The organism is Candidatus Cloacimonadota bacterium, from assembly GCA_016932035.1.
Taxonomy (GTDB): Bacteria; Cloacimonadota; Cloacimonadia; order JGIOTU-2; family JGIOTU-2; genus Celaenobacter.
On record JAFGDR010000052.1, the window covers coordinates 1 to 57,671 of the forward strand.

Below are 57,671 nucleotides of genomic sequence, written 5' to 3' on the forward strand. Positions count from 1 at the left end.
ATTTACTGTCAAATTTTTTAACTCAGTATCGTTGATAATATTCCACAAGAAAAAAAATTGACGAAAAAAACTGTATCAAGCTAACCAACCTACACATAAACTGTTTTTAGGAGTTACTATGGAATATCCATTTAGAGAGATTGAGAAACGCTGGCAGAAGATATGGGAAGAGAATCGTACATTTTATGTCGATATTGATGACCCAAGAGAGAAGTTTTATCTCTTGTCCATGTTCCCATATCCCTCGGGTGTCCTCCATATGGGGCATGTTTCGAACTACTCGATAGCAGATGCGATAGCACGTTACAATATTATGAATGGATATAAAGTTCTCCAACCTATGGGATACGATAGCTTCGGTATGCCAGCAGAAAACTATGCAATCGAGCATAACTCACATCCGGAGATCACAACGCATGAAAATATCGATAAAATGCGGAAGCAGTTCAAGATGTGCGGTTTTGGTTATGATTGGGATCGAGAGGTGATCACCTGCGACGCCGACTATTACAGATGGAACCAGTGGTTCTTTCTGAAAATGTTTGAGATGGGACTTATCTATAAGAAATCCTCCTATGTGAACTGGTGCCCGAGCTGTCAAACCGTTCTTGCAAATGAACAAGCTGAAGGTGGTATCTGCTGGAGGTGCGATTCAAAAGTAGAACAAAAAGAGATCGAACAATGGTTCATTAAGATCACTGATTATGCAGAAGAACTTCTGGATCATACAAAATTGAAAAACTGGCCCCAACGCGTCATTACCATGCAGAAGAACTGGATCGGAAAAAGTTACGGAACCCAGATCGTATTTAAAATGGCAAACGAAGACCATGAAATACCTGTCTTCACTACACGCCCCGATACTATATTTGGTTGTACATACATGGTCATTGCTGCAGAGCATCCATCAATAGAGATCTTCCTGGAAAACAATCCTCACGAAAAAGAAATTCGAGAGTTTATTAATAAAGTCATTAACGAAGACAAGATTGAACGAACGGCTGAAGATACTGAAAAGATTGGTATCTTTACCGGAAAATATGCTATCAATCCCGTCAATGGTGAAAAAATTCCTATCTGGATCGGGAACTATGTGGTTATGGATTATGGAACCGGAGCAGTCATGTGTGTGCCTGCACATGATCAGCGAGACTTTGAATTTGCACATAAATATGATCTACCGATTCGTATTGTGATACAGAATCCAGAAAAAACACTCACTTTGGAAACGATGACGGAAGCTTATATCGATGACGGAGTCCTGGTTGATTCGTATCCCTTCAATGATATGCAAAACCGTAAGGCAATAGAGAAGATAACTGAATGGATGGATGAGAAAGGATATGGATATAAGACGGTGAACTATCGTCTAAGAGACTGGGGTATTTCACGCCAGCGCTATTGGGGTACGCCGATCCCTGTTATTTACTGTAAGGAATGCGGAGCAGTTCCGGTTCCCGAAGACGACCTTCCTGTGAGGCTTCCCAAGGATGTGGCTGTTGGCAAAACGCGGAAAAATCCATTGCTCTCAGTACCTGAATTTCTCAATACGACCTGCCCGAAATGCGGTGGTCCTGCTACAAGAGAAACGGATACGATGGATACATTTTTTGATTCATCCTGGTATTATGCCCGTTTCTGTGATGCACATAATGACAATGTTCCTTTCGAGAAGAATAAGGCAAATTACTGGCTTCCGGTCGACCAATACATCGGCGGGATCGAGCATGCCTGCATGCACCTGCTCTATGCGCGCTTCTTCCATAAGTTCATGAGAGATATCGGGCTTGTGACTACCAACGAGCCGTTCACCAACCTTCTTACACAGGGCATGGTCACCAAAGACGGTGCTAAAATGTCGAAATCAAAAGGGAATGCCGTCGATCCGCAGGAATACATAGATCGATACGGTTCTGATACTTTACGCGTTTTCATGCTCTTTGCATCACCGCCGGAAAAGGATGTCGAATGGAACGACGAAGGTGTCAAAGGTGCTTTCCGTTTTCTGAATCGGGTTTGGATGCTCTTTAATGAGAAGCAGGATTTCATGAAAAGTATTCAGGGAACCTCTCATGAAGATTCTGAAATACCAACCGATGCTAAAGAATTGCGTTACAGCACACATCTTACAATAAAGAAAGTAACAGAAGATATTGTTGAAAGAATGCAGTTCAACACGGCGATTGCAGCGATCATGGAGCATCTGAACAACATCACAGCTTTCCAGTGTGATGAAAACAGTGACCCATCTATACAGGCGGTTTATTATGAATCAATAGCCGCATTGCCAAAACTGCTTCAACCCTTTGCTCCTCATCTTTCAGAAGAAATCTGGGCAATGCTCGGTAATGAAACAAGCATTCTTGCTTCGACCTGGATTTCATATAATGAAAAATACCTGGTTCAGGATCAGGCAACCTACGTTATTCAAATAAACGGGAAGCTGCGCAGTAAGATCGTTGTTGGAATGGACACACCAAAAGAGGAAGTTGAAAAAATTGCCCTGGCAGACGAAAAGGTGTTGAAATATACAGAAGGAAAAAAGATCATAAAAATAATCATCATTCCTAAGAAATTAGTGAATATCGTTGTTAAAGATTAATGTGATACGCAAAAAGAAATCACTGGGGCAACATTTTCTTGCTGATGAAAACATCGCACGAAAAATTGTCCGTGTTGCGGGTGTTCACAAAGATGATATTGTATGGGAAATCGGTCCGGGAAGCGGAATGCTGACGAGATTACTTCTTGAAAAGTGCAAAGACCTTATTGCTTTCGAGATCGATAATGAGTGGTTCGTTTATCTGCAATCTCAATATAAAGACACAAATCTCTCGCTGGTTAACAATGATATACTTCTTATAAACTTCAAGGACTATTATCATAATGAAAAAGTGAAGATCGTAGCTAATCTGCCATACCAGATCACATCCCCGGTTCTCTTCAAAATACTTGAAAACAGAAATCTTTTCAGTAGTATTACAGTGATGATCCAGAACGAAGTTGCGGATCGGCTTTGTGCACCATCGGGTAATAAAGAGTATGGAAAACTCAGCATAAAATTACAACTCTATTTCACGATCAAAAAGATGTTCGTTGTATCTGTGCACGTTTTTCGTCCACCTCCTAAAGTGAATTCAGCTATTGTTCAACTCATACCCAGGAAGGACGTTCCTTATATTATTGATCATGAAAATTTATGGGAACTTATCGATATGGTTTTTAATCAAAGGCGAAAGATGCTGCGTGCGAGTTTACGGTCCTATCTTCCTGAAATGACGTATCAAAAATTGTCTCAATCAAAATTCGATCTTACGCAGCGCCCGGAAGAATTATCCATTTCTGAATTCGTTGAACTATCAAATTATATACAAACAATAGAAAAAGGGGCATAATATGAAAACCTTTGGAAAAGTCGTACTATGGACATTTGCTGTCATCGGTGTGCTGATGATATTGCTGATCATCATTGTTGCATCATCGCTGCCATCAAAACCGAAAGTGAAAATCCATGATAATACCTATCTCGAACTTTCTCTTGGCGGGATTCATTACGATTATAATGAATATGAAAATGTGTTTTTCATTCAAGAAGCGATGTCGATTGGAGATATGTGCCGAAAGATTGATGCTGCAATAGAAGATCCGCGCATTGATGGAATCATCATAAAACCGGGTATGTATATGGGAGGATGGGCGTTGACCACCGAACTCCGTCAAAAACTCATCGAATTCAAGGAGAGCGGAAAGAACCTTTTTGCCTATATAGATTATACTTTCGATAAAGGATATTATCTTGCGTCTGTTGCAGAAAAGGTGTATCTCAATCCGAGCTCAACATGCGGTATTGTTCTGAGCGGTATCGGTATTGAGCTGAACTATTATGAAGGTCTGCTGGACAAGATCGGTGTCGGAATGACGGTTCTTCATGTTGGAAAATTCAAAGGCACCGGAGAGATGTTCGACCGCAAAACCATGTCACCAGAACTGGAAGAGGATCTTACAAATCTTGTGGACGAACTCTATCAGGTTTATATATCCGATCTCATGGAGAGCAGGGGATTAAGTTCAGAACAAATTACTGAAGTATTTGATAAACGCGAAGAATATTTTATTTCTGGTTCTCAGGCACTTGATATGGGGTTGGTGGACCATCTTGGGAATGACCAGGATTTCGATGCACTCATCGTCAAAGATCACCCGACCCTTAAACTCGATCTCTATGAACGACATAAACGAAAGTTTGCATATAATAAAATCGCAATTGTTTACGTTCAGGGAGGAATTACCTTTGCAGAAGCCGGAGTCATGGAGCGTAATTACCGCAGGATCACCATGGGAAAAACGATAAAACTTCTTGACCGAATCGAGAAAATGAATTCTGTGAAAGGGCTTGTTTTTCGTGTCGATAGCGGCGGAGGCAGCTCGTATGTATCCGATATTATTCTCGACAAGCTTATTGAGTTAAACGAGAAAATTCCTGTGGTGGTATCGATGGGAAATGTTGCTGCATCCGGAGGATATTGGATTTCAAGTCTGTCTGACTATATTTTTGCGCAACCAAACACGATCACCGGCTCGATCGGTGTTGTCGGCATGATCCCGAACTGGCAGCAGCTTCGAGAGTGGGCAGAAGTCAATACATTCCAGATAAAACGGGGTAGATATTCGCAGTTCTTATCACCTAACTTCGCACCATCACCCCAGGACATCAATGCACTTAAAAAGGACATGGACAGCATTTATCTCGAATTTAAAGATCTTGTTGCACGGGGCAGGCATCTTCCCCTAACGGATGTTGAAGAGATTGCGCAGGGCAAGGTGTGGATAGGCGAACAGGCAGTAAAAAATGGTCTTGTGGATGAACTTGGTGGTCTAGATGATGCGATTGTAAAAGCTGCAGAACTGGCAGAACTGGATGAGTATGCAACGCTTGTTTTTCCTGAAAAGAAAACGTTGATGGATATTATTCTTAACCGTGAACTCTCACTCTCTGCTGTAACACTGTTGAAATTATCCGATATGATGAGCAGCAATCCGTTTGCTGATGATGTCTCTCAAATATTGGATCTGATTACCACAGTTCAGGGCGAACCTGTTCAGCTAAGGATACCTTATTCTTTCAAAATACAATAAAAAAAGGGAGCTTTCTGCTCCCTTTCGTGTTATCGTAATAAAAGTATTTTTTGTGAATCTATAAATCGATTTTCGCTTGTCAGTGTGCAGAAATAGATACCGCTTTTTACTTCTTCTCCTGTTTCATCTTTTCCATCCCACGTTACTTCGATAGAGAGATGAGGGGAAGAGGTGAAGGGGAGTTTTCTGATGAGCTGTCCTTTAATATTATAGATCTTTATCTCTGTCTGCTGCGGCATATCGGGGAGAAGCCGGGTGGCTTTATTATACTTCAAGATCGTCGATTTAGAGAACGGATTGGGGTAAACTGATATGAAAGAGGATCGTTCTGGGATTTCATCGTTAGCGCTTGTAATATAAACGACATTTGATTGTACTTCGTATTGTCCGTCATCAAAGATTGCCTGAGCATGAGATGAGATCTGTGATGAATGAAGTGTCAGGGAAAAAAGGCTGCCGGTTTCGTATGAGTGATCGATTGGGATCAATTGATATTCTGAATCATAGTCTTCATCAACGACAAGTTTGCGTACGACTGGAAGATTATTATCAGGGTCAGTGTAGGTAACTGAAAATGTGATCGAATCATATTGTGAGTAAAAAGTTAGATCGGACAGTTGAGGAGGTGTGTTTGTACCGATCGTTCGTTCTTCATGCGTTGGATAAAAGAGCACTGCCGGCGTTGAATCATTGATCGTGAAAAGTGGGTTGATATTAATCGTCGCAGTGAGTGCATCCAGAGCAAGGCAGCCGAAGCTGTTGGGCCAGGGACCGAACTGCGGATCGGATGTGAGGTCGTCTATATTGCATGACATATAGAGCTTTCCATTATAAACCTGGGCTTGTATGTTTCCTATTTGTGCATATGAGGAATCCGTAATATCTCCTTTATAAAGCCCTGTTTGTATTAAAGATGGAATATTTGCATAAACTAACGCATAACCGACCGAATCTGTGGTCTCGGGATTTATGAGTCCAACTATGTAGGCATACCATGGTGGTAGTAAGGGGATTGTGCTATATTGAGGCCATTGTGTGTCATTATTATTCAGCGTGAAATAAAACTTATCATCCGAATAAGAGCCCCAGAATTCTGTAAGATCGAGAAATGAACTTCCAATCTGATCTCCGGTTGCTTCCTGGCATAGTTCGATCATATAATTGTCCGAAGGGGGAAATTGATCAAGGGTATTTTTCGGTGTCATGGAAAGATACACGTTCAGAAAATAACCGGCTATCGTTGCCTGGATGTTTGACTGCAGCCCGTAGCGAATTGAACCCGAACCGGGTAGTGTTGCTGTTTGCGCAAGTGTGTTCATATATCCCGGCAAATATAATGGTGCCATGTCTTCAAATGACCAACTTTGCTGGTCGTTCGTTGAGTAGAAAAGCAAGGTTGCACAGGAATCAATGGCAATAGAATCGATGTCCACATTGACCTCGATATCGCTGTTCGGTACCAGCGCTGAGGTGCAAAAATTGTCCCATAAATGAATTCCCTGGGCAACAAGAGAAAGCTGGAAGAATAGAAACAAAAACAGCACTAATAATTTCTTCATATAATACCTTACTTGAGCAATAGTAATTTGTTTATGAAAGTCTTGTCCTGTGTGTCAAGCTTATAGAAATACACTCCACTTTTTACTTCATAACCATTTTCATCTCTCCCATCCCAAACTACTTCGACAAAGCGACAAGGCGAAGAAGCGAAAATAGGTAATTCTCGAACTAATTGTCCTTTTATGTTGTAAATTGTAATCTCAGTGTTCTCTGTGATCTCTGAGGTGTTGCTAAACTTAATAATAGTCGAGGTAGAGAAGGGATTGGGTAAGCAGGTGAGGATTGGCAATGAGTGATCTGGTTCGTCATCATTTGCAACACATTCCCCGAAGTCGATCATCAGAGCAGTTAAAAATTCCTGCACCGTTGTAAGCTCCATAAAGTAAAGAGGAAACCCAAGAACAACTGCAGCTTTATCTTGTTTATCATCAACAATCCCAACTACTTTTCCGGTATTTGTGCCGGATTCTGAGCTATAGGTGTAAAGCGTATTTTCGGTCTCGGCATCTGGAAATTCTACAATATAGTTCCACTTATCATTCCATGCAGGAAGGATCGTTCCATTCACATCAATATAGGGATAGCCGTCCTCACCGACTGCTCCCAGAAAATCCAGATCATTAATAATGATTGTTTCTTCAAAACCGTAATAATGATGAAAAAATGATTCCGGGATATAATCAGCAGTTTTCCAACCGCAAATGAGCACATGTGCGCCGCTGACGAGCATAGCATTGAGATTCTGTATATTATCCTCGATGAATTTTTCATTCATATCCTCATCATGCCAAATCACAGTCGAGTAATTCGCCAGGAAGCTTAGATCAGGCTCTCCTTGATCTTCATAATCATATTGTGTGATCTGGAAATGGGTGAGGGCATCAGCATAGAAATTATCGACCGTACTGTCTGTCGGTGTAATAGGACCACCGGAACCGTTCTTTGTTTCATCTACGACGAGAATTCCCTGGTCCATAGGAAAGTTAATCGGTGTAGCTGACAGGATATTTGAATGCTCTGTCTCGCCGGAGAAATAACCAGAAACAACGCCATATGAAATTTTGTAATAATATGTCGTACCATTAATGACATCTGTATCAATGTACTCAAGCTGGTCACCGGGAACAGTTGCAATGATTATGAAATCTTCAGAAGCATCTTCGCTTCTATACAAATTGAACATGCCCTGCGAGACAACATCCGGGAATTCCTCCCACATGAGAGAAACCACAGAATTGCCTGCCAGGGCAGAGGTAAGTTCGGGGACAATATAGGTGCTTCCACGGTCCAGTATCCATGAATCGGGATCAAATTCGATATCCTGTATGCCGTCGCTAACAGTGTATTGTGCGGAGGTGAATTCGGGACCTGTCTCCACGAGAATGGTTTCTGTACCTGATGAGGTTTCTACACCAAAGGGAATGGTCATGTAGAACTGGCTCGAAGTTGGAGAGGTCGATCTGCTGATCATTACCAAATTGGGATCGCGAGAAGAACCGGTTCCTATCAAGTAAGAATACTCGAAACTCGGAATGCCGCTACCGTAGATCCACGCATCGAAATAGTCGTCGAAATCCTCACCGGAGATGTCTTCACAAACATTTTGAAAATCCTCAGTGATTACGCACCTGCTATGATATTGCTGGAAATAGGTCTGGATGATATCGAAGAAAGTACTGTCACCAACTGCAAGGCGGATCATATGGAGGAAAGAAGCAGGTTTTTCATACGTAGCAGGCGTGAAGTAATTGAGATAGGAAGGATCGTAAACCGTATGGGGCGTACTACCAGCCCAGCTGAGATAGTAGTTGTGATATGAGGTCTGCACATAATCGCACATCGCATCATAGCCATCTGTTCCTTCGATATAGAGGGCTTCGGAATAGGTTGCAAACCCCTCAGAGAGCCATACATCTTTCCATGTGAGTGGTGTCAGGCAGTCACCGAACCACATGTGTCCCAATTCATGCACAAAGATCATCTCGTAGGTTTCATTACCTGTAATCAGCCCATTGCCAATCGACGTCATGGTTTGATGCTCCATACCACCATAACCTCCAAAAACGTTACATTCTGCAGCACCGTATTTTTGCCAGGGGTAGTCTCCGAATCGATCTTCGTAAATGCCCATTGCAGTTGGAATGCACGCAAAGTCCGTCTGGGCAGCATTATAGTGTCCCGGATATACATAATTTATAATCGGCACCCCAGAATATGTCTGCTCAAAGGTGGCATAAGACCCAATACAGAGTGAGACAAGGTATGTCGCGATTTGTCCGGTGTTGTTCCACGTGAAAGTTTTTGTTCCATTGCCATTGTCAACTTCACTTTCCAGCAGACCGTTGGATGCGACGAGGTTATCGTCTGGAACAGTGATGATCATCTTCGTAGTTGCCTTATCCCATGGATGGTCATACCCGGGCCACCAGTAACGGGCACCGTTTGGATCAGAATAGGTATATATATATGATGACCAGTGAATACCGGTGCTGTACCCATCATTGCTGAGGATGGGGAATCCTTCGTAAAAAACGCGAGTAGTAAAGACGTCACCTGTTGAATATGACTGACCAAGACTGATCGTTATCATGCCATCATTATATGTATATGCTGCCGATGCTTCGTTTACATAAACATCAGTTACGGAAAGACTTTCCAGTTCGTATGACACTTCAGTGAGTCCATCTTCGGTTGCTTCGACCTGTGCGATGACATCTCCCTCTATATAGTGTGTCGAGGGGAAGAGCTGTATTGAAATATCATAGTGCAGCATATCGAAGCCGTGTAATGAATCAGCCCTGCCTGTGTACATTTGTGATGGCGTATTTGGCTTGTGGAAGAGTTCACGAGGAAGATAGCCTGCAGAGAGGAATGATGTTATGAAAATTATAAATAACACAATTATTACATTTTTTTTCATATGACCTCCGATTTGATAACCGAAAAATTTTATTTAACTATTTATTTAGAGTTCTATCTCGTCAACTTTAAGAACACCTTTTCCTATTTCGAGATATGTCATTGAAGAATATGGGTATGAGTCCGAATCGAGTATTCGGGAATCATTTCCATAATGATCAAGATTACTCAATAGTATTATACAACATTTTGGGTTAAGAAAGAATTGTTGTTTCTATATGTATTATTTGTTACGAAATGAATATTTTCAGGTTCACTAATACGAACGCACTTATGCTTTTTCACCTTTAGTCTTAAAAGAAGCAGCCCGATCAAATGACTGGGCTGATTGCAATAATCTTACTTAAAATTCAATCGAAGATTTCCCTCTTCGGTTTCTCGAACGAAACGTGCATCTGGGATGATCTGCAGGAAGATCTCAGCTGTATTCCAAACAGTCCCTCCAAGCAGATGACCGCCGTACAATTCATGAGATTTATCAGCAAGTGCTACATGGACATGCCATTCATGCTTACCAGCAGGATTAATGTACATATTGCCGCTGGTGGAAACAAGTTCTACAGGATGATCCAGCGTCTTGATCTGGTATGTTCCGTTGTGGAAATAACCGATCTTGGCATCCTTGAGCATGCCCACACCGCTTATGATGATCGCATTCTTAAGATCCTGCGATTCTGCGATCTCATGAAGTGTCACAAGAAAATCTTCGCCATGAAGCATTCTCAAACAATAGACTGCTCCGTATTTTTTTTCTATCATATTTACTAATCTTTAAAGAACTCAATAATTACTTCCGCAACCTCGAGTCCGACTCTTGCCTGAGCCTCTTTGGTTGATGCGCCTATATGAGGAGTCACAGATACATTTTTATGTAATACGAGTTCTTTATTGTTCGTGGGTTCTTCCTCAAATGAGTCGATTCCGGCATATGCTACTTTCCCGGAGTCGAGTGCTTCGAGGAGTGCTTTCTCGTCAACAACACCTCCACGCGCACAATTGACGATCATAACGCCGTCTTTCATTTTTGCAATGTTGTCTGCATTTATGATGTAGTGTGTACCATCTGTATGAGGAATATGGAGCGAGATGATATCTGAGCGTTTGACAAGTGTATCAAGATCAACGATCTCAACGTTCATATCTGTTTCTTTGACATATGGATCATAGGCAAGCACAGTCATGCCAAGTGCAAGCGCCATCCTTGCGAGAGATTTCCCGATATTACCAAATCCGATGATGCCAAGCACTTTACCCGATACCTCTTTACCCTTGTACTGCTTCTTGTTCCATTCACCATTTTGCATGGTAATATTTGCCTGTGGAATAAAGCGATAGAGTGCAAGCATATGAGCGAGTGCCAGTTCTGCAACAGACTGAGAAGATGCAGTTGGAGTGTTCGAGACTGTTATTCCTTTAGAACGTGCATATTCGTGATCGATATTGTCGATGCCGACGCCACCGCGCACGATAAGCTGGAGTTTGTCTGCTGCATCGATCGCAACCTTTCTCACTTTTGTTGCGCTTCGGATCACGATTGCATCATAACCCTTTATTATGCCTGCAAGTTCTTCCGGGGTTTTCTTTTCTGTTTTAATATCAAGGTCATGTCCTGCTCGTTCCAGGAGCTCGATGCACTCTGTTGAGACAGGATCGCTGATGAGTATTTTTGCCATTACGCCTCCGAATCTATTATTGTAAATAAATTAATTTTTTAATTTCTGATGAATGCTTTCCCGACTGTATTTGATAGAAGTATACACCACTGCTTACGGACTTTTGCGCCATGTCTTTTCCATCCCATGTGTATGATGATATCATTTCATCGATGGGTACTTCGGACACAAGCTGTCCTTTAAGATTAAAGATCAATAGCTTTGCATTCTCAGCGTTTTTGGGAATTGAGAAAGAGATCGTTGTCGAACCATGGAATGGATTAGGAAAATTCTGCTTGAGAGTAAAGGTATTACCCGGGGTAGGATCATCTGTTCCGACAAGCTCGATGATCGCAACATCATCGACGTACCAGCCATAATAGTCATGCTCTGAATAATCAGATGCAAAATGCCAGCGCAGGATGATTTCCTGATTTGCATAAGGTCCCAAGCTGAATTGAGCAAGTGTCCATTCCATTCTGGTTCCGCCATAACCCTGCTGACTTAATGCACTAATGTTGCCATCATAACCTCCCACTGGAGTCAACAGACCATAAGATGTTCCACCATTTGTTGAGATGCTGACATTCCCCCCATCCCACATTGTAGAACTACTTTCAAAATTATGCAGATGATAAAATTCGAGCATGGGGTTGTTTCCAAGCAATATCTCGGGTGAATAAAGATACCAGTGGGCATTATCGACATAGTAGCCACCAAGAACTGTTCCCCATACTTTTATACCGGAATATGCAGAGATGTCTCCTGCTGAAGGCTCACCCCACTGCCAGCCGTTGATATAACTGCTGGTAAAATCTCCGTCATTCTGCTCGAAATCCCAGAACAGATAGGGCTGGTAGAGTTCGAAATTGATAACATTATTATCTTCCGTAACCGTTATGTCCTCAGTGAGAGTGCTGTATCCATCTGCTGATACTTTAAATGTGTATGTTCCTTCCATGACATTATCAATGGCATATGTTCCATCAAATCCGGTAAAAACCGGAGCATGAACAGAATCGATGATCTCGACCTTTGCGCCGACGATAAGCTGGTGTGTGTCTCCATCGCGTACTGTGCCTGTAATATCTACGCTTTCAGCTTCCTGGAGTATCACATCAACACGTACAGCACCAGTATCGACAACAGTTATACCTGTTATTGTTTGTGGAATGAACGCATAAGCGCTAACTGTTATATCATAGGTGCCGGGCAGGATCATGCGATGATAATCACCCACATCAGGATCTGTATATACTTCTGAGTGGTCGAAATCATGATCAACGACTGTGATCTTTGCGTCGAGTGGATTGCCAAGTGAGTCTGTTACAAGACCACGAATGCCGTAGTATACGTTCTTTATATAATTTATAAGTGAACGGTTATTATATGTCCAATGTGCCGGAAGAAGATTTGATGAGAGAAGTTTTGCATCGGATAATTCTATTGTTACTTCCCTGCAATAATGGAACCAGTTCATATAGTCCTGCCTGTTACCATTGGTTGTATACCACTGATATCCATTTGTTACGCCATTATCCAGGAAGTTCATGTAGGAAGCTGGAGAGTAAAGGTGTACGGTGTCTGCATATGCGCGGGAAATATCGTAATACCAGTCATTATCTGCATGAAGAGTTGCCCAGGTATCCCAGGGATAGTTAACTACCTCTGCTCCACTATGGAAGTTGGCAGAGTGGATAAAGCTATGCGCATCAGCAAAGTCCATCATGACTATTGTTTCTGGCTGCCAGGCATTTCCATCAGGATGCGGTCCATCTTCAGGATCTGGGAAATTTCTATTGAGATCAACACCATTTGCATTTTCTCTATCAGCACCGCTTACTGTATTGTTTCCACCATCATATGTACCATCAGGATTTGCCAGCGGATTGATCCATATTTCGATCTCGTTGACCATTTTGGTTACTTCAAGATTGATGCCATAATTTGAAAGAAGATAATCGATCAACCTGAGCATCATAATATAAGTAACGATCTCATTCCCGTGCATCTGGGCAGTATAAAAGAATTCTGGCTCATCTTCCTCAATATCTGGATTGTCAGAGATCTTTACCGCAAGGATATCACGACCCTCAATTGAAGAACCGAGATTCTCCAATCTGCAAATGTTTGGATAATTACTTACAAATTGAGCCATCATATCACAATACACACTATATGTTGGATAGCGATCCCAATTAGCCATTTCTGCTATAGTTGTTGCCATGGTGAGATCTTTTGTAGATCCGGAGATAGGAAGAAATTCCACCTTATACCCGAGATTGCTCAGTTTGGCAAGTTGAGTAGGAGTTGCATAAGCATAAACTGTGAGATCGATAACATTATCAATCGAAACGATGCGTGTGATCTGCTCAAGTTCAGCCCGATTCGTTATCTCAAATTTAAAATACATGCTCTCAAACTCATCTGGACTTTCATATGCAAAGATGCTGCCTGTAATGAGTAAGAACATCATAATCATTAAAACTCTTTTCATTCTAAAACCTTTCATAAAATATAAATTTCTAAACTCTAATTACTAATGACAAATAAAATGTCAAAAACTAAATCCCTAATTATCCTTTTTCCTTAGATTTGATGATGATTGATGAGAATATCAGGTTTAATTCATTCGCTTCTTTCCATAGAATCTTAGCATCATCTTTGAGTATTGGAATTGCTTTTGAGATCATTCTTAACCAATGTTTTGATTCTTTGGATTCTTTTTTACAGATTCCAAGCTTATGTTCGAAATCTTTTTTAGATTCTGCACAATCAGCTTCAGAATAATTTGCACCAACGCTTGTTGCAGCTTTCACAACTTGTGTTATAAGAGGAAGCGTTATTGGATTTTGAGGAATCTTTTTTGCGAATTTAATAATATTTTCACCAAATTTTGCTGTTCTTTCCTCTAAATCGAATTTTTTATTTGTCATTTATGTTTCGAAATTTTACTAGAAATTTGAAATTTGTAATTTGAAATTTAAGATGCGATACTCTTTTCATGTTCATGCTAACATCATTTATTTTCATATACGAGAACCTTAGGATTCTGTCCCCGCCATTTCTCGTATTCGGATTTTATTTCGAGCTTGAAAAGATTCTCCTTATCCTCATTGGCAAAAGTAATGACATTCATAAAATACATCTTGCCATCCTTACCGCGGAAGGACTTCTGGGGAAGCTCAACGATTAGATCGTTGCCTTTTCTCAGGATTGTGATCTCATTGAGGAGGATGCCGTCAGCGATCTCGATCACTGCACGAGCTTGAACGATTCCTGTATTAATGTCTTTGAATTTTATGTTCATAATTTACCTGATCTGACCAATATCTATCAGCATATCTTCGAACCATTTTTGATGAATATCGAATGGTTTTCCCCGATTGATTCGCTGAAATCCGATACATCTGAGTTCGTTATTATGATCTTCATCCAGAGCCACAACGCCGCTCTGACCATTCAATCCGCAGCGTGCAGCTTCCACACAGGTGCGCTGAATGAGGTCAAGGTCCTCTTTGTTCGGAGGGGCGGAACGTGCAAAATAGCCGCTTTTCTGAACTAGAACCTTATCTGCCTTCAGCATGGTTTTGAAACGTTTTGCAAACCACTGCCCGGGATTCAGTTCATCAAGTCGCACATGCCCGAAAGCGTCTCGCGCTACCTGTTCGCCTTTGGCCTCCATCTCAGAAACAATGGTTTCCATTCCTGCACCTTCGCTGAGGAAAACATTAACAGAATCTTTGCTGTCCATAAGCTTGTTCAGACGTTCTTCCTCCTCGTCGATATCAATACCCATTTCTGGGATATAGATCGCATCGATATCCCAGCGTTCACGAGCAAGAAGGATGTCCGGCAGGAATCTTTTTTTCTTAAGACGTTTTCGATATTCACGAGCAGTAGCTGCAGTAAGCCATCCGCAGTGACGTCCCATGACTTCGTGTATAATAAGCTGGCGAGAACTGGTTGTATTCTCGTTCGCAACGTTCTCAAAGAAGATTGCTCCCTGTTCTGCAGCAGTTGCAGCCCCGAGGGTTTGATAGATCGGGATCACATCGTTATCCACTGTTTTAGGAAGTCCAACAACCGTCAGGTCGTAGCCATTCATTTTCAGGTAGGATGCCAGCTCTGATGCCATGATATTTGTATCGTCTCCACCAATTGTATGAAGGATCGAAACGTTGTCTTTAACGAGTTGTTCTGCGGCTACCTGGAGTGGATTCTGTCCTTCCTGAATGTAGCCCTTTTTCATACAGTCTGCCACATTTGTAAGCTTAACACGGCTGTTTCCAAGTACGCTGCCGCCGTATTTTTGAAGACATTTTGCTTTTTTCCTTACTTCATCGGAAATGATAATACTACTGTCTGTGAGCAGACCTTTATAACCGTTCAGATATCCGATGATCTCCATTTCCGGAACGAGTTTTGTATATTCAGTGATAAGGCATCCGGTTGATGCAGACAGGCAGGGTGCGATACCCCCGGATGTTAGGATTGCAATTCTGTCTTTTTTCTCGCCCATGCAGCTTCTCCGTTAAACTTTTTTAGTCGCCAAAACTGATACCCACTCCCCGTGCAGTATGCACAAGATTAGAATGCACATTCACAAGGTTATAGGTATTGATGGCATCTTTGATTGGAACACTTTTTATATCATTATTTTTATAGGCAACCATTTCGCCAAATTTTTTCTTAAGAACCATTTCAAAAGCTTTCACGCCGAACTGGGTTGCGAGTATCCTGTCAAAGGCACAGGGAATGCCGCCACGCTGTAAATGTCCAAGAATAGTGACACGGATATCGGCTTGGGTTCCAGCATCTTCAAGCTCTTTCTTGAGCCTGATGCTTGAACCACCGAGTTTGAAATTATGATATCCGATTTCATCAACTTTTTGCCCGACAACGGTTCCATGTTTTGGGTATGCACCTTCTGCAATAACAATATTTGCAAACCCGCGCCTGTCCTCGGTTCGCATCTCCACCATTTCTTTTACTTTTTGAAGATCGTAAGGAATTTCCGGGATAAGGCATACTTCAGCACCACCTGCGATTGATGCATAGAGTGCGATCCATCCGGCTGCACGCCCCATCACTTCAAGGATGATGATCCTGTGATGGCTTTCTGCTGTTGTTACCAGCTTGTCCACTGCATCGGTAGCAACCTCGACTGCTGTCTGGAAGCCGAATGCAAAATCTGTTGCAGATAGGTCATTATCGATGGTTTTGGGGACACCAACTATGTTCAATCCCATCTTAAACAATTTTTGCGAGATTGTCTGAGAACCATCTCCGCCGATATTTATAACTGCATTGATGTTCTCTTCTTTCAGGATGTCCAGCATCTCTTTTGATCGATCGATCTCGGTCCATTTGCCATTTTCATCCTGAACAGGCCAGGCAAAAGGACCGCCTTTATTGGTCGTGCCGAGAATTGTGCCGCCACGGACATGGATACCTGCAACTGTTCTACATGAAAGCACACGTAATTCACGGGGATCTTTTAGAACACCGTTGAATCCATCGATACTTCCAACGATCTCCCATTCATCTTCCTGGGAAGCACGCTTGACGATTGCTCGGATCACTGCATTGAGCCCGGGACAGTCACCGCCGCCTGTAACAACCAAGCATCTTTTTTTCATAATTTTATAATATATGCCTTTATCAATGTTATGTAATTAGAAACCGTCTCATATATTTTTGTGTCAAGTTTGAGTAACGCATATCGTAAATTTGATATAATGCTAGTATCTTCGAATAAAAAATTCGAACTGCAGGAGAAGTGCGAGAAATTGTTTAACGAATCAGTAAAAGCTTTTTAACGAGCTGCTTTTCGTCAGTTCTTACAAAGCAGTAATAAACTCCTGATCCAACAAGCTGATCTGATTCATTCCTGGAATCCCAGGTTGCGGAGAATGATGACCCAGTAGCAGATTGAATGGGAAGGGTCCGAACAAGCTGACCTTTTGTATTATAGATATCTATCTTTACAGATTCATTTTGCAGTTCATTATTAGGATGATTTTGAGAATAAGTAAATTGAATATGAATTGAACCAGAGAATGGATTCGGAGAGCATGAGAGAGAATAATACAGATCTGATGGTATTTCTGGATCATCAACGCTAACGGGCATAGTATAGAAAATCGAACCAAAAACATTGAGCATATCAGCGAAATTCAAAACCTCAAGCCAGTAATAATAATCAATGTTGATAATTCCGGTCATGTCATTATAGAGATAACTTTGAGGCACAGTTGTGGTACCAGAGCCAGGAATGATGGCAGCATTGATTTTCTCTGCAAGTGAATAATCATCAGTTTCGCTGCGATAAATATTAAAACCAATGACATCAGTTTCCCATAGAGAGCCCCAGGTAAGTCGGATGTTGTTATCCACCTTGTTTACTGCAAAGGAATCGATTTCTATATAGGAACGGTCAAAATAGATTTGACCCATATCGCATATCGTGCCGTCGGGATCATCTGGAGAAGCAGGATCGCCAGCATCAATACACGGTGAGAATCCCGAGAGACAATATATATTATCGCTGACATGCAACAGTTTAGCATTACGCTGAATATTGCCATAAACATCGCATGAATCTCCATTTACGTTGGTTGTGACATTTACACATACTGAGTCATTAAATCCATGTACAGGACCAAGTTCATTATTCCAGAAAGATGAATACGAAACGGTTGGAGATCCTGACCAGAGATAAACTGCATAGTTGCCCTCGTTATAGCAAAATATTGAGTTTTGGAAGTCAGGACTTGAGCCATAGCCATATAATGCACCACCTTCGTCAAAAGCCGAATTTCCACAGAAAGTTGAATTTACTATTTCCGGACTTGAGTTATCGCAATGAAAACCGCCACCCAGTTCAGCGCCGTTATTGCAGATCATAGCCCTTGTAAAAGTGGGATTTGCATCTATAAGCGATACCGCACCACCGCCAATTGCTAAATTGTCATACAGCTGAACATAGGATATCTGAGAACTTGAATTATTACAACAGATACCACCGCCATACAGCGCGTTGTTATCCTCGATGATACAGTAGCTCAATGTTGGGCTGGCGCTGTTAATATTGACTCCCCCGCCATAATTATTTGTACTGCCATTTCGAATAGTAAAACCGCATAACAAAGCTGCAGGTGTCTCACTACTTGTAAATGTTACAACAGACCCATCACCCGTACCGTGCACGATTGTCTGTAATATTGCAGATGTGTCCTGGGTTGTAATAAAGTGTGACGCAACGACAATATTCTTTCCAATGAAATCGATATTCTCGTTATAAATGCCGGTGTCGACGAGAACTGTGTCTCCAATCGCTGCTGAGTTTATTGCAGCCTGAATTGTCGTGTAATTCGTCGGCACATGAATAACCAAAGCAAAAAGCGAATGACTTATAAAAACAACTAGAAGGACAAGGAGCAAAAATCTTTTTTTCATTCTATACCTCCTAGAACGTTTCAAAAAATTATCTATCTTATGCGTATATTTTAATATTGTGTCAAGTTTAGATATTTTGATAAAGAATTTCATGCGAATGTGTCATATGTTGTTATCAAGTAACTTATTGCGTATTTTTACGGATAAAAAATATATGAAAATCCAATAATTTTGTAAATTCAAACGTATTGAATCTATAATTTATTTCTAATCTTGACGACATTATTTATTTTTAATTGAGAAGTATTATTAAATTTTAAGGAGTTATAATGCCTGTTTTCAAGATAATGTTAATACTATTTTTGTTTTCATTTAATGTTCTGATTGCAGATCAGCGCATGGAGAGCGCAAAAGAGATTGCATCATATAAGATTACAGCTACAGATTATCAAAATAGTATAGATTACGCTTCAGTAATAGATATATGTGGTGATTGGCTTATAGTTGGAGCTCCTCTTGCAGATGATACAAACACCGATGAAGGTTGTGCATATATATACCATTGGAATGGAAGTTCTTGGTCAGATGAGTGTAAAATAGTTGCCAGCGATGCAGATGAGGAAGATCAATTTGGTTACTCTGTAGCTATTTCCCCGGATATGGCTTTGGTAGGAGCTATGTATGAGGATACCAGGGCGGCTAATGCAGGTGCTGTTTATGCATATTATTACAATGGTGCGGACTGGATAGAGCAAAAATTGATGGCAAGTGATGGAGAAGCCCATAATCATTTCGGAGAAAGTGTTGATCTCGATGGTACTGTTGCTGTTGTTGGTGCACCTCAGAGAGGAGAAAACGGTAATCAATCGGGAGTGATCTATACCTTCAACAGATCTGGAAATACGTGGACTCAATCTGAAAAATTATGCCCGTCCGATAACGCACAATATGATTATTTCGGCTGGTCAGTAACCATCTCAGATGACTGGTTAGCTGTTGGCTCAACGGGAAATGATCAAGCCGGAAATTCTTCGGGAGCTGTATATTTTTATCAACATCAAGCAGACAACTGGCTGGAAAGAGATAAAGTTGTAGCAGGCGATACAGAAAATAACGATAATCTTGGATATGCAGTAGATATTGATGGAGACTATGCTCTTATCAGCTCAATTAATGATGATGATAATGGTCCTAATTCGGGCAGTGCATATATTTTTAAAAGGAGTAGTACTAGCTGGCTGGAACAGGATAAACTTCTCCCATCTGATGGCGCTGGTGGAGATTATTTTGGAAACTCCGTTTCTTTGGATGGAGATTATGCAATTGTAGGGTCTGCTGAACATGATAATGGAGATGATCTAGATTGTGGAAGTGCTTATGTTTTTGAAAGAGATGGCATTGAGTGGAGTCAAATTAGTATTTTGACTGCGGATGTTCTAACTGCAGAAGATTTCTTTGGGAAGCAGGTTGCCATAAGCGGTTCGATCGTTGTTGTTGGATGTCCTGGAGATGATGATAATGGTAATAATTCAGGATCTGTGTTCACCTATGAAAATAATACTGATGATTTTACGTATACGACAAAAGTATTTGCAAGTGATGGATTTGCATATCGGTATTTTGGTTCAGCAATTGCTATGGATGGTGACTGGCTTATCGTGGGTGTTCCTCTTGATAATGATATGGGAAATGAAGCTGGAGCTGCATATTTTTTTCATTGGACCGGAAGCGCGTGGAGTGAAATCAGTAAAATAATTGCTTCTGATACAGAAGAAGGTGACCAGTTTGGCAATTCTGTAGCTATTGTCGGGCAGGACTTTCTTATAGGTGCATGGCATGAAGATACTAATGCACTTAATGCTGGAGCAGTATATTATTTCAAATACAATGGAAGTACATGGTATCAGCAAAAAATTATAGCTCCCGATGGAATAGCTCATAATCATTTTGGATATTGTGTATCATGGGATAATGATATGGCAGTAATAGGTGCTCCTGGATGTTCTGATCATGGTTCTCAATCTGGAGCTGTTTATATAACAGAACTGATCGGATCTACCTGGCAAACCCCGTCAAAACTTATTCCTACTGATAGTCAGATCTATGATTATTTTGGAACATCAGCTGATATTGATAATTCAAATATAATAGTTGGAGCTCACGGTGTTGATGACTATGGTACTTCCGGTGGAGCAGCATATATTTTCAATACAGTTACTAAATCAGAAACAAAACTATTTTCTCCAGATATAGCCGCTAATGATAACTTTGGCAAAACTGTTTCAATTGATGGAGATTATGCTCTTATCAGCTCAATCAATGATGATGATAATGGTCCTAATTCGGGCAGTGCATATATCTTTCATACTAATGGTAGTTTCTGGAATTTTCAGCAAAAATTAGTACCTGCTTCACTACAAGCTGGAGATTATTTTGGCAGCTCTTTAAACCTAAGTAATAATTATGCAGCTGTAGCGTCTATCTATCATTCCAATAATAATGAACTTGAAGGTGGCACGGTTTTTGTGTATGAGTTAGACAGAGATAATTGGAATATTCTTGCTGAATTATCTGTGACTGATCCAAGTGATTATGATTGGTTTGGTAAATCAGTTTCTGTTTCGGGAAACAGGGTCGCTGTAGGTTGGATAGGAAATGATGATAATGGTATCGACAATGGTGCAGCAATGGTTTTTCATGATATTGATACAGTTACGCCATTAATCCCTCCTGAAGATGTTTCGATTTCAGTCGATCAAAGTTCAGGTGTTGATATCTATTTCGAAGCTGTTCTAGGTGCAACCGGATATAAAATTTATGGCTCTGATACTCCAACAGGAATTTATGCCGACATTACATCAAGCGGGTCATTTTCACAGGTAGGTCAACAGATTCACTGGTCGGCAACGACATCAGAAAATTTATATTTTTTCAAGATTACTGCAATTCGTTAACATATTTTTTAATATGTTTTGAATTCATGATAAGTATTTCCTACAGCTAGATTTCAAATCATGAAATACTCTATGATTGTAATTATCCCCTTCTCCTACGACTTGAAATCTCATTGAGAAACCCAGAGGTAATAACAGACAGATAACTATAATCAGTGATTTTAGATTAGTTGATGATTTGAATTGCTGACCGGATATATCTTTACTTTTCAACTATATTTTTCTAAAATAAATATTCGATGTTGATCCTTCCAAGAAAGGATGTCCATCCGACCTCAAGAGATAATCGTACAGAAGAACCGCTTTTATCTATAAATGCATACCCTATACCACCTGTAATATTCGGTAAAAACTTCTTTTCTTGTGGTCCACCTTCTTCAAATAAATCAAAAAAATCTCCATATTCCAAGCCAAGATTTAATCGATAGAAAATACCTTTCATCTGGCAGCCATTGAAATATTCTGTAATGAAAGAAAAACCATAGGATTCATGATACCCAGATGAGTAATGAAAGTTTGCTGCAAATATAAAATCGATTAGAGCATACCCAGCGTTGTTATGTCTTATCACATATCCTGCAGCAAGACCAGGTATCAGGAGAGGGGTGATCCGAATATACAAGAGTGAATTTTTCTCTTTGGTTTCGATTTTTGGAATGTCCTTTTCTTCCTCTTCATGAAAGAGAATGACAAGATTCTGCACGGGCATGAATTTCTTTTCCGACCAGTATATGGTATATGAATCCTCATTTTTCTTTAACCTGTCAGGTATCATCGAAAGGGAGTCGATTCTAAGTTGTTTATTAGGAAAGGTTAGCCGGAATGCCGCCTCTTCGAGTGGTTTTCCCCAAGTGTTCGTTGTCGTAAAGATATATGTTGCCTTGTTGCCGAGAAGTTTCTGACGATAGGATATCCTGTAACAAGCAGTATCTTTCTTTCCAACCTCAACATTGAAAAAGAAACCGTTCTCTTTTATAATAGTGATCGGAGATTCGGTCTGCTGAGGCTGACCTTTTACAAATGCAGAATCATAAACACCAAGAATGCTGTCCCGCGGGATAGGGTAGAAGAGTGTTGCCTTTATATTATGATTGCCGACATTCCTGAAATAGTAATCACCCTCAACGGTAAAATAGTTTTTATCTAGCTCAAATGAGAGATCCTCTTTATAGAATTCCAGTTGTGCCCATAATGCAGAAGAGATGAGAAGAAGTATAATAATAGTAACAAGTATTTTTTCTATTTTCACTCGAATATTTCTATCTCAGATACAACATCTTTCCAGAAGCCAGGATTTTATCACCACATTCCAGATTATAGAAGTATACACCACTCGGGACGTATTTATTTTTCTCATCCAAGCCCGACCACGAGACCGAATTCTCAGTTGGAGAAACAGGAATTTCTTTTATCTTCTGACCTTTGCTGTTGAAGATCGCGACAGAACCGAATGAGTTATGAGGTAATGAATATTGAAATTCTGTTTCATTGTAGAATGGATTGGGATGATTGGAGATCGAAACCGTGTTTTCTTGAGGATTTGGATCGACAGATTGAGGAACAAACACGAATGAGACATTTGATATTGAATCCGGCTCGACCGTGACGTCCATCTGAACTGATGGATATCCCGACTTATATGCAGATAATGTATAATTCATACCATAAAGACCATCAATAAAAAAATACCCAATTTCATCTGTATATATCGATATTGATATTGGTGAGATTATATCAACCTGTACATTCGGGACAGGATAACCAGAAACATCTGATACATTTCCCTGAATTCCACCATAAGTTTGTACGTTAAATGGATTATTTCCAAGAGATGGCTGGTTCTCTTTTGCCAGTAAGAAATAATCATCATATGGTACAACACGAGCTAATGATTGACCGGAATAAGGAGCGTTTACGGTAGAGTATGCATAATCTCCCCAATACATTTCATCATAAAAGAAGCCATAAATGTACAGATCAGTACCATTTCTGTTAATTGTAAAATCCGTTTGCATATCCGCATTTGTTACCACTAGTGTATCATAGCAACCGAAGGCTATCCCATTATTGAAATAAGCTGTGCTTGATGCACTGGTAAGATAGCAGCCATCAAGATTGCCGGGTGAAAATCCATAAAAATCATATAATTCAAGATACCAGTTATCGTTATCATCAAAGTAAAGTTCGCTGAAAACAGCAGGTAAAATCGGATTTGAATACAGTATGAGTGCATATGAGAAAAGTAAAAAAATCAAAATAATTAATTTTTTCATAAACACCGCCTTTGTTGAGAGCCATTTAATTTTCCATTAATAATTTGTCAAATTTAATTTTAGATTGTACTATCATCCTCATTCTTGACAAAGAAAACCCGAAAAAAGTATGTATAAAAAAATCTCACAAGGAACATGATATGTCATCACCCAAAAATTCGGATATTCGTGTGCGTTTTGCACCAAGCCCAACCGGTTATCTCCATGTGGGTGGACTTCGCACCGCACTGTTCAACTACCTGTTTGCAAAAAAAAATGACGGTTCTTTTGTCCTCAGGATCGAAGACACTGACCGAAAGAGATATATTCCGGGTGCACAGAAAGACCTCCTGAATACGATCAAGGCAGTTGGCTTGAATTATGATGAAGGACCGGTTGTCGGCGGAGATTACGGACCATATATTCAATCCGAGCGCACAGAGCTTTACCGAAAATATGCACAGGAACTGATCGACAAAGGAGCTGCATACTATTGCTTCTGCTCAGAAGAACGGCTGGAAAAACTGCGCGATGATGCAAAAGAAAACAGCACTGCGGTCGTGTATGACGGGGCATGTAGAAACTTATCACAGGAAGAAGTTCAGGAAAAACTCACACAGAACATACCTCATGTGATACGGCTGAAAATTCCCAAAGAGGGCTCAACTGTATTTTATGATGCTGTTCGAGAGCGCGTAGAAGTGGATAATGCACAAGTAGACGATCAGGTGATCATAAAATCGGACGGCTTTCCGACATATCATCTCGCCAACGTGGTGGACGACCACCTGATGAAGATCAGTCATGTGATACGCGGCGAAGAATGGCTCATCAGCGTGCCGAAGCATATTTTTATGTATGAAGCACTCGGGTGGAAAGTGCCAAAATTCGTGCATCTGCCCTTGCTGCTCAATCCCGACAAGACAAAACTCAGCAAACGTCAGGGCGATGTGGCAGTGGAGGATTATCTCGCAAAGGGATATTTGCCGGAAGCTCTTATAAATTTTATTGCACTTCTCGGATGGCATGCATCGGAAGACAGAGAATTCTATACAATGGAAGAACTGATCAAAGCATTTTCACTCAAGCGTATCAGTAAATCCGGTGCGGTTTTCGATTTGGAAAAACTCAACTGGATGAATGGCTCGTATTTGCGCAGTCTTGATCTTGAATATATTGCAGAAAAAGCAAAACCATTTTTTGAGAAAGCAGGAATCGATATTTCAGATCACGAAAAATACGTCCGTGTTGTTGATAATGCACGTAAGCGCGTTGCAACGATCCCAGAAATGATAGCTCACTCTGATATGTTCTATCGCGATCTCGTATTTTCAGACGAGGATAAACAGATCATTTCACATGAAAAGGCACGAAAGCTCTATTCTTTCTGGATCGAACAGCTTAGCACAAAAGAAAACTGGGCTGAGAACGAGATAAAAGAACTCGTTAAAGAAACAACTCAAACAGTTGGAGTAAAGGGTAAAGACCTGTATTTTCCGCTCCGGCTTGCCCTTTTTGGAGAAGTTCACGGACCGGATATTCCTTCATTAATTGACATTCTTGGAACAAAAGAAGCAATTGCACGCCTTAAAAGCGTATTGAATGCATAATTCGCAGGAGCATCATGGACGATAAAAAGATATTAGCACTACTGACAAAAGACGAAGAGTCCGGATCGAAGGATTTCATCCGTCAGATCATCGAAGAAGATATACGAAACAAGAAACACAATGGCGAAGTGCACACTCGTTTCCCACCGGAACCAAATGGTTTTTTACACATCGGACACGCAAAAGCAATATGCCTGAACTATGGTCTCGCTGTACAGTACAATGGCAAATTCAACCTGCGTTTTGATGACACGAATCCAATAAAAGAGGAGACAAAGTACGTGGAAGCGATCCTCGAAGACATGAAATGGCTGGGCACGAATTGGGAAGACCGTCTTTTCTATGCCTCAGATTATTTCCCGATCCTCTATGATTATGCAATCAAGCTCATCGAAAAAGGCAAGGCATACGTGGACGACCTGAACGCTGACGAGATTCGCGAATACCGCGGAACACTAACAGAACCGGGAAAGAACAGCCCCTTCCGCGACCGTTCGATTGAAGAAAATCTCGACCTTTTTGAACGCATGAAAAACGGTGAATTTCCAGAAGGAGAAAAAATCCTTCGTGCCAAGATCGATATGGCACATCCCAACATGAACATGCGAGATCCGGTGATGTATCGAATTTTACATAGAGAACACCATAGAACTGGAGATACTTGGTGCATCTATCCAACCTATGATTTTACCCATGGTGAATCGGATTCAATAGAGAGAATTACATATTCACTGTGTGATATAGGTTTCGAAAACCATAGACCTTTATACAATTGGTTCATTAATGAACTAGAGATATTCCCTTCAAGACAAATTGAATTTGCCAGACTTAATCTTTCCTATACTATTCTAAGCAAAAGAAAGCTCATAGTTCTTGTGGAAGAAGGATATGTTAATGGTTGGGATGACCCACGAATGCCAACGATCTCCGGGCTGCGAAGACGCGGCTACACAGCGGAATCCATCTGGGATTTTCTCGATAGAATCGGCATGGCAAAGAGCGATAATCTCGTTGATTATGCCCTTCTCGAACATTGCATCCGCGAGGAACTCAATAAAACTGCAAACCGCTATATGGCAGTGCTCAAACCGCTCAAGATCATTATCGATAATTATCCCGAAGATCAAGTTGAGGAACTGGAAGCGGTAAACAATCCCGAGGATGAATCAGCCGGAACGAGAAAAGTTCCATTTTCAAAAGAACTCTATATCGAGCGGGATGATTTCATGGAAGATCCACCAAAGAAATTTTACCGTCTTGCCCCGGGAAGAGAGGTTCGTCTTCGATATGCCTATTTCTTGAAATGTAATAGTGTGGTAAAAGATGATAACGGCAACGTAATAGAGCTTCACTGTTCGTATGACCCGAAAACAAAAGGCGGCAATGCTCCTGACGGGCGAAAGGTGAAAGCAACGCTGCACTGGGTTTCTGCAAAGCATGCGATCGACGCAGAGGTTCGTCTTTATGAAAAGCTTTTTGTGAACGAAAATCCCAACGATGCTCCAGAAGGCAAAGATTTCACACCGAATATAAATCCTCACTCTTTTGAAAAACTCACAGATTGCAAACTTGAACCGGCATTGTCAGAGATCAAGCCTGGTGACAGAATGCAGTTTGAACGCAAGGGTTATTTCTGCTGCGATAAAGATTCAACACCCGGAAAAATGATCTTCAACAGAACGGTCACCCTTAAAGATGACTGGCAGAAGATCCAGAAGGCGATGAAATAGGAGTAGGATATGAAATATTTCAAAAAGATGGTCGGGGAAAGATGCTATTTATCCCCGATCTCAAAAGAGGATGCTGCACAGTATGCCGAGTGGTTGAGTGACATCGAGGTTGGTATCGGTCTTGGCTGCTTTACCATGCAGCTCAGTCTTCCGAAAGAGGAAGAATTCCTTCAGAATATGATTGCCAGGAATGAATATGTTTTTGGCATTATCGATAAGAAAACCGATACGCTGATCGGAAATTGCGGACTGCATAATGTCAATTATATAGACGGTAGAGCGGAGTTCGGCATTTTCATCGGTGATAAATCCTATTGGAATAAGGGATACGGCAAAGAAGCAACATGCCTGATCCTGGATTTTGGTTTCAATGTTTTGAATCTTCACGAGATATATCTGCAGGTTTTCGATTATAATCCAGGTGCCATTAAGATGTATGAACAGGTTGGATTTAAAAGATCAGGTGTTTTTCGTGAGGCAAAAGTGATCGGTTCGAAGAAATTCAACATAATAATCATGGATATTCTCTCCGAAGAATTTTCAAGTATATTTATCCAGAAACATATACCGGATAAGAGATAAGCATGTGAGGTAATCATGGATCTACAAAAAATACTCTGTAAAAACTCGATTGCAATAGATGATTCTTTGAAGGACAAAGAAGCTGTCCTGCACAAGATCGCAGATATGGCTGTCCATTGCAAAGGGCTCGAAGGATATAAGCCAGAAGAGTTGTATCAAAGACTCGCCGAACGGGAAGCGTTACTCTCCACGGGCATCGGCAAGGGCATTGCACTTCCGCATTGTACGTTGGAAGAACTCAAAGATTTTGTTATAGGTATACTCGTCGTACCTTCAGGTGTGAATTTTCAGGCGATCGACAAGAAAAAAGTAACACTCTTCATTTTCATCTTTGCACCTAAAGCGAAACGGAATGATCATATCAGTTATCTTGCGCGCATATCACAAATTCTGCAGTCTCAGGAAGCATTCGATGAGATCGTTTCACAAACAGATTCGGAAAAGCTATACACGATATTCTCACGACTTACAGAAATTAAAGAAGAATCAGTTCAAAAACCCGGTGTTGAAAAGACACTTTTTCATGTTTTTGTTCAGCTCGAAGATTCGTTTGAGGACTTACTTCAGATATTCTCTGAAATATCTGACGCACATGTTTCAATCGTGGATGCGAACAATCCCGGTTATTATCTTCATGCCCTGCCGCTTTTTGCAAGTTTTTGGAATGAGAGTGACAAGGGATTTCACAAGATCATTATGGCGGTTGTTCCCAAAAAACTCTCGAACGAAGTACTTCGCCAGGTCAAGACAATAATGAGCAGCCAGAAGAGCAGAGATGGCATTTTGGTCGTAACGAACGATGTCAACTACTTCTCCGGTAGCTTAAATAAATAGAGATGATGTAACATGAACTTTTTTTCATCAATTCAGCATTTCTTCCAGACACACACACTGCCCATTCTTGCACTGCTCGGGCTCGTTGCATTAATTAGTTTCTATTTCGGAAAGATCACAAAAAGCATACGGCTTCCGCTGATAATCGGCTACATGTTCTTCGGTGTCCTGATCGGACCTTCAGTTTTCGGAATATTAACTCCCTCGATACAGGATGCGCTCTCATTTATTACGGATATTGCGCTTGGTTTTGTTGCATTGACCATTGGTCTTGAGCTCAGTCTCAGCGATCTAAAGAAACAGGGCTCAGGTATCATATCAATTATTTTCGCAGAATCATTCGGCGCTTTCATTCTCGTATTTTTCGTTGTATGGCTCGTTACAAAAAACCTTCCACTCGCACTCATCTTTGGTTCCATTGCTCCTGCCAGTGCACCTGCAGGAACGGTTGCGGTCATCAGAGAATACCGGGCAAAAGGTCCCCTTACAAAAGCTCTATATGCTGTAGTGGGATTTGATGATGGACTTGGGATCATCATTTTCGGATTTGCTTCTGCTATTGCAAAGCACATTCTTCTGAGCCAAACAGGTGTTTCGTCAGGAGGTTTTTTTGCACTTATCCTCACACCCTTAAAGGAGATATTTTTAAGTATCCTTATCGGTTTGCTTGTGGGAGCTCTTTTCTGTATTCTGGTAAGGAAACTCAAGAGTTCGAGTGATTATTTCATACATATTTTTGGCGTCGTACTTCTCATGGTCGGGCTTTCTCATGCCTTTCATCTCTCGCTGATACTCACAAATATGACAGCAGGTATCCTGATCATCAATACACAGCGGCATAACCTGATCGAGATTATGCATAAGGAACTTACCAGTGTGATCCCGCTTTTGTTCATTCTGTTTTTTACTCTTGCTGGAACAAATCTCCAAATTGCCGCTTTGCCGTCATTAGGACTGCTGGGCATTGTGTACATTCTTGCACGTTCAGCAGGATTGATCGGGGGTTCACGTCTCGGTGCAATGTTCGGGAAAGTGTCACGGAATATAAGAAATTATATCGGGCTGGGTATCCTGTCACAAGCTGGTGTTGCGATTGGATTATCACTTATCGTAAAGAAGGATTTTAGCGGATTGGGCAAGACTATCGAAGCTGCAGGAAAAACACTGACTGTGGGTGATCATATTGGGACGATCGTGATCACGACCGTAACGGCGACCTGTATTTTCTTTGAGATCATCGGTCCGATCCTCACAAAGATCGCCCTGCAAAAAGCTGGTGAGATCAATGTGGAAGAGGAATAAAAGAAAATGTTCGCGCTGATCAAAGGGCAGAAGCAGGCACACCAGATCTTAACACAACTCATTAATGAAGGGAAAGCAGCACAAAGCTATCTCTTTTTTGGACCTGAAGGCGTTGGCAAGCTCGCGACCGCTCTGGAGTTTGCAAAGATCATAAACTGCCAGCATCCGGACAAAGGAGCAGATGAGACCTGTCCTTCATGCCATAAGATCGATTCCTATTCTCATCCCGACGTAGACTTGATATTTCCCACACCAAAGTTCGAAATAACGGACGAAGGCGAGTTCAAGAAACAGGATGAACAGGAGCAGATACAGGCATATGTCGAGCAGCTTAAACTGACTCCTTACGAACGCATGCAATTTGGTAAAGCAACAGCCATCCATGTCGATAAGATCAGGATGATCGAGCGCAAGTTACGGTTCAAACCAAATGAAGGTAATTACCGTGTTGTCATTATTGTACAGGCAGAAGAGATGACAGTCCAGGCAGCGAATGCTTTTTTAAAAACCCTCGAAGAACCTCCTGCCTATGCTGCGATAATACTCACAACGACCAATTATTCACGCCTTCTTCCAACGATTATATCACGCTGCCAGAAGGTTCGTTTCAATGCAATTCCCGCAAAAATAATCGAAGAGCATCTTATCCAGCACTATTATATCGACCCGACATTGGCTCGCATAAGCGCACGGATAGCAAACGGAAGCATGGCAAAGGCGATCCGGCTTTCAAGAACCGATTTCATAGAAGCCAGAAAAATGTCACTCGATATTATCGATGCCCTGATCCATGACAATCTCGCAACGGTTCATCGAATTTCTCAGAATTTTGCAAACAATAGGAATGAAGAACTGCTCAGGGACATTCTCGATTTTCTTGCAATATGGTTTGAGGATGTGTGCAGCTTTACGCACGGTTCTGATGCGATCTCGAACATCGATCATGAGGATAAACTCAATGAGTTCTTTGATATGTTCCAGGTGTCAGAAAGAGTTATCCAGAATATTATACTTCTTTTTGAGGAGAACAAACGCATGCTGGAAGGTCATGTTCATCATGAATTGATCTTCATAAATACATATTATGAGTTGCGTAAAAGGTTACATTCCCAAGGGATTTACTTGTAAAAATTGGGATGTACAAATATTGACAGGTTTTTATCATACTTTAACATAATCAACGTATGAAAGAAATAATGAAAGCAAAGAAACGATATGGAGGTAGCATGAAAAAATTAGCTATTTTATTTAGTCTTCTTTTACTGTCAGGCATGTGTTTTGCGCAGGCATTACCTGATGATTGGACCGGTGATACCGATATTGACACATATAAAGAAGAGATAGAGGTTCATGGAGGAACCTATAGTTGCAAAGTTGTCGTGAATTCCGGCACACAAGCTAACTGTGATTTCAGTAATGATGTTGAAATTGCAGTCACAGCAGGAAACACCTACACAGTTTCATTCTGGGCTTATACCAGCGAGCATGTAAGAATTACCTGTGCATTGGATTGGGTTGGAGCTTCATCAACATATCCGGGAACCTATATTGGTCCCGACACGGGTGGATGGGCTCAGTACACACAGAGTGATGAAGTGCCCTCTGGTGTTACAGGTGTAAATCTCAGATTGAGATTTTATGACACATCAGGATTTTCCGCTCCTGAGACCTGTTATGTAGATGATGTTACGTTTGAGTGTCCTACAGGAACACCTCTTACAGTTACGAATGGTGATTTCGAAAGCTGGCCAAGTGGCAATTCTATTACAAAAGCCTATGCAGTCGGCACCGAAGATATGGATGTAGAATACGTTGGAGCCATGACTTCTGTTTCAGCAGCTGATTATCAGCTTACTGGTACTACTACGATTACCTTTACAAGCGCAACAATCGATGGAACAGATCCAACCCTTGTCCATCTGACCGATGCTTCCCAGAGTATGATCGGCGACCTTACGCTTGATACGATTACCGATGCTGCGAATACAACCGATTATGAGTTCTATGCAGGTATAACACCCATTGCGTTAACAAATACACTCTGGCCAAGTGATGGGCATATTGAGAACGGCAAACTCGCAACCTTCGATGCAACGGCTACCGCGAATGATGATTTTAGTGATGTGTGGCTCAGCGATTTCGAAGGTGCATACAATGGTGCAATGGTTTATGATTATAATTTTATCAATGATGTGGCTGTAGACGATCAAGTACTCTTTGTTGCAAAGCGAGATGAATATCTTAATCAAACCGAACTTGTAAATCCAGTAATTCTGAATTCATACAGCGGTTTTGCTATTTCCCCAACTGTTATTGATGGATCAGATATCGATCAGACGATTCCAGCAAATACAAATCCGGCAGAGCAATGGGAAGGACAACTTGTTGAAGTTGAAAATGTAGAGGTAGCCGCTATCGTTGAAACCGATCTTTATATCGGTTCAGATGACAGTTGGGTAACCAGTTTTATTATCGGTGATAAGGTTGATTACCAATATGCATCTACTGGTACTGCACTCGATGCAGCAGTATCATCCGGGAATCCTGTTAATATCGTCGGTGTTGTAGACTGGAGAAACAACGATGGTTACTATCGAATAAATCCACGCTCCGGAGATGACATTACACCGAGCGGTGGAAATCCAAGTGTTATTAAAGCATGGGCTTTGAGTGAAGACGAAATAGATGTTATGTATGATCTCGATATGACAAGCGCAACACCTGGTTGGTATTATCTGACCGGATCAGCAACCATTACATTCGATACCGTTGAAATCGATGGAGATGAACCTCAGATCGTACACCTTTCAGGAGCATCACAACCAATGATCGGTGACCTTACACTTGATAACATCTACGATTCAAACAGTGATACTGATTATGATTTCTATGCAGGAATCACTGCAATTGCTTTGACAAATACAAATAATCCTGACAAAGGACACATCCAAAATGATAGGATCGCAACCTTCTCTGCAACGGTTACTGCTAACGACGAGTACAGTGATGTCTGGGTAAGTGATGATACCGGTGCCTATAACGGCGTCCTTGTTTTTGATTTTGATTTTTGGGAGTTGGTATCTGTTACAAACGATATCCTATTTTATGCAACACGTGATGAGTACAATAATAAGACCGAATTAGTAGATCCGGTTCTCTTAGATCTTCAATCTGGAGAAGAGGTGGTGCCATCAATTATTGTTGGATCTACTATTAATTGGACAATTCCTGCAAATACTGATCCTGCAGAAATATGGGAAGGCCAGCTTGTTAAAATAGAAAATGCTATTATTCAGGGAATAGATGCTGATGAATATGTCGGATCTGACGATAGTGGAGCTACAACTTTCGTGATCGGTGATGCAGTTGACTATAATTATGGAGTCACAGGCGCTCTCCTTGATTCTGCAGTTGCTTCCGGCGATCCTTATGACATCATTGGTGTGGTAGACTGGAATTATTACGATGAATATTACCGTATCAATCCAAGGGGTGTGGAAGACATTATTATTAGCGTCTCAGTCGATCCTACACCAGGAAATTCATATAGTATTCAGAATGTTCCAAATCCTTTCAACGGTTCGACCACTATTTCCTTCTCGCTTCCTCATCATATAACAGGCACCATCGATATCTACAATATTCATGGTCAGCTCGTACGTTCTCTTGCTCCGGAAGATCAATCTGCAACATGGAATGGTCTTGATGAAAATGGAAAAACAGTGGCGAATGGTATTTACTTCTACACTGTTTCAACGAGTAAGGACACCTACACCAAGAAGATGATCTTAATGAAATAGAATTTCTTAATAACTCAATATAAAAAGGCGCATTTCGATGCGTCTTTTTTTTGCACTATGTAATTCTTGACATCGGAGTATCTTTTTAGGATAAGACAGCAAAGCATTGGAAAAATTTTATATTATTAATATCAAGGAGCATGAATGAAAAAAAGTTTATTTTTTACAGTCTTATGTTGTATTGTGTTTTCTCTCTCTTTACATGCAGAATGGTCATCAAATCCATCAGTTAATACAGGTGTGTGTACCTTGCCCGGTGAAGATGCCATTCCAAAAGTGGTAGCAGGACCTTTGGGCGATATCTATGTGGGGTACTTTGCCAACGAAGAAGGTAATTATAATGTCCGTTTGCAGCGTTATGATGCCGCAGGTAACGCATTATGGGCTTCGAACGGAATACTCGTTAGCGATAACACAGCCATGACATGGCTCACAGATTGGGATATGACTGTGGATCATGACAACTCAGCAATCCTGACATTCCAGGATATTCGAGATGGCAATAACAATGTGTATGCATATAGAATTTCTCCAGAAGGGACATTTGTATGGGGTGCAAACGGGTTGCAGCTTTCGAACTCAACCGCCTTTGACGCAGCTCCCAAAGTAGCGGTTACGAGCAGCAATAATGCAGTGGTTGTATGGAGTTCTGACGATGTGGCAAGACTGCAAAAAATCAGCCCGGAAGGAACGCTTCTTTGGGGAGCGACCGGCATTGAAATTTCCGGGACAAACAGCTATACATGGCCACAGCCGATCGCTGTTGAAAACGATATGGTAATCGTGAAATATTTTGAAGATTCAGGGGTTCCATGGGCGCCTACACGCTACATATATGCTCAAAAGTATGATGCGAACGGTAATGCATTATGGGCACCGCCTTGTGCGATCTCAACCGCAGGGAGTATCTCGGCATGGACACAGGACCTGGCGATCATTCCAGACAGCAATTTCGGTTTCTTTATCGGTTGGCATGACGACAGAGATTCTAATATGAATGCAGATGTCTATGTGCAGCATGTGAATTCCAGTGGCACGTGTCTCTTTTTGAATTTTGGTGTTCCTGCTTCTACGAACACTGGAAACGAGCATTACTACCCGTTCCTTGCCTATCTTGAGAATACGCAAATGCTCTATGTATATTGGAACGAGATGGATGCTGATCAGAATAATCGTGGTATATACGGGCAAAAATTTAATATGACCGGCACAAGGCTCTGGGAAGATTCTGGAAGGATGATCCTTCCTCTTACCCTTACAGACATCTATCCTTTTGGTATCGGGCATACGGATACTTTTGTATCAGTATACTATACAGAGGGATTGGTCGATGATCACGTAAAAGCAATGGCTCTCGATTCAAATGGAGATTTCCTCTGGCCAGGTAACAGCGTAACAATGTGCTCTGTTAACTCATCAAAAGTACACCCGGTAGTAAGTACCTTGACCGGTTCACAATGGATAGCTGGCTGGGAGGACGAACGAAGCGGAAGAGATATCTATGCCCAGAACATCAATACGGATGGAACACTCGGCTATATACCTGTTTCTGTCGAGCCGGAATATGATGCGAGTACTGCACTGCTTACTGCTGCGCCAAATCCTTTTTTGAGTTCAACCACGCTGAAATTCAATAAAACCACCCGGCTTCTCTCCGATACGCCGCAGCAGACAGAGATAAAGATTTATAATATTAAAGGTCAACTCATCAGAAAATTCCCCTTCACCTCTTCCACCCATCTCTCTGTCGAAGTAACATGGGATGGAAAAGATGAGAATGGGAATGAAGTAGTCCAGGGAATCTATTTATTTAAAGCAAGTATTAGTAATGAAGAATTTTTTCAAAAAGTGGTAAAAATTCAATAATCTCAATAAACTTTACAACAATTCAACCTCGCAGCAAACACGGAGCGAGGTTTTTGATATGAAAAAAGTAGTTTTTAGTATTGCAATGTTGCTTACATGTGTTTCTTTTCTCTGTGCAGATTATTATGACGGCACAGAAGGATTGTATGGCGATGAGCTCAAAACAGCCCTGTACAATATTATCAAAGGTCATACAGAATATTACTATGCCGATCTCAGGGATTATATTCTCATTAATACCGACGAAGATCCGGAAAATTCTAACAATGTCATTCTGATATATACAGGGCACTCCCAGGATAAAGATACTTTTGGTGGACTGCTCGATGAGTGGAACCGAGAGCATGTCTGGGCAAAATCACATGGGGATTTCGGAACAACACCACCAGCTGGAACGGATGCACATCATATACGACCCTCCGATGTCGGAGTGAATTCGATCCGCGGGAATAAAGATTTCGATTACGGTGGCGATCCCGTGTATGGCTATTATGGAGACTTTGCCGGAAATACAGACAGTGATTCATTCGAGCCAAGAGATGATGCAAAGGGAGATATTGCACGAATGATCATGTACATGGCAGTTCGCTATGAAGGCGAGAATGGTGAACCTGATCTTGAAATGGTGGATTATATCCCATCATCGCCGGACGGACAGCCTTATCATGCAAAGGAGAGCACGCTGATTCAGTGGCATCTAGATGACCCGGTCGATTCATTTGAAATGCTGAGGAATGAGAAAATTTATACAAACTGGCAGCACAATCGCAACCCGTTCATCGATCATCCTGAATTTGCTCAACGAATCTGGTGCTATGCTATCGATGATCCTTCGGTGGGAAATGTTACCATTGAAGCATATCCCAATCCATTCAAGACTTTAACAATGATATCATTTAATTTGAATTCGGATTTGCGCGAATTAGCTCAAGTGAAGATTTACAATATGAAAGGGCAGCTAATCAAAACCCTTTCCTCATTCCCAAACCCCAGCTTGGGAACGCAAAGTGTTGTGTGGGATGGCAGGGATGAAAACAATCAATCCATTCACAGTGGTATCTACTTTTGTGTAATCGATGCAGGTGAAAAGCAGATCGTAAAAAAACTAACATTTATTCAATAAAAAAAATCGAATATATACAAAAAGGGCGAAATCATCATGACTTCGCCCTTGTTTTTTTAGAAATATTTTATTTAAGTAAGATCAATTTCTTAATGTCAGACTGATATGTATCGGTTTCTAATCGGTAGAAATAGACACCATTTGGGATGTCATTTCCGCTGTTGTCTTTACCGTTCCATTCAAATGTATTATCACCCGCTTTTGGATTATCGATGTCATAAGATGAGACAAGCTGTCCAAGCAGGTTATAAACCCTGAGCTGAGGATTTTGTATCTGTGTATTTGGAAGTCCAAAGGAAATCGTTGTCTGGTTTGCTACAGGATTTGGGAAGTTCTGTGTGATGAAGAAGTCATGATTCTGCGGATTGCTTCCAACGCCTGTCTTTTGCGTACAGTCAACTGAACCTGTTCTTGCCAGGTCATAACGATAGATGCCGCACAGGAGATCGCCTTCGCCATACGGGGTCTTATAATCGATGATCCACATGCCTGCACTTGTACCGAAAGCGATATCATAATCACCGTCATTATCGAAATCAGCTATTTGCGGTGAGGATTTAATATCATAATCAACATAGATCGGGAATTCTGCTAATGCATTGCCATTCATATCTAAACCGTATAAATACTTGTCATTGCATCCGAAGATGATATCATACACACCGTTTCCGTCGATATCACCGACTGCTGGTGTGGATTCGACATCACCGGGAAGATCGTAGGGAAATCCCGCAAGAGTATTACCGTTCCAGTCCAGGACATAGAGTTTATCACTGTTTGAACCGACAATAATGACAAGGTCGTTGATAACATTCGAATTTGTTGGATTGATAACAACAGGAGAGGTGCGGATATCACCGGAAAGAGGAAATTCATCGATAATCGTACCTTCGTTATCTAATTTGGTAAGGGTACCATCAGCAGCACCAACAAGTATGTAATAATCATCAATGAACTTCACGATCGTTGCAGATCCGTGAGGTGCAGCAGAGAGAGTTGCCTGCCAGGCAATCACGCCTGTTTCGTCTATACAATAGAGCACACCATCATTACAGGGGATCAGCATCTCTTTGATGCCGTCACCGTTGAGATCTTCAACTGCAGCACCAACACCGCTGTACATAAAGTTCGGAAGCGTGATCGGGAAGTTCGGGTAGATCGTACCCGTTTGATCGACAACATAGAGATTTTTTGTAATCGTCTGTACAATTATCTCTTTGACGCCATCACCTGTGAGGTCGGTTACAACTGGGGTGCAGAGAATATTACTGTCCGTTGTATAATCCAAAACAACACTACCATCAGGATCAAGACCGATAATTTTATTTGCACGTGAGGCAGCAATAATTTCTAAGTCATCGTCAGCATCGATATTTGCAACGGCAACTGAGCCGTAAATCTGATTGGTCGTATTATAAGGGAATCCGCCTTGTTCTGTTCCGCTCATATTATACAGGTGTACTTCTCCATTTTTATCCCCACAGGCAAGCTCGAGTTCGTTATCAGCATTGTCAAGGTCTGCGACTGCAGGTGAACCGGGAACTCCATTTGTTATCAAAACAGGCCAGCCAGCGAGATCGAGTGTAACATCTATATCAAATTCAAGGTCTGCGTAGTAGCCACTATTACTTGTTACATGGAGGTTAAAAGGTATGGAGCAAACGCCGATACCTTCGTCAAATTCAATCACAAAAGGATCCAGAAGATTAAGCTGTGATGAACCCGCAGGAATATCGTTGTAAGTTCCGGTTGGATCCGTAATTGTTGCACGGGGATCGGTGGTTTCCAGGGTAGCAACAACGCTTGTTGCAGTAGAGAAACTCTGTCTGTTGGTCAGGCGCACACGAACCTGTGCGGTTTCACCTGGATTGACTTTTCCATCTCCATCTCCTGAAAGTTCGGACACGAACATTTCATCAAATTCAATAAACGGGTAAATACCACCCTGTATATTCATAACTGCATTATCAACCGTCGTGAAACCGGCAGGCATTCCACTTGGGAGCGAGTACCAGCCATTGTATGAACCAGCCCATCCGAAATTGAGATGGTAGGTTTCTTCACTAGTATTATATCCATCAACATTGATGGCATGTCCACCAGCACCGGTGATTCCCATTTCACATGGTCTTGCATTCATCATATCCTGCTGCATCACGGTATAAAAATTCGGGTGTGATGAATAATAATGTGTTGCTGAATCAAATCCGAATCGTGTCAGAAGTTCATTACGAACATCAGAGCAATATGCTCCTGAACCATCTGAGGAGTATTTCATCTCTACGGAGAAACCGCAGGCAACGGAAATAACGGCTTTCATCTGGTTGTCGAGAGGGGTATTCGTCTGATAGAATGTACGGAGCTGGTCGAGGAGGAGATTCAATTCCGAGAATGAGGGGAAATCAAGAGAGTTATGGTCATTATCAATATAGATATAGGGAGTTGTATAATTGGACACATAATCATCGCTGTCATCAAAGGAAGCACTGCCGATATATCGGTGATAATCAACGATCATTGACATTGCTGTGGCAACACATCCGACTACCGATCTTCCACCATTTTGGGGATCGAGCGGACAATATACATTCCATGGATAGCCCTGATCATAAAGCTGTTCTATCCAGCCGCCGGTGGATGTTGTACCTGTTGGCGGGTAAATATCTCTATCCTTTGCTTTTGAAATGAAATATTCCACATCTTGGTTTTCGTATTTCTTCCATAGCATGTTATTCTGAGAGAGAATATCTGATGATGTGAAAGGAATTGCTTCATTACGAAGGGAAAGGTCTTGAGTAACATAGTGTTGCCCGATCGTCCATTCCCCTTCTTCGGGCACTTCGTAATTATGGATGAAAGAATAACCAAGAATCGGGACAATATCAGTATCAGTTGTTACAATTATAAAACCCTGGGGATCAAGATGAAAAACATATGCAAGTACCGCGTTATCATCTCCCTTAAGTTCATAAAAATTATTAATAATAAAATCGCTTTTACTTTCTACCTGCAATTTCGTTCGTGCTGTTTGTTCTGCCAGGTTATATGATACCGGCACTGCTGATAAAGCAACAGCGAAAAGCAGCAGGAAAGCACAAGTCACAAAAAATCTTTTTTTCATTGTAGGCCTCCGTTCTTTTATATAATTTATGCCGAATAGGGTATTTATGTCAATCTTTTTTGGGTTATGAACTATGCATTTATGTGGTTTGATTTCGTACAAGAAGCTTATAATAATTCTGCACATCCGATTTTCCGACATTCCCTTTGGGGATTTCTGTAATCTCGCATTCGAGGATGAAACCGTAGAGTGTCATCTTGATGATGTCTCCAACCTGTACTTTTTTCGAGGGTTTCGCAGGATCGCCATTGATCAACACGAGTCCTTTATCACATGCTTTTTTTGCAATTGATCGGTGCTTGACCATGCAGAGTTTGTCGAGCAGGACATCGATTCTCATGCTATTTTATTGATAAGGTATCTGCAAGCTTATAGCCGTTCGCCACAAGACCACCGAAGTGGAATATCGAGATATTGTCGAATCCTGAAGCTTTCGCATACCTGATCTTGGACTGAATCTCGGCTGAAGTATATGTTTTTTGGTCATCCCATGCACGCAGGGAGAGTGCAATTTTTGAGGAATCCAAACGCACAAGGTTCTTTTCTATCGTATTCCTGAAAGAAATGTCTGATTTCGTGTACATCATAAGGTGCACGTAGTCAAGGTCTCTAAAGGTGAGCCACTGCTCCCAGTCTTGGTAAAAACGGTATTTTGCTTCGTGATTATCCGGCTTGGCAGTAACAGCGAACTGAACATCCGGCCTGAGAAATTTGATCTTTGAACCCGTATCCCGAATAAAATCAGAGATGACCTTCTGTTTCCATTCTGTGTAATTATTCGAGTATCTCTTTTCGGTAACATCATTGATAAAGTGTTCGAGTGCTAGTGAGTTATATGAGTACTCGCTTCCGGGGTATCGGATATAATCGAGGATAACACCGGCGATATCGTAATTTGATACAACATCGAGTATGACGTCCTGCGTATAGCGCTGGACCTCGGGGATTCCCGGGTCGAGATATGCACCTTCACCTTCTATGTGGCTGAGCATAGGATCATCGTCACTGGTTCTGCATATCCATTCCGGATGAGTGAAATACACATGATTCTCCGGTAGTTTATAGGTATAGAGAGGTGTGACAACAAATGTCGTCATCCAGGCATAGACTTTGATATTGAAATTCTTTGCGGTCTGAAGGAGAAAAGAGAGCGGATCAAAACCATCGATGGTAACAAAATAGGAGATCGGTTCTGGATTTGGAAAAGTCCTATCATAGCGATTTGGCTTGTAGAGTGCATCTCCCCGATAGCGTATTTCAGCGAAGATCGCATCAAAGTCATTGTCTGCAGCAGTTTTTACAACTTTTACTATTTTCTGGGGTGTATTGATGTCCCAAGCAGCAGCCCACAGACTTCTCATCTCTGCAGAGAGCGTAACCGATCCTGTAAGAAGGAATACAAGAATCACGATAAAAAATCTACGTCTGATCATTGTCCGGATTTTCATGAACCTCTGTGACCGAGCTGACGCATGTGCCGTCGTAGAAGTGGATTTCCAGCCGGTCATTGACAGCCACATTTTTGATGGTATTCAGGATACGCTTCCCTTTTTTCGTCAATGTATAGCCGCTTTTTAATATTTTTAGAGGATTGAGTTCCTCGCATTTTGCACTCAAGTCGATGAAGCGATCATGTGCTTTTATATATATTTCATTCATCGAATAACGAAGTGTATGATCGAGATCAACAAGGAGCTTATTGTTCATGTCAATGCATGAGTTTTTCAGCGATTGCAGGAATTTGATCTTCATCTCTTCGAGTTCAAACCGAATGTCAACAAGATAGCCAAGGGAATCCTTCAACCGCAAATTCAGATCATCGAGCTGCTGGGAATAATTCAAGAGAACATTTTCGGGATGCCTTCGTTCAAGACGATATGAGAGCTCCCTGCATTGGATCGAGTACTCATGCAGTCTTTCATAAAGAAAGTTTTGCATCCTGTCTGCATACGTCTTGAGATTATGTTGAAGCGCAGTCCGTTCCGGCACAACAAGTTCTGCAGCAGCAGATGGTGTCGGTGCGCGGAGGTCGGCAACAAAATCTGCGATCGTGAAATCAGTTTCATGACCGACCGCAGAAATAATGGGGATCTTCGATGCAAATATTTCCCGGGCTACGATTTCTTCATTAAAGGGCCAGAGGTCTTCGATGGAACCACCTCCCCTTCCGATAATGATGACGTCCACTTTATTGCGCTTATTGAATTCTCGTATTCCTTCTGCGATTTCCTGTGCTGCTTCATCACCCTGTACACGTGTAGGATAGAGATATATTTCCACGGGGAATCTTCTTGAAAGCACATTCTTCATATCCTGGATCGCTGCACCGGTGGGAGAAGTTACGATCCCGATACGCGAAGGATATTCAGGGACTTTCTTTTTATGAAATTCATCGAACAGCCCTTCCTCTTCCAGTTTCTCTTTCAATTTTCTGAAAGCGATCTCGAGTTCACCGATACCGAGGGGGCGCATCTGGTTTACATAGAGCTGGTACTGTCCGCTTCGTTCATACACCTTGATCTGCCCGTAACACATAACCTCCATACCGTTTTCCGGTTCAAAGCGGAGGTAATGATTGAACTGGCGAAAGAAGACACATAATAGACTGCTGCTCTCATCCTTGAGCGTAAAATACATGTGTCCCGAGGAATGTCTTTTATAATTGGAAATTTCCCCTTTTATCCACAGGGGGGTGATCGTGGATTCGAGGATATTCTTTATATGTGCCGTGATCTCGGAGACAGAGAAGACATTTTCGTCAGCAAGTTGCTTGCCTTTCGGTGTATGTTCCGATGATTCAGGACCAAAGAGATTCATGTTTAGCAAAACTCGAAAATGATTATAAATTGTCAAATTTAGATGAGATTCATGCTGCGAGTAAAAGGGAAAAATATCAACTTTTTTGAGTGTTGTTGGAATAGACCGGTATTTTTTTCGATATATATATATAAACCCCAAGCGTGAAATGGTGGAAAATGAGAAAATGGATTTGTCAGACTGGACTTCATGATCCCGAAAAGGGAATGTGGTTCAGGCTGAAGGAACAATGATAGTTCGTGTTGAATTCCATCAGCTAAATAGCTGATGAAGTCCAGTTCGAACATGTCAATTACCAATCGATCTCATCATTCCAAACTTGACGAAAAATCGAACCCCACAGTACCAATGAAGTATGGAAAAGATCGCAGTTGCAATGAGCGGTGGACTGGACAGCGCGTATGCAGCCATCAAGCTGAAAGAACAGGATTTTGATATTTTTGGCATCACCCTTCAAATGTTTTGTAAACAGCATCCAGCAGACGATCCGAATCACACGGATGAATTTAAGGAAGTACAAGCACTCTGCAAAAAAATTGGTATTCCACACGTTCTTATCAGGGCAGAAGAGTTCTTTACCTCAACGGTCATACAAAATTTCTGCGACGAATATATTGCAGGAAGGACACCGAATCCATGCGTGCTCTGCAATAAGGAAATTAAATTCGGACTGCTCCTCGAAGAAGCGCTTGCACAGGGCGCATCCCACATAACAACTGGGCATTATGCATCCATCGAATTCGAAGAACAAACACAAAGGTTTTTACTCAAACGCGGCAGAGACCACACAAAAGATCAATCGTATTTTTTGTGGAGACTGAACCAATACCAGCTCGAACATACGATTTTTCCTCTTGCAGAAGAGACAAAGGAAGACATCAAAAAAAAGATCACAAATTCTAATCTAAATATTGAAGAAAAATCTGAAAGCCAGGAGATATGCTTCGTACCTCATGATGACTATACAATGTTTTTAAAAAAACGTTTTCACGAGACAATTCATTCCGGAAACATTATCGATTCAGAAGGAAATATTCTCGGTACACATAAGGGATTTCCTTTCTACACGATCGGGCAGCGCAAAGGACTTGGCATCTCTGCGCCCCATCCGCTGTATGTGCTTGAGGTTAGACCGAAAACAAATGAGATCGTGGTTGGAGAGAGAGGTCAATTATTTCATAAAGGATTGGTCGCGAATGAATGTAATTGGATCAAATATGAGGAAGTGATGTGCCCGATAAGAGCAAAGGCAAAAGTACGCTTCAATACAACCGAAAAGCATTGCACAATTTATCCGGAAGAGCATGGAATAAAGGTTCTGTTCGATAGACCGCAAATGAGTATCACTCCCGGGCAGTCAGTGGTATTTTACGAGGGAGAATATGTGATCGGTGGTGGAATTATAGAACAAGCTATCGACGGATAAGATTACATCTTATCAAATTTCTAAATCATAATTTCTAATAAAATGTCAAAAATTCAAATAAATGTCATGCTGAGGTTACCTGTCACGGCGTAACACCTTGAAGCTGGATCGAAGCATGTATGATCGATTACTCCAATCGACCTCGGTCAACTCGGGGAATTAACCTACGAATTGACGATAAAATCCTCACCGAAAAATTTGGTTTTTATATAATTCCTAAGGGGTGTTTTAAAAATTACCCTCGTTGTGGGGAACATACAGAGTAATCCTATTGCATCGGTCAAAAATCCCGGTGTGATAAGCAGGACAGAGCCTACAAGAATGATCGCACCATCCAATAAACGCTCTGCTGGAAATTTTCCTTGAGAGATCTCCTGTTTGATCGCTTCGATGGTGCCATGACCCTGAGTTTTTGCAAGATAGGCACCCCCTAATCCTGTTATAATAATGATCGCAATTGTGCGCCAGAACCCGATAAGAGGAGCGATCTTAACAAAAAGTACGAGCTCGATCAGCGGAACAAGCGTGAAGATCAGGAAGAGGATTAAGACAGTCTTTTTCTGCATGCAGTTATTCGGTTTCTGTGTCCTTCTTTTTGGGTCTGATAAGAAGGGAAAGCGGAATGAGTACCGCATAGCCGAGTACGAGAAGAATCGTCCCGAAAGTGGTTGTAGAATTCACAATAATGAATCCAGCTATGATCGCTACGATCGCTGCAATAAAAAGTAAAATATTTATCTTTTCGAATTTAAAGCGTTCAACTTTATCTGCTTTCTTCTGTGCCATGTAAACTCCTTTTGAATAAATATAGGTAAAAAGTCATAAGCACCAATTTTTTTGTCCAATGATATTGGTTATGACCACATGTTGATCATTTAAAATTCTCTAGTGCATCTCGAGCATTTTTCACAGCTTCATCATTATTATTCACCTTAATAGAGTTCTGTAAAGCTTCCTTTGCTTTTTCTTCCATGCCGTTCTTAAGATAGATCAGCCCGATATGATATAAGATGACTGAGTCCTCGACATCACTTTCAATTACCTTGTGCATCGCATTGAGTGCATCCTGATACAAACCGAGTTTATAATAGACCCATCCGAGACTATCCCAGATATAGATATTATCGGGCGCAAGTTCGACCGCTTTTTCAAGCATCATCTTCGCTTCATCAAGACGCATGTCGTGTTCTGTCAGTGAATATCCCAGCCAATTCAGAAGATCGGGATTATCCGGGAAAAGGATGACTCCCCTATCAAGTGTTGCGATCTCCTGTTCAAAGAGATCGTGCCGATTATAGAATTGTGCGACGTTCAAATACAGGTCGAGATTGGTGCTGTCCTGCTCGAACGCTTGTGTGTAATAATATTGTGCTTTTTCGATGTCTTCCACATCTCCAAAATATTGACCAAGCCATTGAGCGCTTGTCATTTCCTTGCGGGGACGCATCTCAAGAAGAGCATAGACAGAATCTGCAGGGGTATCTGTTTTTAACTTAGCATAGGCGATCAGCACGAGAGGATAATCGTCCATACAATGTTGAAAATTGATCTTATTAAGATACTTTTTGCATAAATCTAGGGAGTCCATCTTTGCATAGTTATAGGCAAGGAGCGCTTCCATGGTGCAGGCAAGCGTGTCTGCCCGGGTCGAGTCCGCAAAGTTGAGCAGTTCCTTAAAGACAGATACATCTCCGGTCTCGTTCACAATAAAAGGAAGTATGTTGAGATGTGGAATGAGGAAACGCTGGTCGCTGATCTCCTTAAAATAATGATTTGCCCGGCCGTAATGCTGAAGCTGGATCTCAGATACAGCCATCATTTGATACAACTCCTGAAGACGGTCAGGTTCCATCATATCCTTCTCCTGGATCAGTGCTTCACCGTATTTAATAGCTTCCGGGAATCTCATCGCTTTGTATGCAGAGAAGAAAAACATCCTTTTCTGAACTGAGTCCATGTTCTCAAGCGGAAAATATTCTGAGAGATCGAGAACATCTTCAAACTGCTGAGTAAAGTAATACGAAAGCAGGAGTTGACGCAGGGTGATCGAGGTTATTTCCACTGAATTATCGAGAACAAACTTCAGTTGCTCGATCGTTCGAGAGAAATCTTTATTGTTGTAATAGAAATCCCCGAGCCATACATGCGCCTGCATAAAGTCAGGATCAATTCGCAGGATTCTCTGCAGCGTCATTTCGAACATAAGGTAATCCTGCAGACGGGAATATTCCATTGCTATCTGATATAGGATGTCTGGGTCATCAGTCTCAATCTCTGCTTTATGAAGGTATTGCATTGCACCCACACCATCTCCTTCTTGGGCAGCAACCCGATACAATGCTATATACAGCATGCTTTTCTTTTCGATTTGATGCAAGCCATTCTGGAGAATATCCCGAGCTTTTTTTGTATCACCTACGGCAAGATATCCTTCTGCCAGCATGATGTACACCTCAGGGAGGATTATTCCATTTTTCAGTACATCTTCTGCAAAGGAGATCAATCGTTCATCATTCTGCAGGTAGTAGAGCACATTCAGGCGTTCGAGGATCACCTCTTCTGATGTAGGGTCGATAAGGTAAGCTATTTCGAGGAGAGAGTCTGCAGTTGCATAGTTTCCATGATCCAGAGCAACCTCTGCAAGAGAGTAGTAATAGAGCGGGTTTGAAGCATGGACAAAGGAACAGAGAAATAAAAAGCCGCTCAACAGAACAAGCGGCTTGAGTATTTTTTTTATCATCATGTTAGAGTTGTGCAAAATATCCAATCGAGATCGAACGGTCTGGATTTTTGTAAAGATTGCCGAGGAAGTCACGGAAATTAACCTGAATTCTGATGTTATGTGCAATATTAAAGAGAAGTGCAGCATTCAAATAACCGTTGCCCTCACCAAAGCTGTATATTTCTTCATCTCCGCCACTGCCATTATCGTTGAAAGCAAAGTCATATTCCATAAGGAATGTGATATGTTGGTTGATGCTCTTGTCAAATCCGACAAAGAAGTTGATGTTATCGTCATTGTCATCCCACTCTGTGCTGTAATTTATGCCGCCGTGAAGACCAAGATTTCCAAGAAAGTGGAAGTTCCTGCTTACCACAGCATAAAATCCTTTTGATTTAACAGCGAACCTGTTGATCTCTGTGCCGTCGCTAAGCGAATCTGTATAGGTTCCAAAGCCACGGGAATCAAAACCGATAGCAATTGCAGGAAGTACTGGTGATTCATCAAAGATGCGGTATTTCACGAACACACCAGGATAGGAATTCCATTTTGGAATAGAATCACCGATAATGTATTCACCGCCGAACTGAATGCCGAACATAAGTTTTGGAAGGATACCGACTCCTGCACCGAATGAGACACCCCCTTTATCAAAAATACTGATCGGGAACTTTACTTCCCCTTTCTGAAGAATACCCGCAGTGGGGCAGTCGATCAGTTCTGTCATCTCCAGTGCAGAAAGTGCCTGGACGATAAACAAAAATCCAATAATAAAAACGAAAATCTTTTTCATACAACCTCCGTATTTGTGTACATCAGAAATCTATCTGCCTTTGTGTCAATATTTTGAGGATGAGAGCGATTTTGTCTTTTGCAGATAGCGATCTTCCCAATATTGAAGCCCTTTGGGAAGACTCATGTTTTCAAGCTTCTCTTCCACAAGATCTTTTCTCCATCCGATCTGATCCTGTGTATAATGTTCGTTATTCGAAGCTTTACCAAGAAGGATCAGGCGCATAAGAATGTGTTCCAAGGCATTGGGATAGTAGCCTGCACGAGCCGTATAGAGAAGCGCTAATCCATCTGCTTCTTCTTCATATTCTTCCAGACGTCCCTGGTAGATCGTTTCATAGATAGAGAGTGCTATATCCTCGAGTTCAGCCTCCACATCATCATATTTTTCGTCATGACCATACAGTTCATCAGAGAGTTCATCAAGTTCTGCAAAAGAATCTTCTGCGATGATCTGCACTTTCCTTTTCTCGAGTTCCTGCATACCGTGATAATGTGAGACATGGGCTATTTCGTGGGCGAGTACCGCTGCCAGCTCTGCCTCGTTTGCTATTGCCTGAAGCATACCAGTTGTAATGAAAACGATTCCGCCCGGGCAGGAGTATGCATTCGGCACATTCAGATCCAGGATAAAAAATTTGTAGGGAATATCATAGGAATCGCTTGCCTGGGCGACAAGAAGTCCCACATAATTAATGTAATCCTGAAGCGATGTGTTGTGGTAGAGACCGAGTTCGGCAATCTTATTTGCAATTGCAAATCCCATTGCTTCTTCTGAGAAGGTAAAAAATTGCGGTGCATCAAAGCGGGGGAGTTTTACACTTTTCTGGATTTTTTTAAGATTTGTGCTGCGATAGGTGTCGTCCCTGAATTGTTCAAATTTATACGGATCGATATGATAGCTCAAAAATTCATCAATAAAGTCGATCTTTTCATCGATCTTTTTTGAGAATTTACCACTCATCGCCTTGATGCCTGCTGTCATACCAATCTGAGAAATTTCAGTAATTGCTTTTTGTGAGCCGATCTCTGCGAAGAGGTCTTCGGATTCCTTTTTGCCTTCGGTCACTTTCCGGGAAATGAATCCATCGATGGTATCAGCCTGAACATTCAGCCATGCATCCTTATCTTCTATGAGGACGACCACGTATCCCTGTGGCAATGTTGCTTTCGGGGGATAGTAGGATCCCGGACCGCTTCTCAGGTATGCCGATTCACGATTGATCGTCAGATTTTCAGATGCAAAGAGATTGATCGAAATTATTCCTATAACGAGTAAGATCGCACCCATAAAAAATCGCGATTTATTTTTCATTATTTTAACTCCAGGGTAAAAATACCGTCCCAATCTTTCGGGACTTCGTGTTTAAATTTTTTACAACGCTCAAGCATTACGCCTGATGCTTTGTCATTGACTGGATTTTGCGAGAGCCTTTCAAAGATGTCAATAGCTTTGTTCCAATTGGCATGACGATAGTACTCAAGCGCTTGGACATATTCCTCGATCCAAGCATTTTCCCGCCGTGCTTCTTCGGTATTTTCATCGATGAGTTCATATACAGAGGTGGGCTCGGTTTTCCCTTTTACGCGAAGCCGATCGAGCTCCCTGCAGAGAAATTGATCTTTTATCAATTCATATGTCGATTCACTCATCATGATCTGGGTTTTGTATATTTTGTTCACACCTTCGAGACGCGCAGCAAGGTTTACATTGTCTCCGATAGCTGTGTAGTCCATTCTGTTCTTCGATCCGATATTTCCTGCAACGATCTGTCCGGAGTTCAGCCCGATCCTTGTGTGAATATGGAAATTGTCTGCAGGTGTGAATTCCTCTTTTGAACCTATCAAATCTTTACAGTAACGGCGATGCTCAAGTGCTGCCCTGCATGCAATAAGTGCGTGATCCTTTCGCTGGATAGGGGCTCCGAACATAGCCATAATACCGTCACCAGTATATTTATCGAGAAGCCCATCATTTTTGAGAACGAAGCCCGTTAATTTGTCGAAGTATTCATTCAAATAATCAACAAGCTGTTTTGGGGTTTTGCCTTCTGAGAAGGTCGTAAAGCTGGCGATATCGGTGAAAAGAACTGTTGCCGTAATGCTGTCACCCCCGATCTTTACAGAATCAGGATCTACAAGCAGTGTTTCGATGACATCCGGGTGAAGGTATCTGGTGAAAACCTTTTTTATGTCACGCTTCGAGCGTCCCTCCATAATATAGCTGATCGTCGCGCTGTACCCGTAGGAAAGCACAAAACCGATGATAGGCATTGACATGTTGAGAAGAATTCTGTCGGCTTTCCAGAGCAAGATCGTTATGCCAAGTATGTATGCCAACACGAGGATCATGAGAGGATTTGCGATCTTTGGTTTAAGGCGGATGAAAATAATAAATGTGATGAATGCAATGAGTATTGTATGAAGGATATTGATCCATGCAGGAACTATATGAATAAAGTCTTTATTGAGAAAATTGCTCAGTGTCGTTGCCCAGATTTCCATTCCAGGATATGGATTGATGAAGGGAGTAGGACGGAGGTCAGAAAGACCGGATGCGGTGGCGCCGAGTATGATATATTTGTCTTTGAAAGTATGTTCCGGAAGCGTGGGTTCTCCACCTGTTTGCCTCGCTAAAGCTGACTGAAATACAGCAGCAAAGGGATAATACTTGAATACACCTTCATTGCCGCCTGGCCCATACCAGTTTATAAAATATTTGTCGTCATGTGTAACGGGGATCTGTGATCCGTTTGTAATTATCGTGTTGCCTTTTACGTTTATATCATTCCTGTCCGATCCTAAAAGGAATGCGCTGTATGCAACTTGCGGGTAATAATGCTCTTTGTACCGATATATAAGCGGCACTCTCCGAATGATCCCGTCATCATCTGGCCGTATGTTAAGGAAGCCAAGAGATTTTGTCGCTTGAAGCAGGATATCAATTGGTATAATGCCGCCCTTGAAGTCACGCGAATAGAGCTTATCAGCAGAATGAGGTTTTATTGAAAAAGCAGTGATATCCGGCGTAACATCAGTCTCGTTCATGGTGAATTCTGAGCCGAGTATGACATTACCTGCTTCTTTGACAAAATAGGCGAATTCACCATCGGTCTGGCTTGCGTCTGTTTCTGCCCGGTCAATATCAGGATCATCGAACATCATATCAAAAATAACAGCTTTTGCCCCGACAGCGGAAAAGTAATTGACCACGATACCGTAGAAATTCCGTGGCCACTTCCATAGGTACCCAAAACTCTCAAGATAGTCCAAACTTGTGTTATCAATTGCAACCAGCACAACATTTGAATCTGCACGCTGTGGAATGGTGTATTTCCGGAATCGGTAATCGACTGTTTTCCATTCCAGCTGTTTTCCGATATCGGTTCCGTGGAAAAGTGTAACGATCAAACCGATGATCACTGCGATGACCATTCCGATATACCATTTCTTATAAATCTTGCTGAAGATATGTCCAAATTGAGATTTTCCTTCAGAATTGATATTTTTCATGAAGATACCTCGTATATTAAATAATATTCATCATTGGATGATAGTAACTTTTTTACGCAATATTTTTATAAATTGCCCGAATTATGCAACACGATCGTATACGTGTTAAGAGATTTACTTATTTTCCACCTTTTCAGCATTGAACGTTCCATTTGGCTGGATAAAAGTCAATCCTGTAACCTCATCCTTTTTAATGGTAAATTTCACAAAATAATTTTGCAGTTCACCGATCTGGAATTCATCTTCGGATTTCGGAAGAAGCTCGTAGGTTGGCTGACCGGGATAGGTGAGTATAAGCGATCCTGATGTGCTTAAATCTACAGTTACTATAATTTCAGCAAGATCATATGATCCGGTGAATTGTAATAGATATTCGGGATCGGTCATGATGTCCGGCGGGAGTTTTTCAAATTCGATTGGTGGTACGGAAGATTCCAATGATGCAGACACCTTATTGATATTCCCCTGGAGGTTGGAGTGGAATTCGAAAAGGATATTTGATTGTGCCGGCACACCCTCGGTTGGCTTGAAAACATCATAATGCCAATGCTCCATGGGACTTGCAAAGGAGTGATAGACCATATACAGGTTTTTTCCATCCTGCCCGATCTGGACAGTACCATAACCCGGATTCTCATAGGTGCCGGTATAGTCTTCTAATTCGTGAGAGGGTTTGGTTCCCTCAACCCGTTCCAGGTCACCACTCACCTCCTCTAATTCAGAAAATTGTTGTCTGTTGCTTAGGTTTCTCCCATGCCAGTCAACAGGTTCGAGATCGAGGAGTTGATCTATGATGTAGTAGGTTGCAATGCTTGTATAGCTAGAATTATTCTGATTCGTCAGAATTACAATACCTATATTGTCGTCTGGCAGCAGACTCACTAGTGCTGTGAATCCATCAATATTGCCCCCATGATTGACATATGGATGTCCTCTATAAGTCTGTATGAACCAGCCCAGTCCATAATTATAATATGAAAGTTCTTCATTTGAGTTTTTTATACTGAGGAACATATGTGGTGTGATAAGGTTTTCAACCGTTGCTTCGAGCATAAGCTGCGTATCATCGACCATTCCTTTGTTCGAAAGCATCTTTACCCATTGTGCCATATCATCAGCACAAGAATTTATTGAGCCGGCAGGTCCTATTGCTGAGATATTCCTGAAATCCATCTTTTCTATCACATCTTCTTTATTAATCCTATAGGGTAGAGAATAATCATCTTTGGTTTGTGAAATATTTACAGAAAAATTGCTGTTGTTCATTCCAAGTGGTTTGAATACTCTCTCGTAGAAAACATCTTCCCAGGTGCTGTTCGTCATTCTGCCTACAAGAATACCAGCAGTCATATACATCAGGTTTTGATATTGAAAAGTATAACGGAATGGTTCATTCGGTTCGAGATATCGCAGCCGGTCGTACATTTCTTTCCGCGAGAAATTGGAACCATACCACATCAGGTCATGACGGGGAAGCCCGGAACGGTGGGTAAGCAGGTCGATGGGAGTCATTTCTGATGTTGCATAATCGTCATACATTTTAAAATCAGGCATATATTCTCGAACGGGCGTGTTCCAATCTATCAATCCTTCGTCCACAAGAAGCCCAACGGAGAATGCAGTAAATGCCTTTGTTGATGAGCCTATTGCAAAAAGAGTCTGCGAAGTAACAGGAAGCTTGTTTTCATAATCTCGATATCCAAAACCCTCTGCCATCAAAACTTCATCATCCTTTACAATCGAAACAGAAAGACCGGCAACATGCCATGTGGACATCGTTGTATCGATGAATGTTCTGATCGCATCGATTTTATCTTCGAGTTTTTTTGCTTCATCTCGTTTATCCACTTCAGATTTTCTTAAGAGAGTGAAATCAAACGTCCCACCAGACTGGGTAAATTCTCCGCTTAGAGCATTATTATCATCGGTGAAGGTTCCCCTAAAAGTTGGTTCTCCCGGCACATCTTGAATCATAAAAGATACCCCATCATCAGTTACAGAAATATCAGTAAGCGGAAGATCGATCGCTTGCTGAAGGGGTATGTCTATAAAACCAACGATTTGGTCATCTTCAAGGAGGAATTCTACTGTTACTTCAAGTTTTTGACCGGGCACATTAATGGATCCCTGCCATTCTCCAATGAATGTATGGGTTTCTGCAACAAGGACCGAATACATTAAAAACAAAACGTTCAATATAATGAAGATTTTTTTATTCATTTTTACTCTCCTCAGGTATTAAATGCTTTTTTTGCAGCCATCGTCGATGAAACCAGAACCATTGTTCCGGGTGTTTTCTTACCATCTGCTCTAACTCGGAAGTTAATAATTGCGTGTAAAACTGTACCGACTTATCTAATGATTTCTCGAACGTTAACATAAGTGGTTCTTTCAGTACTACATGGAATTTGCCATCTGGCAGACGATAGCAGACCGCAAAGATGACGGGAGTATTGAATTTCAATGCTATCTTTGCAGTGCCAGGATTCGTTTGAGCAAGCATACCGAAAAAGTTAAGTGGAATTCCAGTTTTGCCAGCATTCTGATCGCCAAGCATGAGGATGCTTTTGTTTACTTTCAGTGTATCAACGATCCCCCGAAGAGCACCCTTCTTTGGGATCAGGTAAAGATTGTTCGATTCTCGGATCCTATTTATAAACGTATTAAAATATTGATTTTTCTGTTCCTTAGCTACAGCATATATCTTTCCTGTAAGATTACCAAGGACCTGTGCTTCGAGTTCCCAGTTGCCAAAATGTCCGGAAAAGATAATACAACCGCGTCCAAACGAAAGCGCTTCTTCAATATGTTCTTTTCCATCGATAATGAGATAATTCTTTACCTCATCATAGGTCTTAAGGGAGAACCAGCAAAACTCGATCGCAGTATAACCATAAGAGATATTGATTTCTCGTACAAGATTCCTGATCTCTTTTTCAGACAAATGTGGGAAAGCAGCTCGGAGTTGTTTTTCAACGACATCACATCGAACTTTTATAATATGGAAATTAATTAGTCCGAGAAAGCGACCAATACGTCTCGCTGCAGAAAGCGAAAAGAGATTAATTGCACGGAACAGTGTCCGAAACAGCAAGGCTTCAAGGTAATGAGTAAACATTAGATAAGTTTTTTCAGATGATCTTTTGCGTTCAAATCCAAGAGGATAAGATTTACGCCAGCATCTCTGAACATGCTTTCCGCAAGTTTGTCCGGATAGGAATCCGCAATATACACATTCTTGATCTCTGCATTGACGATCATCTTTGCGCAGATCGAGCAGGGCTGATGGGTGCAATACATAGTACCACCTTTGACGGAAACACCATTAACTGCAGCTTGAATAATCGCATTCTGTTCGGCATGGATACCTCTGCACAGCTCATGTCTTTCGCCGGCAGGAACATTTAGTTTTACTCTCAGACAGCCGACATCAGCGCAATGGGGAACTCCCTTAGGTGCACCGTTATATCCCGTGGACAGGATTTGATTATCACGAATGATGATTGCTCCGACTTTTCTGCGCAGACAGGTTGAGCGAGAGGAAACCAGTTCAGCGATTTTCATAAAATATTCGTTCCATAAAGGACGTGAAGATTCCATAGGACTCCTTTGATAAATTTATAAAGAAATTTTTTCAGCCACCATTTCTGGGAGCATACCCATCATGCATTTGAAGTGTCCTTTTGGACAGCGATCATTCCCGTGAAGCGTACAGGGACTGCAATCAAGATTGAGGGTGAGGATTTTCGCACGAGGATTAAGAGGGGCAAAACCGAGTTTTGGATGTGTTGGACCAAAAATAGCGATCTGTGGTACTCCGAGAGCAGCAGCTATGTGCATGGATCCGCAATCTCCACTTATAAAGAGATCTGAATAATTGATGATCACCGCTGTTTCGATTAACGAAGTCTTTCCACCTAGATCACATATACCGGTTTGAGAAATGCTCGTAATTTCTGCTGTCAAACTTTTCTCATTTTCAGTTCCAATCAGAATGATATTAACCTCGTAATTATTGAGAAGATGTTCAATTAATTTTTTATAATATTCGATTGGATATTGCTTGGTAAACCACGATGTTCCCGGAGAGATTGCTACTATTTTTTTCCCATCAGAAGGCAGAAAATTCTCTGCTATTGTTTCTTCATTCTCAGGAAGAAAGAGGTCGAGTTTTCTTTCGCCCAACCTAATATTGAAATTTTCCAGCACCGAAGCATAGAGTTCAACCGTAGATGATATTGGTTTCAGGTTGTGATCTTTCAGAAGTCTTTTCCTGTAAGGGTGCTTTTTCTTATACGTGATTGTTTTTCCTTTTACGAATCTCTTTATCAACGCAGAACGTAATTTATCATGCAGGTCGATGATATGAGTATAATGCTCTTTTTGCAGACGAATGATAAGCTGGAGCATGGACTCATCTTCAGGATCAAAACGGATAAGCTTATCGATATGTGGATTATATTCGAGAAGTAGAGCAAACTGTTTTTTTGTAAGAAAGTGAATTTCAGCATCCGGGAAATGTGTACGAAAAGTACGGATAATTGGAGTGGTGAGCAGTACATCTCCAAGAGAACTGAACCTGATAAAAAGCACTTTCATGGGAAAAGTTTACTTTTTATATCCTCACTCCTGTCAATCTTTCCAGAAGTAAAATTGTTTTGCTTGACACAAGAACCAGCAGTCCATCCTTACATTTAAAGTTATAAAATTCAGGAGTTTGATGAATAGTTCTGTCTTTATCTCAATTTTCTTTATGATCTTTATGATCATTCAGCAGAGGAAAAAGAAAAGGGCATTTGCATACTTTGTAAGAAAAAAAGCAAAGGAAAGGTTACCTATGGATATTTCATTATTAAAGAATCTTATGGGGCGGGAAGTGAAAATATATTATCTTACCATCGAATCAGTTTCAAGCTCGGAAACAGGCATGATCAAGTCAGCAAATGAGGATTGGGTTTTGCTCGAGAACAAGAAGGGCAAAGATGTCCTCATCAGCAATGATAAGATCATTAAGATAAATACGAAGTGATCTGATATTTTATAGATTAACTGATCTGCTTTTTTATTGTATTAATCATAATCTTCTACATTCACCTCATCTGCTCTGTCATGACGTGCTTTTATAAGTGAAAATATAATCGCAATAATGGGAAGGATGATAACCACTCCCCAGCCGGCAATAGCAATGGCAGAAGTCGGATATCCTTCATATGGAGTTTTGATTTCCTTAATAAGCTGAGTGATGAACAGCGCGAGCAGAATTACGGGGATCACGATCTTGATAAACCAGACCCACCAGCCCTTTAGTCTGCCATGCGATACATCATTGAGATGTTTGCGGAGTTTGTTCGTTTTGTAAAACCAGCCGATGACAATACACTCAACAAGCACAATCGGGATAAGACCGAAATGTTCGAGGAAATGATCTGCAATATCCAGCCAGTACATTCCTGCACCAAAGGTAAAGATGATCCCGAAAAGAAGCCCAGCTCCAGAAGCGATAAAGTTTGCAGTCCGGTGTTTGATGCCGAACTTATCTTCCAAACTTGCAGCAAAAGCTTCGACAAGAGAGAAAGCGGAGTCGATCGCTAATGTCATGAGCATGAGGAAGAAGAGGATGCCGAATATTTGTGCAAACGGCAGGTGGGAGATGACTTCCGGATAGGTGCAGAATGCAAGTCCCGGACCGCCTTTCAGCACTTGCTCTATGGGAAGCCCCTTGAGGTTTGCATAGTACCCGAGTGTTCCAAAAACTGCGAAACCGCCAACAAATGCAGTTAGGGCATCTGAAATTCCTATGATATATGCACTTCCAAGAATATCGCTTTTCTTAGGAAGGAAACTTGAGTAGGCGATCATAATGCCGAAACCGATCGATACAGAATAGAATATCTGCCCGAATGCAGCCATCCAGACCGAGGGCTCAAGAAGCTTGGCAAATACCGGCTTGAGATAGTACAGGATGCCGATACCTGCCCCCGGGAGCGTCACGCCTCTAACAACGAAAACAATGAGCAAAATCCAGGGAAGGACAACTGTTGCATACACAACTTTACCGACTGTTTTTGCACCTTTCCAGATCGAAAACATGATAAGTATCCAGCAGATGACGAGTCCTATGAGAATAAGCGGATTGATCGAACCGAGTTGATGGGGGGATTCTGTGAGTTTGAGAAAATCGTTGTAAAAGAAGGATACGGTGTCGCTGCCCCATTTGTGACCAACAGAAAACACACCATACAGCAGACTCCATGCCATGATCACCGCATAGTACGTAACGATGCCGAATCCTACCAGAACCGCCCACCATCCAAGGAACTCGAACTTCTTCTTTACCTTCTTGAATGCTCCGGGTGCAGCAAGCCCGAACTTATGACCGAGACTGATCTCCAGAAGCAATACAGGAATACCAGCTATGAAGAGAGCAATGAAGTATGCCACCAGAAAGGCTCCGCCACCATTTTCATAACACTTAAAAGGGAAACGCCAAAGGTTTCCAAGCCCAATCGCTGATCCAATCGACGCTAAAATGAATGCACGTTTACTAGACCACAATTCT

The 57,671-nt window shown here is 41.5% G+C and carries 42 protein-coding genes (1 of these 42 running past the window's edge); 15 read left to right on the plus strand and 27 right to left on the minus strand.

Annotated features, from left to right (window positions below; all coding sequences use genetic code 11):
• Nucleotides 1–118 precede the first annotated feature (118 nt).
• From JW794_08885 to sppA, 3 genes are read left to right on the plus strand one after another with little or no spacing between them, the layout of a single operon-like run.
• Nucleotides 119–2,602, plus strand: a complete 2,484-nt coding sequence (locus tag JW794_08885) for a leucine--tRNA ligase (GenBank protein MBN2018224.1) — start codon at nt 119–121, stop codon at nt 2,600–2,602.
• A 1-nt stretch (nt 2,603) separates the two neighbouring features.
• A complete protein-coding gene (gene rsmA / locus JW794_08890; protein ID MBN2018225.1) occupies nt 2,604–3,395 on the plus strand; it encodes a ribosomal RNA small subunit methyltransferase A in 792 nt (263 codons plus the stop codon).
• Nucleotide 3,396: 1 nt separating this feature from the next.
• Complete coding sequence (gene sppA / locus JW794_08895; GenBank protein ID MBN2018226.1) at nt 3,397–5,136, plus strand: signal peptide peptidase SppA; 1,740 nt, start codon at nt 3,397–3,399, stop codon at nt 5,134–5,136.
• 29 nt (nt 5,137–5,165) lie between these two features.
• On the opposite strand, the gene JW794_08900 is transcribed toward sppA, so the two are convergent.
• The 10 genes from JW794_08900 to JW794_08945 all read right to left on the minus strand — a co-directional run bounded on the left by JW794_08900 (nt 5,166) and on the right by JW794_08945 (nt 18,728).
• On the minus strand, nt 5,166–6,695 hold the full coding sequence (locus tag JW794_08900; GenBank protein MBN2018227.1) for a T9SS type A sorting domain-containing protein: 1,530 nt from the start codon (nt 6,693–6,695) through the stop codon (nt 5,166–5,168).
• Nucleotides 6,696–6,703: 8 nt separating this feature from the next.
• On the minus strand, nt 6,704–9,616 hold the full coding sequence (locus tag JW794_08905) for a T9SS type A sorting domain-containing protein (protein MBN2018228.1): 2,913 nt from the start codon (nt 9,614–9,616) through the stop codon (nt 6,704–6,706).
• Between the two features lie 338 nt (nt 9,617–9,954).
• On the minus strand, nt 9,955–10,374 hold the full coding sequence (locus tag JW794_08910; GenBank protein ID MBN2018229.1) for a DUF296 domain-containing protein: 420 nt from the start codon (nt 10,372–10,374) through the stop codon (nt 9,955–9,957).
• A gap of 5 nt (nt 10,375–10,379) precedes the next feature.
• Entirely contained in the window at nt 10,380–11,288 is a 909-nt protein-coding gene (locus JW794_08915) for a D-2-hydroxyacid dehydrogenase (GenBank protein ID MBN2018230.1), read from the minus strand.
• A gap of 16 nt (nt 11,289–11,304) precedes the next feature.
• Nucleotides 11,305–13,764, minus strand: coding sequence for a carboxypeptidase regulatory-like domain-containing protein (locus JW794_08920; protein MBN2018231.1), 2,460 nt, complete (start codon nt 13,762–13,764; stop codon nt 11,305–11,307).
• 79 nt (nt 13,765–13,843) lie between these two features.
• On the minus strand, nt 13,844–14,203 hold the full coding sequence (locus JW794_08925; protein MBN2018232.1) for a four helix bundle protein: 360 nt from the start codon (nt 14,201–14,203) through the stop codon (nt 13,844–13,846).
• Between the two features lie 83 nt (nt 14,204–14,286).
• Nucleotides 14,287–14,577, minus strand: a complete 291-nt coding sequence (locus JW794_08930; GenBank protein MBN2018233.1) for a hypothetical protein — start codon at nt 14,575–14,577, stop codon at nt 14,287–14,289.
• 3 nt (nt 14,578–14,580) lie between these two features.
• Entirely contained in the window at nt 14,581–15,789 is a 1,209-nt protein-coding gene (locus JW794_08935; GenBank protein ID MBN2018234.1) for a pyrophosphate--fructose-6-phosphate 1-phosphotransferase, read from the minus strand.
• Nucleotides 15,790–15,811: 22 nt separating this feature from the next.
• A complete protein-coding gene (locus JW794_08940; protein MBN2018235.1) occupies nt 15,812–16,909 on the minus strand; it encodes an ATP-dependent 6-phosphofructokinase in 1,098 nt (365 codons plus the stop codon).
• 154 nt (nt 16,910–17,063) lie between these two features.
• Nucleotides 17,064–18,728 (minus strand): T9SS type A sorting domain-containing protein, encoded by a 1,665-nt coding sequence (locus JW794_08945; GenBank protein MBN2018236.1) that lies wholly within the window; start codon nt 18,726–18,728, stop codon nt 17,064–17,066.
• A gap of 269 nt (nt 18,729–18,997) precedes the next feature.
• Between JW794_08945 and JW794_08950 the strand changes: the two genes are divergently transcribed.
• Complete coding sequence (locus JW794_08950) at nt 18,998–21,622, plus strand: hypothetical protein (GenBank protein ID MBN2018237.1); 2,625 nt, start codon at nt 18,998–19,000, stop codon at nt 21,620–21,622.
• A gap of 223 nt (nt 21,623–21,845) precedes the next feature.
• On the opposite strand, the gene JW794_08955 is transcribed toward JW794_08950, so the two are convergent.
• Both JW794_08955 and JW794_08960 read right to left on the minus strand, forming a co-directional pair.
• Complete coding sequence (locus JW794_08955; protein MBN2018238.1) at nt 21,846–22,871, minus strand: hypothetical protein; 1,026 nt, start codon at nt 22,869–22,871, stop codon at nt 21,846–21,848.
• 10 nt (nt 22,872–22,881) lie between these two features.
• Nucleotides 22,882–23,895, minus strand: a complete 1,014-nt coding sequence (locus tag JW794_08960) for a carboxypeptidase regulatory-like domain-containing protein (GenBank protein ID MBN2018239.1) — start codon at nt 23,893–23,895, stop codon at nt 22,882–22,884.
• A 140-nt stretch (nt 23,896–24,035) separates the two neighbouring features.
• Here JW794_08960 and JW794_08965 point away from each other — a divergent pair, with 140 nt between their 5' ends.
• The 9 genes from JW794_08965 (at nt 24,036) to JW794_09005 (ending at nt 36,721) form a co-directional block, all read left to right on the plus strand.
• The gene (locus JW794_08965) at nt 24,036–25,484 is read left to right on the plus strand and encodes a glutamate--tRNA ligase (protein MBN2018240.1); all 1,449 of its coding nucleotides are present in this window, start codon (nt 24,036–24,038) and stop codon (nt 25,482–25,484) included.
• Between the two features lie 14 nt (nt 25,485–25,498).
• Nucleotides 25,499–27,214 carry a glutamine--tRNA ligase/YqeY domain fusion protein gene (locus JW794_08970; protein MBN2018241.1) on the plus strand — a complete coding sequence of 572 codons (1,716 nt, stop codon included), beginning with the start codon at nt 25,499–25,501 and terminating at the stop codon, nt 27,212–27,214.
• A 9-nt stretch (nt 27,215–27,223) separates the two neighbouring features.
• Complete coding sequence (locus JW794_08975) at nt 27,224–27,796, plus strand: GNAT family N-acetyltransferase (GenBank protein ID MBN2018242.1); 573 nt, start codon at nt 27,224–27,226, stop codon at nt 27,794–27,796.
• A 15-nt stretch (nt 27,797–27,811) separates the two neighbouring features.
• Entirely contained in the window at nt 27,812–28,630 is an 819-nt protein-coding gene (locus JW794_08980) for a PTS sugar transporter subunit IIA (GenBank protein ID MBN2018243.1), read from the plus strand.
• Between the two features lie 12 nt (nt 28,631–28,642).
• The gene (locus tag JW794_08985; protein ID MBN2018244.1) at nt 28,643–29,932 is read left to right on the plus strand and encodes a cation:proton antiporter; all 1,290 of its coding nucleotides are present in this window, start codon (nt 28,643–28,645) and stop codon (nt 29,930–29,932) included.
• A 6-nt stretch (nt 29,933–29,938) separates the two neighbouring features.
• A complete protein-coding gene (locus JW794_08990; GenBank protein MBN2018245.1) occupies nt 29,939–31,060 on the plus strand; it encodes a DNA polymerase III subunit in 1,122 nt (373 codons plus the stop codon).
• Nucleotides 31,061–31,158: 98 nt separating this feature from the next.
• Complete coding sequence (locus tag JW794_08995) at nt 31,159–33,732, plus strand: T9SS type A sorting domain-containing protein (GenBank protein MBN2018246.1); 2,574 nt, start codon at nt 31,159–31,161, stop codon at nt 33,730–33,732.
• Between the two features lie 144 nt (nt 33,733–33,876).
• Nucleotides 33,877–35,598 carry a T9SS type A sorting domain-containing protein gene (locus tag JW794_09000; GenBank protein MBN2018247.1) on the plus strand — a complete coding sequence of 574 codons (1,722 nt, stop codon included), beginning with the start codon at nt 33,877–33,879 and terminating at the stop codon, nt 35,596–35,598.
• A gap of 58 nt (nt 35,599–35,656) precedes the next feature.
• On the plus strand, nt 35,657–36,721 hold the full coding sequence (locus JW794_09005) for an endonuclease (GenBank protein MBN2018248.1): 1,065 nt from the start codon (nt 35,657–35,659) through the stop codon (nt 36,719–36,721).
• 67 nt (nt 36,722–36,788) lie between these two features.
• On the opposite strand, the gene JW794_09010 is transcribed toward JW794_09005, so the two are convergent.
• The 4 genes from JW794_09010 to JW794_09025 form a co-directional block, all read right to left on the minus strand.
• A complete protein-coding gene (locus JW794_09010) occupies nt 36,789–39,842 on the minus strand; it encodes a C10 family peptidase (protein ID MBN2018249.1) in 3,054 nt (1,017 codons plus the stop codon).
• 79 nt (nt 39,843–39,921) lie between these two features.
• Complete coding sequence (locus JW794_09015; GenBank protein MBN2018250.1) at nt 39,922–40,182, minus strand: RNA-binding protein; 261 nt, start codon at nt 40,180–40,182, stop codon at nt 39,922–39,924.
• A gap of 1 nt (nt 40,183) precedes the next feature.
• A complete protein-coding gene (locus JW794_09020) occupies nt 40,184–41,275 on the minus strand; it encodes a family 10 glycosylhydrolase (protein MBN2018251.1) in 1,092 nt (363 codons plus the stop codon).
• Nucleotides 41,262–42,659, minus strand: a complete 1,398-nt coding sequence (locus JW794_09025) for an exodeoxyribonuclease VII large subunit (GenBank protein ID MBN2018252.1) — start codon at nt 42,657–42,659, stop codon at nt 41,262–41,264. Before JW794_09025 ends, JW794_09020 begins: the two co-directional genes overlap by 14 nt.
• A gap of 355 nt (nt 42,660–43,014) precedes the next feature.
• Here JW794_09025 and mnmA point away from each other — a divergent pair, with 355 nt between their 5' ends.
• Complete coding sequence (gene mnmA, locus JW794_09030; GenBank protein ID MBN2018253.1) at nt 43,015–44,085, plus strand: tRNA 2-thiouridine(34) synthase MnmA; 1,071 nt, start codon at nt 43,015–43,017, stop codon at nt 44,083–44,085.
• A gap of 164 nt (nt 44,086–44,249) precedes the next feature.
• On the opposite strand, the gene JW794_09035 is transcribed toward mnmA, so the two are convergent.
• The 10 genes from JW794_09035 to waaF all read right to left on the minus strand — a co-directional run bounded on the left by JW794_09035 (nt 44,250) and on the right by waaF (nt 55,711).
• A complete protein-coding gene (locus JW794_09035) occupies nt 44,250–44,651 on the minus strand; it encodes an FxsA family protein (protein ID MBN2018254.1) in 402 nt (133 codons plus the stop codon).
• Nucleotides 44,652–44,655: 4 nt separating this feature from the next.
• On the minus strand, nt 44,656–44,871 hold the full coding sequence (locus JW794_09040) for a hypothetical protein (GenBank protein MBN2018255.1): 216 nt from the start codon (nt 44,869–44,871) through the stop codon (nt 44,656–44,658).
• Nucleotides 44,872–44,956: 85 nt separating this feature from the next.
• Nucleotides 44,957–46,828: a tetratricopeptide repeat protein gene (locus JW794_09045; protein ID MBN2018256.1), complete on the minus strand. Its 1,872-nt coding sequence runs from the start codon at nt 46,826–46,828 to the stop codon at nt 44,957–44,959.
• A 1-nt stretch (nt 46,829) separates the two neighbouring features.
• Nucleotides 46,830–47,600: a hypothetical protein gene (locus JW794_09050; GenBank protein MBN2018257.1), complete on the minus strand. Its 771-nt coding sequence runs from the start codon at nt 47,598–47,600 to the stop codon at nt 46,830–46,832.
• A gap of 45 nt (nt 47,601–47,645) precedes the next feature.
• On the minus strand, nt 47,646–48,914 hold the full coding sequence (locus JW794_09055; protein MBN2018258.1) for a M48 family metalloprotease: 1,269 nt from the start codon (nt 48,912–48,914) through the stop codon (nt 47,646–47,648).
• On the minus strand, nt 48,914–51,112 hold the full coding sequence (locus JW794_09060) for an adenylate/guanylate cyclase domain-containing protein (GenBank protein ID MBN2018259.1): 2,199 nt from the start codon (nt 51,110–51,112) through the stop codon (nt 48,914–48,916). Before JW794_09060 ends, JW794_09055 begins: the two co-directional genes overlap by 1 nt.
• Before the next feature lie 114 nt (nt 51,113–51,226).
• A complete protein-coding gene (locus JW794_09065) occupies nt 51,227–53,332 on the minus strand; it encodes a serine hydrolase (GenBank protein ID MBN2018260.1) in 2,106 nt (701 codons plus the stop codon).
• On the minus strand, nt 53,325–54,230 hold the full coding sequence (locus tag JW794_09070) for a lysophospholipid acyltransferase family protein (protein ID MBN2018261.1): 906 nt from the start codon (nt 54,228–54,230) through the stop codon (nt 53,325–53,327). The genes JW794_09065 and JW794_09070 overlap by 8 nt, the downstream gene beginning before the upstream one ends.
• Nucleotides 54,230–54,712 (minus strand): cytidine/deoxycytidylate deaminase family protein, encoded by a 483-nt coding sequence (locus JW794_09075; protein MBN2018262.1) that lies wholly within the window; start codon nt 54,710–54,712, stop codon nt 54,230–54,232. The genes JW794_09070 and JW794_09075 overlap by 1 nt, the downstream gene beginning before the upstream one ends.
• An 18-nt stretch (nt 54,713–54,730) precedes the next feature.
• The gene (gene waaF, locus JW794_09080) at nt 54,731–55,711 is read right to left on the minus strand and encodes a lipopolysaccharide heptosyltransferase II (protein MBN2018263.1); all 981 of its coding nucleotides are present in this window, start codon (nt 55,709–55,711) and stop codon (nt 54,731–54,733) included.
• A gap of 121 nt (nt 55,712–55,832) precedes the next feature.
• Between waaF and JW794_09085 the strand changes: the two genes are divergently transcribed.
• Nucleotides 55,833–56,141, plus strand: coding sequence for a hypothetical protein (locus tag JW794_09085; protein ID MBN2018264.1), 309 nt, complete (start codon nt 55,833–55,835; stop codon nt 56,139–56,141).
• 41 nt (nt 56,142–56,182) lie between these two features.
• Here JW794_09085 and JW794_09090 read toward each other — a convergent pair whose 3' ends face one another.
• A protein-coding gene (locus tag JW794_09090; protein MBN2018265.1) for a sodium-dependent transporter crosses the window boundary here: on the minus strand, nt 56,183–57,671 show its 3' portion. It continues 11 nt past the right edge of the window; the window shows 1,489 of its 1,500 coding nt (coding positions 12–1,500); its start codon lies off the right edge, out of view; its stop codon occupies nt 56,183–56,185.

Coding starts and splice junctions, on each gene's coding strand:
- JW794_08885 (MBN2018224.1), top strand. CDS start 119: ATGGAATATCCATTTAGAGAGATTGAGAAACGCTGGCAGAAGATATGG.
- sppA (MBN2018226.1), top strand. CDS start 3,397: ATGAAAACCTTTGGAAAAGTCGTACTATGGACATTTGCTGTCATCGGT.
- JW794_08900 (MBN2018227.1), bottom strand. CDS start 6,695: ATGAAGAAATTATTAGTGCTGTTTTTGTTTCTATTCTTCCAGCTTTCT.
- JW794_08905 (MBN2018228.1), bottom strand. CDS start 9,616: ATGAAAAAAAATGTAATAATTGTGTTATTTATAATTTTCATAACATCA.
- JW794_08910 (MBN2018229.1), bottom strand. CDS start 10,374: ATGATAGAAAAAAAATACGGAGCAGTCTATTGTTTGAGAATGCTTCAT.
- JW794_08915 (MBN2018230.1), bottom strand. CDS start 11,288: ATGGCAAAAATACTCATCAGCGATCCTGTCTCAACAGAGTGCATCGAG.
- JW794_08920 (MBN2018231.1), bottom strand. CDS start 13,764: ATGAAAAGAGTTTTAATGATTATGATGTTCTTACTCATTACAGGCAGC.
- JW794_08925 (MBN2018232.1), bottom strand. CDS start 14,203: ATGACAAATAAAAAATTCGATTTAGAGGAAAGAACAGCAAAATTTGGT.
- JW794_08930 (MBN2018233.1), bottom strand. CDS start 14,577: ATGAACATAAAATTCAAAGACATTAATACAGGAATCGTTCAAGCTCGT.
- JW794_08935 (MBN2018234.1), bottom strand. CDS start 15,789: ATGGGCGAGAAAAAAGACAGAATTGCAATCCTAACATCCGGGGGTATC.
- JW794_08940 (MBN2018235.1), bottom strand. CDS start 16,909: ATGAAAAAAAGATGCTTGGTTGTTACAGGCGGCGGTGACTGTCCCGGG.
- JW794_08945 (MBN2018236.1), bottom strand. CDS start 18,728: ATGAAAAAAAGATTTTTGCTCCTTGTCCTTCTAGTTGTTTTTATAAGT.
- JW794_08950 (MBN2018237.1), top strand. CDS start 18,998: ATGCCTGTTTTCAAGATAATGTTAATACTATTTTTGTTTTCATTTAAT.
- JW794_08960 (MBN2018239.1), bottom strand. CDS start 23,895: ATGAAAAAATTAATTATTTTGATTTTTTTACTTTTCTCATATGCACTC.
- JW794_08965 (MBN2018240.1), top strand. CDS start 24,036: ATGTCATCACCCAAAAATTCGGATATTCGTGTGCGTTTTGCACCAAGC.
- JW794_08970 (MBN2018241.1), top strand. CDS start 25,499: ATGGACGATAAAAAGATATTAGCACTACTGACAAAAGACGAAGAGTCC.
- JW794_08975 (MBN2018242.1), top strand. CDS start 27,224: ATGAAATATTTCAAAAAGATGGTCGGGGAAAGATGCTATTTATCCCCG.
- JW794_08980 (MBN2018243.1), top strand. CDS start 27,812: ATGGATCTACAAAAAATACTCTGTAAAAACTCGATTGCAATAGATGAT.
- JW794_08985 (MBN2018244.1), top strand. CDS start 28,643: ATGAACTTTTTTTCATCAATTCAGCATTTCTTCCAGACACACACACTG.
- JW794_08990 (MBN2018245.1), top strand. CDS start 29,939: ATGTTCGCGCTGATCAAAGGGCAGAAGCAGGCACACCAGATCTTAACA.
- JW794_08995 (MBN2018246.1), top strand. CDS start 31,159: ATGAAAAAATTAGCTATTTTATTTAGTCTTCTTTTACTGTCAGGCATG.
- JW794_09000 (MBN2018247.1), top strand. CDS start 33,877: ATGAAAAAAAGTTTATTTTTTACAGTCTTATGTTGTATTGTGTTTTCT.
- JW794_09005 (MBN2018248.1), top strand. CDS start 35,657: ATGAAAAAAGTAGTTTTTAGTATTGCAATGTTGCTTACATGTGTTTCT.
- JW794_09010 (MBN2018249.1), bottom strand. CDS start 39,842: ATGAAAAAAAGATTTTTTGTGACTTGTGCTTTCCTGCTGCTTTTCGCT.
- JW794_09015 (MBN2018250.1), bottom strand. CDS start 40,182: ATGAGAATCGATGTCCTGCTCGACAAACTCTGCATGGTCAAGCACCGA.
- JW794_09020 (MBN2018251.1), bottom strand. CDS start 41,275: ATGATCAGACGTAGATTTTTTATCGTGATTCTTGTATTCCTTCTTACA.
- JW794_09025 (MBN2018252.1), bottom strand. CDS start 42,659: ATGAATCTCTTTGGTCCTGAATCATCGGAACATACACCGAAAGGCAAG.
- mnmA (MBN2018253.1), top strand. CDS start 43,015: ATGGAAAAGATCGCAGTTGCAATGAGCGGTGGACTGGACAGCGCGTAT.
- JW794_09035 (MBN2018254.1), bottom strand. CDS start 44,651: ATGCAGAAAAAGACTGTCTTAATCCTCTTCCTGATCTTCACGCTTGTT.
- JW794_09040 (MBN2018255.1), bottom strand. CDS start 44,871: ATGGCACAGAAGAAAGCAGATAAAGTTGAACGCTTTAAATTCGAAAAG.
- JW794_09045 (MBN2018256.1), bottom strand. CDS start 46,828: ATGATGATAAAAAAAATACTCAAGCCGCTTGTTCTGTTGAGCGGCTTT.
- JW794_09050 (MBN2018257.1), bottom strand. CDS start 47,600: ATGAAAAAGATTTTCGTTTTTATTATTGGATTTTTGTTTATCGTCCAG.
- JW794_09055 (MBN2018258.1), bottom strand. CDS start 48,914: ATGAAAAATAAATCGCGATTTTTTATGGGTGCGATCTTACTCGTTATA.
- JW794_09060 (MBN2018259.1), bottom strand. CDS start 51,112: ATGAAAAATATCAATTCTGAAGGAAAATCTCAATTTGGACATATCTTC.
- JW794_09065 (MBN2018260.1), bottom strand. CDS start 53,332: ATGAATAAAAAAATCTTCATTATATTGAACGTTTTGTTTTTAATGTAT.
- JW794_09070 (MBN2018261.1), bottom strand. CDS start 54,230: ATGTTTACTCATTACCTTGAAGCCTTGCTGTTTCGGACACTGTTCCGT.
- JW794_09075 (MBN2018262.1), bottom strand. CDS start 54,712: ATGGAATCTTCACGTCCTTTATGGAACGAATATTTTATGAAAATCGCT.
- waaF (MBN2018263.1), bottom strand. CDS start 55,711: ATGAAAGTGCTTTTTATCAGGTTCAGTTCTCTTGGAGATGTACTGCTC.
- JW794_09085 (MBN2018264.1), top strand. CDS start 55,833: ATGAATAGTTCTGTCTTTATCTCAATTTTCTTTATGATCTTTATGATC.